At 67.0% G+C, this 55,954-nt stretch carries 56 protein-coding genes (2 of these 56 running past the window's edge); 32 read left to right on the top strand and 24 right to left on the bottom strand.

The genetic code is table 11. The annotated features are described in order from the left end of the window. Window positions 1-502 carry the 5' portion of a posphoenolpyruvate synthetase regulatory kinase/phosphorylase PpsR gene (gene ppsR / locus HUK68_RS13860; RefSeq protein ID WP_175504697.1) on the bottom strand. 320 nt of this gene lie to the left of the window's left edge, so 502 of the gene's 822 nt are visible here — the first part of the coding sequence; it begins with the start codon at window positions 500-502; the stop codon falls past the left edge of the window. Window positions 503-705: 203 nt separating this feature from the next. Between ppsR and ppsA the strand changes: the two genes are divergently transcribed. Beyond that, entirely contained in the window at window positions 706-3,099 is a 2,394-nt protein-coding gene (gene ppsA / locus HUK68_RS13855; protein WP_175504696.1) for a phosphoenolpyruvate synthase, read from the top strand. 66 nt (window positions 3,100-3,165) lie between these two features. On the opposite strand, the gene HUK68_RS13850 is transcribed toward ppsA, so the two are convergent. From HUK68_RS13850 to HUK68_RS13840, 3 genes are all read right to left on the bottom strand, one after another. Continuing rightward, window positions 3,166-3,519, bottom strand: coding sequence for an FKBP-type peptidyl-prolyl cis-trans isomerase (locus HUK68_RS13850; protein WP_175504695.1), 354 nt, complete (start codon window positions 3,517-3,519; stop codon window positions 3,166-3,168). Window positions 3,520-3,590: 71 nt separating this feature from the next. Then, entirely contained in the window at window positions 3,591-3,896 is a 306-nt protein-coding gene (locus HUK68_RS13845; protein ID WP_175504694.1) for a winged helix-turn-helix transcriptional regulator, read from the bottom strand. A 193-nt stretch (window positions 3,897-4,089) separates the two neighbouring features. Beyond that, complete coding sequence (locus tag HUK68_RS13840) at window positions 4,090-4,956, bottom strand: LysR substrate-binding domain-containing protein (protein WP_175504693.1); 867 nt, start codon at window positions 4,954-4,956, stop codon at window positions 4,090-4,092. A gap of 118 nt (window positions 4,957-5,074) precedes the next feature. On the opposite strand from HUK68_RS13840, the gene HUK68_RS13835 reads away from it, so the two are divergent. From HUK68_RS13835 to HUK68_RS13825, 3 genes are all read left to right on the top strand, one after another. Beyond that, window positions 5,075-6,037: a hydroxymethylglutaryl-CoA lyase gene (locus tag HUK68_RS13835; protein WP_175504692.1), complete on the top strand. Its 963-nt coding sequence runs from the start codon at window positions 5,075-5,077 to the stop codon at window positions 6,035-6,037. 21 nt (window positions 6,038-6,058) lie between these two features. Beyond that, a complete protein-coding gene (locus HUK68_RS13830) occupies window positions 6,059-7,285 on the top strand; it encodes a CaiB/BaiF CoA transferase family protein (RefSeq protein WP_175504691.1) in 1,227 nt (408 codons plus the stop codon). A 69-nt stretch (window positions 7,286-7,354) separates the two neighbouring features. After that, window positions 7,355-8,329, top strand: coding sequence for a tripartite tricarboxylate transporter substrate-binding protein (locus tag HUK68_RS13825; protein ID WP_175504690.1), 975 nt, complete (start codon window positions 7,355-7,357; stop codon window positions 8,327-8,329). Here HUK68_RS13825 and HUK68_RS13820 read toward each other — a convergent pair. The 11 genes from HUK68_RS13820 to HUK68_RS13770 form a co-directional block, all read right to left on the bottom strand. Further along, on the bottom strand, window positions 8,326-9,693 hold the full coding sequence (locus HUK68_RS13820; RefSeq protein WP_175504689.1) for an FAD-binding oxidoreductase: 1,368 nt from the start codon (window positions 9,691-9,693) through the stop codon (window positions 8,326-8,328). The two genes, HUK68_RS13825 and HUK68_RS13820, sit on opposite strands and share 4 nt — an antisense overlap. Before the next feature lie 131 nt (window positions 9,694-9,824). Further along, complete coding sequence (locus tag HUK68_RS13815; protein ID WP_175504688.1) at window positions 9,825-10,718, bottom strand: ABC transporter permease; 894 nt, start codon at window positions 10,716-10,718, stop codon at window positions 9,825-9,827. Continuing rightward, on the bottom strand, window positions 10,715-11,554 hold the full coding sequence (locus HUK68_RS13810; protein WP_244146177.1) for an ABC transporter ATP-binding protein: 840 nt from the start codon (window positions 11,552-11,554) through the stop codon (window positions 10,715-10,717). Before HUK68_RS13810 ends, HUK68_RS13815 begins: the two co-directional genes overlap by 4 nt. A gap of 54 nt (window positions 11,555-11,608) precedes the next feature. Then, window positions 11,609-12,601, bottom strand: coding sequence for an ABC transporter substrate-binding protein (locus tag HUK68_RS13805; RefSeq protein ID WP_175504687.1), 993 nt, complete (start codon window positions 12,599-12,601; stop codon window positions 11,609-11,611). Between the two features lie 56 nt (window positions 12,602-12,657). Further along, on the bottom strand, window positions 12,658-13,521 hold the full coding sequence (locus HUK68_RS13800) for a creatininase family protein (RefSeq protein WP_175504686.1): 864 nt from the start codon (window positions 13,519-13,521) through the stop codon (window positions 12,658-12,660). A gap of 31 nt (window positions 13,522-13,552) precedes the next feature. Continuing rightward, window positions 13,553-14,014 (bottom strand): RidA family protein, encoded by a 462-nt coding sequence (locus HUK68_RS13795; protein ID WP_175504685.1) that lies wholly within the window; start codon window positions 14,012-14,014, stop codon window positions 13,553-13,555. Beyond that, on the bottom strand, window positions 14,011-15,324 hold the full coding sequence (locus tag HUK68_RS13790) for an amidohydrolase family protein (RefSeq protein WP_175504684.1): 1,314 nt from the start codon (window positions 15,322-15,324) through the stop codon (window positions 14,011-14,013). The genes HUK68_RS13795 and HUK68_RS13790 overlap by 4 nt, the downstream gene beginning before the upstream one ends. An 11-nt stretch (window positions 15,325-15,335) precedes the next feature. Further along, complete coding sequence (locus HUK68_RS13785) at window positions 15,336-15,923, bottom strand: NAD(P)H-dependent oxidoreductase (protein ID WP_175504683.1); 588 nt, start codon at window positions 15,921-15,923, stop codon at window positions 15,336-15,338. Window positions 15,924-15,933: 10 nt separating this feature from the next. Further along, window positions 15,934-16,236: a 2Fe-2S iron-sulfur cluster-binding protein gene (locus HUK68_RS13780; RefSeq protein ID WP_175504682.1), complete on the bottom strand. Its 303-nt coding sequence runs from the start codon at window positions 16,234-16,236 to the stop codon at window positions 15,934-15,936. Window positions 16,237-16,352: 116 nt separating this feature from the next. Further along, the gene (locus tag HUK68_RS13775) at window positions 16,353-17,009 is read right to left on the bottom strand and encodes a TetR/AcrR family transcriptional regulator (protein WP_175504681.1); all 657 of its coding nucleotides are present in this window, start codon (window positions 17,007-17,009) and stop codon (window positions 16,353-16,355) included. A gap of 46 nt (window positions 17,010-17,055) precedes the next feature. Beyond that, window positions 17,056-17,583: a nucleoside deaminase gene (locus HUK68_RS13770; RefSeq protein WP_175504680.1), complete on the bottom strand. Its 528-nt coding sequence runs from the start codon at window positions 17,581-17,583 to the stop codon at window positions 17,056-17,058. A 250-nt stretch (window positions 17,584-17,833) separates the two neighbouring features. Here HUK68_RS13770 and HUK68_RS13765 point away from each other — a divergent pair, with 250 nt between their 5' ends. Beyond that, on the top strand, window positions 17,834-18,826 hold the full coding sequence (locus tag HUK68_RS13765; protein WP_175504679.1) for an isopenicillin N synthase family dioxygenase: 993 nt from the start codon (window positions 17,834-17,836) through the stop codon (window positions 18,824-18,826). A gap of 18 nt (window positions 18,827-18,844) precedes the next feature. Here HUK68_RS13765 and HUK68_RS13760 read toward each other — a convergent pair whose 3' ends face one another. Then, window positions 18,845-19,294, bottom strand: a complete 450-nt coding sequence (locus tag HUK68_RS13760) for a MarR family winged helix-turn-helix transcriptional regulator (protein WP_175504678.1) — start codon at window positions 19,292-19,294, stop codon at window positions 18,845-18,847. 57 nt (window positions 19,295-19,351) lie between these two features. On the opposite strand from HUK68_RS13760, the gene HUK68_RS13755 reads away from it, so the two are divergent. Together HUK68_RS13755 and HUK68_RS13750 are read left to right on the top strand one after the other, a co-directional pair. Next, window positions 19,352-19,909, top strand: coding sequence for a PaaI family thioesterase (locus tag HUK68_RS13755; RefSeq protein ID WP_175504677.1), 558 nt, complete (start codon window positions 19,352-19,354; stop codon window positions 19,907-19,909). After that, window positions 19,896-20,375: a MaoC family dehydratase gene (locus HUK68_RS13750; protein ID WP_175504676.1), complete on the top strand. Its 480-nt coding sequence runs from the start codon at window positions 19,896-19,898 to the stop codon at window positions 20,373-20,375. Before HUK68_RS13755 ends, HUK68_RS13750 begins: the two co-directional genes overlap by 14 nt. Before the next feature lie 328 nt (window positions 20,376-20,703). Here the strand turns inward: HUK68_RS13750 and rpoD are convergent, their stop codons facing one another. The 8 genes from rpoD to HUK68_RS13710 all read right to left on the bottom strand — a co-directional run bounded on the left by rpoD (window position 20,704) and on the right by HUK68_RS13710 (window position 31,371). Next, window positions 20,704-23,103 (bottom strand): RNA polymerase sigma factor RpoD, encoded by a 2,400-nt coding sequence (gene rpoD / locus HUK68_RS13745; protein ID WP_175504675.1) that lies wholly within the window; start codon window positions 23,101-23,103, stop codon window positions 20,704-20,706. Between the two features lie 264 nt (window positions 23,104-23,367). Beyond that, complete coding sequence (gene dnaG / locus HUK68_RS13740; RefSeq protein WP_244146176.1) at window positions 23,368-25,371, bottom strand: DNA primase; 2,004 nt, start codon at window positions 25,369-25,371, stop codon at window positions 23,368-23,370. Window positions 25,372-25,934: 563 nt separating this feature from the next. Beyond that, on the bottom strand, window positions 25,935-26,270 hold the full coding sequence (locus HUK68_RS13735; protein ID WP_175504673.1) for an SMR family transporter: 336 nt from the start codon (window positions 26,268-26,270) through the stop codon (window positions 25,935-25,937). Window positions 26,271-26,281: 11 nt separating this feature from the next. Continuing rightward, a complete protein-coding gene (gene map, locus HUK68_RS13730; RefSeq protein WP_175504672.1) occupies window positions 26,282-27,079 on the bottom strand; it encodes a type I methionyl aminopeptidase in 798 nt (265 codons plus the stop codon). Continuing rightward, complete coding sequence (locus HUK68_RS13725) at window positions 27,076-27,336, bottom strand: ParD-like family protein (RefSeq protein ID WP_175504671.1); 261 nt, start codon at window positions 27,334-27,336, stop codon at window positions 27,076-27,078. The genes map and HUK68_RS13725 overlap by 4 nt, the downstream gene beginning before the upstream one ends. Before the next feature lie 48 nt (window positions 27,337-27,384). Further along, window positions 27,385-28,929, bottom strand: a complete 1,545-nt coding sequence (locus HUK68_RS13720; protein ID WP_175505845.1) for a phospholipase D family protein — start codon at window positions 28,927-28,929, stop codon at window positions 27,385-27,387. An 85-nt stretch (window positions 28,930-29,014) separates the two neighbouring features. Continuing rightward, entirely contained in the window at window positions 29,015-30,229 is a 1,215-nt protein-coding gene (gltS, locus tag HUK68_RS13715) for a sodium/glutamate symporter (protein ID WP_175504670.1), read from the bottom strand. 167 nt (window positions 30,230-30,396) lie between these two features. Beyond that, a complete protein-coding gene (locus HUK68_RS13710; protein ID WP_175504669.1) occupies window positions 30,397-31,371 on the bottom strand; it encodes an NADPH:quinone oxidoreductase family protein in 975 nt (324 codons plus the stop codon). 103 nt (window positions 31,372-31,474) lie between these two features. On the opposite strand from HUK68_RS13710, the gene surE reads away from it, so the two are divergent. The 25 genes from surE to HUK68_RS13585 all read left to right on the top strand — a co-directional run. Beyond that, complete coding sequence (gene surE, locus HUK68_RS13705; RefSeq protein WP_175504668.1) at window positions 31,475-32,257, top strand: 5'/3'-nucleotidase SurE; 783 nt, start codon at window positions 31,475-31,477, stop codon at window positions 32,255-32,257. Between the two features lie 59 nt (window positions 32,258-32,316). Beyond that, window positions 32,317-33,039, top strand: a complete 723-nt coding sequence (locus HUK68_RS13700) for a protein-L-isoaspartate(D-aspartate) O-methyltransferase (protein ID WP_390887788.1) — start codon at window positions 32,317-32,319, stop codon at window positions 33,037-33,039. A 12-nt stretch (window positions 33,040-33,051) separates the two neighbouring features. Next, window positions 33,052-33,912 carry a peptidoglycan DD-metalloendopeptidase family protein gene (locus HUK68_RS13695; protein WP_175504667.1) on the top strand — a complete coding sequence of 287 codons (861 nt, stop codon included), beginning with the start codon at window positions 33,052-33,054 and terminating at the stop codon, window positions 33,910-33,912. Between the two features lie 77 nt (window positions 33,913-33,989). Then, window positions 33,990-34,988 carry an RluA family pseudouridine synthase gene (locus tag HUK68_RS13690; RefSeq protein ID WP_175504666.1) on the top strand — a complete coding sequence of 333 codons (999 nt, stop codon included), beginning with the start codon at window positions 33,990-33,992 and terminating at the stop codon, window positions 34,986-34,988. A 162-nt stretch (window positions 34,989-35,150) separates the two neighbouring features. After that, window positions 35,151-35,828: an SMC-Scp complex subunit ScpB gene (scpB, locus tag HUK68_RS13685; protein ID WP_175504665.1), complete on the top strand. Its 678-nt coding sequence runs from the start codon at window positions 35,151-35,153 to the stop codon at window positions 35,826-35,828. 39 nt (window positions 35,829-35,867) lie between these two features. Next, window positions 35,868-37,142 (top strand): pseudouridine synthase, encoded by a 1,275-nt coding sequence (locus tag HUK68_RS13680; RefSeq protein WP_244146173.1) that lies wholly within the window; start codon window positions 35,868-35,870, stop codon window positions 37,140-37,142. Window positions 37,143-37,336: 194 nt separating this feature from the next. After that, window positions 37,337-37,762, top strand: coding sequence for a nucleoside-diphosphate kinase (gene ndk, locus HUK68_RS13675; protein ID WP_175504663.1), 426 nt, complete (start codon window positions 37,337-37,339; stop codon window positions 37,760-37,762). Between the two features lie 80 nt (window positions 37,763-37,842). Further along, window positions 37,843-38,964 (top strand): dual-specificity RNA methyltransferase RlmN, encoded by a 1,122-nt coding sequence (gene rlmN, locus HUK68_RS13670; protein ID WP_175504662.1) that lies wholly within the window; start codon window positions 37,843-37,845, stop codon window positions 38,962-38,964. 21 nt (window positions 38,965-38,985) lie between these two features. Further along, on the top strand, window positions 38,986-39,819 hold the full coding sequence (gene pilW, locus HUK68_RS13665) for a type IV pilus biogenesis/stability protein PilW (RefSeq protein WP_175504661.1): 834 nt from the start codon (window positions 38,986-38,988) through the stop codon (window positions 39,817-39,819). 13 nt (window positions 39,820-39,832) lie between these two features. Next, window positions 39,833-40,747, top strand: a complete 915-nt coding sequence (locus HUK68_RS13660; RefSeq protein ID WP_175504660.1) for a helix-turn-helix domain-containing protein — start codon at window positions 39,833-39,835, stop codon at window positions 40,745-40,747. A 30-nt stretch (window positions 40,748-40,777) separates the two neighbouring features. Next, window positions 40,778-42,016 carry a flavodoxin-dependent (E)-4-hydroxy-3-methylbut-2-enyl-diphosphate synthase gene (ispG, locus tag HUK68_RS13655; RefSeq protein WP_175504659.1) on the top strand — a complete coding sequence of 413 codons (1,239 nt, stop codon included), beginning with the start codon at window positions 40,778-40,780 and terminating at the stop codon, window positions 42,014-42,016. 128 nt (window positions 42,017-42,144) lie between these two features. Then, window positions 42,145-43,413 carry a histidine--tRNA ligase gene (gene hisS / locus HUK68_RS13650; RefSeq protein WP_175504658.1) on the top strand — a complete coding sequence of 423 codons (1,269 nt, stop codon included), beginning with the start codon at window positions 42,145-42,147 and terminating at the stop codon, window positions 43,411-43,413. A gap of 17 nt (window positions 43,414-43,430) precedes the next feature. After that, complete coding sequence (locus tag HUK68_RS13645; protein WP_175504657.1) at window positions 43,431-44,105, top strand: YfgM family protein; 675 nt, start codon at window positions 43,431-43,433, stop codon at window positions 44,103-44,105. Then, window positions 44,102-45,241: an outer membrane protein assembly factor BamB gene (bamB, locus tag HUK68_RS13640; RefSeq protein ID WP_175504656.1), complete on the top strand. Its 1,140-nt coding sequence runs from the start codon at window positions 44,102-44,104 to the stop codon at window positions 45,239-45,241. Before HUK68_RS13645 ends, bamB begins: the two co-directional genes overlap by 4 nt. 13 nt (window positions 45,242-45,254) lie before the next feature. Then, window positions 45,255-46,598 carry a ribosome biogenesis GTPase Der gene (gene der / locus HUK68_RS13635; RefSeq protein ID WP_175504655.1) on the top strand — a complete coding sequence of 448 codons (1,344 nt, stop codon included), beginning with the start codon at window positions 45,255-45,257 and terminating at the stop codon, window positions 46,596-46,598. A gap of 99 nt (window positions 46,599-46,697) precedes the next feature. Further along, on the top strand, window positions 46,698-46,955 hold the full coding sequence (gene hfq, locus HUK68_RS13630; protein WP_175504654.1) for an RNA chaperone Hfq: 258 nt from the start codon (window positions 46,698-46,700) through the stop codon (window positions 46,953-46,955). A 60-nt stretch (window positions 46,956-47,015) separates the two neighbouring features. Continuing rightward, on the top strand, window positions 47,016-48,179 hold the full coding sequence (gene hflX / locus HUK68_RS13625; protein ID WP_175504653.1) for a GTPase HflX: 1,164 nt from the start codon (window positions 47,016-47,018) through the stop codon (window positions 48,177-48,179). A 70-nt stretch (window positions 48,180-48,249) separates the two neighbouring features. Beyond that, window positions 48,250-49,614: an FtsH protease activity modulator HflK gene (hflK, locus tag HUK68_RS13620; protein ID WP_175504652.1), complete on the top strand. Its 1,365-nt coding sequence runs from the start codon at window positions 48,250-48,252 to the stop codon at window positions 49,612-49,614. A 9-nt stretch (window positions 49,615-49,623) separates the two neighbouring features. After that, window positions 49,624-50,517, top strand: a complete 894-nt coding sequence (gene hflC / locus HUK68_RS13615) for a protease modulator HflC (RefSeq protein ID WP_175504651.1) — start codon at window positions 49,624-49,626, stop codon at window positions 50,515-50,517. Between the two features lie 190 nt (window positions 50,518-50,707). Then, entirely contained in the window at window positions 50,708-51,865 is a 1,158-nt protein-coding gene (locus HUK68_RS13610; protein WP_175504650.1) for an ATP phosphoribosyltransferase regulatory subunit, read from the top strand. 18 nt (window positions 51,866-51,883) lie between these two features. After that, entirely contained in the window at window positions 51,884-53,260 is a 1,377-nt protein-coding gene (locus HUK68_RS13605) for an adenylosuccinate synthase (protein ID WP_175504649.1), read from the top strand. Window positions 53,261-53,298: 38 nt separating this feature from the next. After that, window positions 53,299-53,823, top strand: a complete 525-nt coding sequence (locus HUK68_RS13600) for a phosphoribosyltransferase (RefSeq protein WP_175504648.1) — start codon at window positions 53,299-53,301, stop codon at window positions 53,821-53,823. 318 nt (window positions 53,824-54,141) lie between these two features. Continuing rightward, window positions 54,142-55,056, top strand: coding sequence for a YncE family protein (locus HUK68_RS13595; protein ID WP_434082468.1), 915 nt, complete (start codon window positions 54,142-54,144; stop codon window positions 55,054-55,056). Between the two features lie 4 nt (window positions 55,057-55,060). Further along, window positions 55,061-55,852: a polysaccharide deacetylase family protein gene (locus HUK68_RS13590; protein WP_175504647.1), complete on the top strand. Its 792-nt coding sequence runs from the start codon at window positions 55,061-55,063 to the stop codon at window positions 55,850-55,852. A 12-nt stretch (window positions 55,853-55,864) separates the two neighbouring features. Then, window positions 55,865-55,954, top strand: the 5' end (the start) of a protein-coding gene (locus tag HUK68_RS13585; protein WP_175504646.1) for a sterol desaturase family protein. The gene runs 888 nt beyond the window's last position; only the first 90 of its 978 coding nucleotides appear in the window; the start codon lies at window positions 55,865-55,867; the stop codon falls past the right edge of the window.

The following is a 55,954-nucleotide window of genomic DNA, read 5'->3' as shown; positions in this document are numbered from 1 at the left end:
TGGCGAGATAGAGGCTGGTGGGCGTCTTGCCGCTGCGGCTCACGCCGACCAGGATCACATCGGCGCCAGCGAGATCGTGGTTGGTCTGGCCATCGTCGTGCGCGAGGCTGAAGTTGATCGCCTCCATGCGGTCAAGGTATTCCTTGCTCTGGCTGATGTCCGAGAAGCGCCCCACGCGGTGGTGCGATTTCAGGCCCAGCTCTTCCTCCAGCGGATTGACGAAGGTGCCGAACATGTCCATCAGCATGCCCTTGCAGTTCTCACGGATGACATCGACGATCTCCATGTCAACCAGCGTCGTGAACACGATCGGCTTCTTGCCTTCCACTTCGCCCGTGTGGTTGATCTGGCGCACCGTCTGGTGCGCCTTGTCCACGGTCGTGACGAAGGGAATGCGCACGAAGCGCGCCGCCACATCGAACTGGGTCATCAGGGCTTTGCCGAAAGTTTCGGCGGTGATGCCGGTGCCGTCGGAGATCAGGAATACGGTGCGCGTGTGCATGGTGCTCCGGGAAAAGTGAATTACGAGCCAGGCACGCGGACAAGGGTCGCGGGCCTACAATGGCGCCCATTATTCCCAATTTCGCGTCCATGCTCGGCGGCGGCCCACAAGCACAAGAGCAAAGCCTGCGCAGCGCAGCATGGACCAGACCCCGCGTCACCGGATGGCGCGGTCGCACCGGTTTTTAACTTTGGAGCTTTCCCATGTCTGCACTGTTTGAAGCGACCGCCCTGGTCGTTCCTTTCGAGAAATTGCGAATGAGCGACGTCGAGTCGGTCGGCGGCAAGAACGCCTCGCTCGGCGAGATGATCTCCCAGCTGCCCGAGGGCGTGAAGGTGCCCACGGGCTTTGCCACCACGGCCCATGCCTTCCGCGAATTCCTGGCCTTCGAAGGCCTGGCCGACCGCATCAACGCCAAGCTCGCGGCCCTCGACATCGAGGACGTGCGCGCGCTGGCCGCGGCCGGCGCCGAGATCCGCGCCATGGTCGAGAACCAGCCGTTCCCGGCCGACCTGCAAAAAGCCATCGGCGAAGCGTTCGCCACGCTGAGCGCGGGCAACGACCAGGCGTCGTTTGCGGTGCGCTCCTCGGCCACGGCCGAAGACCTGCCCGACGCCTCGTTCGCGGGCCAGCAGGAAACCTTCCTCAACGTGGTCGGCATCGACGACGTGCTGCACAAGATGAAGGAAGTGTTCGCCTCGCTGTACAACGACCGCGCGATCTCCTACCGCGTGCACAAGGGCTTCGCGCACGACGTCGTGGCGCTGTCGGCCGGCGTGCAGCGCATGGTGCGCTCGGACACCGGCGCGGCCGGCGTCATGTTCACCATCGACACTGAATCGGGCTTTGAAGACGTGGTGTTCATCACCTCGAGCTATGGCCTGGGCGAGACCGTGGTGCAGGGCGCGGTGAACCCCGACGAGTTCTACGTGCACAAGCCCATGCTCAAGGCCGGCAAGAAGGCGCTGATCCGCCGCAACCTGGGCTCGAAGCTGGTGCAGATGGTGTTTGCCTCGGCCGAGGAAAAGGCCGCCAGCGGCAAGCTGGTCAAGACCACCGATGTCGCGCCCGAGCTGCGCAACCGCTATTCGCTGACCGACGCCGACGTCGAGCAGCTCGCGCGCTACGCGCTGGTCATCGAGGAGCACTATGGCCGCCCGATGGACATCGAGTGGGGCAAGGACGGCACCGACGGCCAGATCTACATCCTGCAGGCGCGTCCCGAAACCGTGAAGAGCCAGGCCAAGGGCCAGGCCGAACTGCGCTACAAGCTGATGGGCACGGGCGCCGTGCTGGCCGAAGGCCGCGCCATCGGCCAGAAGATCGGCACCGGTCCGGTGCGCCTGGTCTCCGACATCTCGCAGATGGACCAGGTCCAGCCCGGCGACGTGCTGGTGACCGACATGACCGACCCGAACTGGGAGCCGGTGATGAAGCGCGCTTCGGCCATCGTCACCAACCGCGGCGGCCGCACCTGCCACGCGGCCATCATCGCGCGTGAACTGGGCATCCCGGCCGTGGTCGGCTGCGGCAACGCCACCGAACTGCTCAAGGCCGGCACGCTCGTGACCGTGTCCTGCGCCGAAGGCGACACCGGCAAGATCTACGACGGCCTGATTGAAACCGAAGTCACCGAAGTGCAGCGCGGCGCGATGCCCGCGATCAAGACCAAGGTCATGATGAACGTCGGCAACCCCCAGCTGGCCTTCGACTTCGCGCAGCTGCCCAACGAGGGCGTGGGCCTGGCGCGCCTCGAGTTCATCATCAACAACAACATCGGCGTGCACCCCAAGGCCATCCTGGACTACCCCGCCGTCGATGCCGATCTGAAGAAGGCCGTCGAGTCCGTGGCGCGCGGCCATGCGTCGCCGCGTGCGTTCTATGTCGATAAGGTGGCCGAAGGCGTGGCGACGATTGCCGCCGCGTTCTATCCCAAGCCGGTCATCGTGCGCATGTCGGACTTCAAGTCCAACGAGTACCGCAAGCTGATCGGCGGCAGCCGCTACGAGCCCGAGGAAGAGAACCCGATGCTGGGCTTCCGCGGCGCGGCGCGCTACATCAGCGCCGACTTCGGCGAAGCCTTCAAGATGGAATGCGAAGCCCTGCGCCGCGTGCGCGAGGACATGGGCCTGACCAACGTGCAGATCATGATCCCGTTCGTGCGCACCCTGAAGCAAGCCGAGCGCGTCAACGGACTGCTGGCCGAGAATGGCCTCAAGCGCGGCGAGAACGGCCTGAAGCTGATCATGATGTGCGAAGTGCCCTCGAACGCGATCCTGGCCGACGAGTTCCTCGAGTACTTCGACGGCTTCTCGATCGGCTCGAACGACCTGACCCAACTGACGCTGGGTCTGGACCGCGACTCGGGCCTGGAGCTGCTGGCTGCCGACTTCGACGAGCGCGATCCGGCCGTGAAGAAGATGCTCAAGCGCTCCATCGAGGCCTGCCTGGCCCAGGGCAAGTACGTGGGCATCTGCGGCCAGGGCCCGTCGGACCACCCCGACTTCGCGCTATGGCTCGCGGACGAGGGCATTTCCTCGATCTCGCTGAACCCGGACAGCGTGGTGGCCACGTGGCAGCAACTGGCTGATCGCTGAAAAAGCGTCTGCCCCATGAAAAAAGCGGCCTCGGCCGCTTTTTTCATGTCCTGAAACAGGTGTTTCTCAGACTGCGAGGAGTTCGACGTCGAACTTGAGCGTGGCGTTCGGGGGGATCACGCCGCCGGCGCCGCGGGCGCCATAGCCGAGCGCGGCGGGGATGATCAGCGTGCGCGCGCCGCCGACCTTCATGCCCTTGACGCCTTCGTCCCAGCCCTTGATGACCATGCCGGCGCCAAGGGGGAACACGAACGGGTCCTTGCGGTCCTTGCTGGAGTCGAACTTCGCGCCTTGCACGCCTTCGTTGTAGAGCCAGCCGGTGTAGTGCACGGTGACGTTGCCGCCGTGCTGCGCTTCGGCGCCGTCGCCGACAACGGTGTCTTCGTATTGCAGGCCGGATGCGGTGGTGGTGAAAGCCATGGGAGATCCTTGCTAGATGCGTTGGTGAAACTGTGCGCGGCGCAGCAGCTGCGCGCGATGCATGCCGTACTTTACTTCTTGGCGCGCGCCGTGACCCAGCGGTTGGCAAAAGCCTGCACGTCGCTGAGCCGCTTGAGCAGGTCCTGGCCCGTGTGCGTCACGATATAGCCGTCGCTGCCATGCTCGAGCAGGCCGCACTCGCGCAGTTCCTTGATGCGGGTGTTGAGCGTATTCGGGGTGATGCCGCCGACGCTGTCCTGCAGCAGGCGGAAGGTTTGCGGATGCCCGTCCCGCAGCGCCCACAACACCCGCAGCGCGTAGCGGCATTCAAGCCGCTCGAACAGCTGGTTGATGGCGACATTTTCCTTGGGGCTCATGGAACGCTTCTCCTTGCGCGATGGGTGTTTCAGCGGTGCGGCACGCGCGTCGCCAAGTCGTGAATGACTATAGCGTGGAAAGCATCTTGCTACAAGTTTGGTAGCTCCCGAACCATATCCGCCCTGCGCAGGCGAGCAGAAATGCCAAAAATGCAGGCAAATGTTGCTGCCGCGCCACGATGCCAACCGCGGCTCATGGGGCGGCCGCAGCGCGCTCGTGTGCCGGCCCGCAGGCATGCAGATGCGCGACCAGCAGGCGTGCGGCCGGGCTCAGCTGGTCCCGGCTGCGGTAGCAGATCGCAAAGCGCCGCCGCGCCCAGTCATCGGCCAGCGGCACCAGCCGCAGTCCATACGCCCGGGCAAACGGCTGCGCGATCTCCACCGGCACCACGCTGATGGCCAGATTCGCGCGCACGACGCGCAGCGCGGCTTCGAAATGCGAGACCTGCATGCGGTACTGCAGCACCTTGCCATGCACGGCCGCGGCGCGCGTGAGCATCTGCTGCACCGCGCTGAGCGCCGGCATGTTGACGTATTCATGCTCCAGCGCGTCGGCGAAATGCACGCGCTCGCGCTGCGCGATCGGGTGGCTCGCATGCGCGCAGATCGCCAGATGGTCGCCGCGGTAGCTCTCGGTCTGCAGGCCTTCGAGGTCGGCCGCATCCCAGCAAATGCCGACCGAGGCACTGCCCTCGCGCACGCCGCGCGCGACCTCGGGGCTTACGCGTTCCTCGAGGCTGACCTGGATCACCGACGCCGTGACCAGCAGCCGCACATGGCCGCGCGTGCCATGCGCATAGCCGGCCATGTCGCGCGCCACCAGTTCGCTGCGCGCCAGCAGTGCGCGCGCATGCTCTAGCAGGGTTTCGCCCGCGGGCGTGGGCTGCACGCCGCGGCGCTTGCGCACCAGCAGCTGCGTGCCGATCTGGTGCTCGAGCTGGGCCAGGCGCTTGCTGATGGCCGAGCCGACCATCGCCTGCTGCAGGCCCGCGGCCGCGATGCTGCGCTGCTCGCAGACGGCAACAAACAGCCGCAAGGTCGTGAGGTCGAGGTCGCGCATCGCAGGGCAGAGGATTGAGGTATTCCGTTTCGGAAGGCTAGAGCTTCCAAAATTGATTATCCGTTCCCGCAAGGAATTCCTAGAATCCTCACTTTCCCTATAACGATTTGGAGACGGCATGCCGTTCACTGCTTCCCACGCCACGGCAGGCCCGCGCCATGCCGTCATTCGCGAAGTCGGCCTGCGTGACGGCTTGCAAAGCCTGGCGCCGACCTTGCCCACGGCGCACAAGATCGCCTGGCTCGATGCGGCCTACGCCGCGGGCCAGCGCGAGATCGAGGTCGGCTCCTTCGTGCCCGCGCGGCTGCTGCCCCAACTGGCCGATACCGCCGAAGTGCTGGCCCATGCCAAGACGCTGCCCGGCCTGGTGGCATCGGTGCTGGTGCCCAACCTCAAGGGCGCGCAAAAGGCGCTCGAATGCGACGCCGACCTGCTGGTGGTGCCGCTGTCGGCAAGCCACGCGCACAGCCTGGCCAATCTGCGCAAGACACCCGACGAGGTGGTGGCCGAGGTGGCACGCATCCGCGCGCAGCGCGATGCGGGCGGCCACGCCACGCTGATCGAAGGCGGCGTGGGCACGGCCTTCGGCTGCACGCTGCAGGGCGAGGTCGCGCCCGAGGAAGTGCTGCGATTGATGGTGGCGCTGCTCGATGCGGGCGCGGACCGGGTCAGTCTCGCCGATACTGTCGGGTTTGCCGATCCCGAGAGCGTGCGCCGGCTGTTCGAGCGCGCGCGCCGCGAAGTCGGCGACAAGCTGGCCTGCGCGCATTTCCACGATACGCGCGGCATGGGGCTGGCGAATGCCTATGCCGCCTGGCAGACCGGCATCGAGCGCTTCGATGCCTGCCTGGCCGGCATTGGCGGCTGTCCGCATGCGCCTGGCGCCAGCGGCAATGTGACGACCGAGGACCTGGCGTTCATGCTCGAGCGCATGGGCGTGGCCACGGGATTGGATGTGACGGCCCTGCTGGCATTGCGCCGGCAGCTCGGGGCCTGGTTGCCAGGGGAGACCCTGCATGGTGTGCTGTGGCAGGCAGGTCTGCCGCAGGTGCTCAATGGCGCGGCGGCAGTGGCCGCCTGAGCCGGATTTGGATGGAATGCGATGTCTGAGAATTTGAATGCGCCAGCGGCTGCGGCCCCGGCGAATGCGCTACCGCTACAGGGCCTGCGCGTGGTGGAGTTTTCCCATATGGTCATGGGGCCCACCTGTGGCATGGTGCTGGCCGACCTGGGGGCCGAGGTGATCAAGGTCGAGCCCGTCGAGGGCGACCGCACGCGCCACCTGCTGGGCGCGGGCGCGGGTTTCTTCCCGATGTTCAACCGCAACAAGAAAAGCATTGCGCTGGATTTGCGCCACCCCGACGGGCTGCAGGCCGCGATCCGGCTGGCGTCTTCGGCCGATGTCGTGGTGCAGAACTTCAAGCCCGGCGTGATGAGGAAGTACGGCCTCGACTACAGCGCGCTGTCGCGCCTGAACGAGCGGCTGATCTACGTGAACCACGCGGGTTTCCTGCCCGGGCCGTACGACAAGCGCACGGCGCTCGATGAAGTGGTGCAGATGATGGGCGGACTGGCGTACATGACCGGCCGTCCCGGCGACCCGCTGCGCGCGGGTGCGAGCGTCAACGACATCATGGGCGGCATGTTCGGCGCGATCGGCGCGATGGCGGCGCTGATGCAGCGCGGCATCACCGGCCGCGGCCAGGAAGTCGACTCGGCGCTGTTCGAGAACAATGTGTTCCTGGTCGGACAGCACATGATGCAGTACGCGGTCACCGGCGAAGCCGCCGCGCCCATGCCCGAGCGCATCTCGGCCTGGGCGGTCTATGACGTGTTTAGCGTCAAGGACGATGGCCAGATATTCCTCGCCGCCGTGAGCGATGCGCAATGGCGCACGCTGTGCGACGCGCTGGACTTCGCCGATCTCAAGGCCGACCCGCTGCTGGCAACCAACAACGACCGCGTGCGTGCACGCCCGACGCTGCTGCCCGAGCTGCGCCGCCGCCTCGCGGCCTACAGCACCGAGCAGCTGTCCGACGTGTTCGAGCGCAACGGCCTGCCCTATGCACCCATCGTGCGCCCCGAGCAGCTGTTCGACGACCCGCACCTCAACGCCACGGGCGGCCTGGCCGAAGTCACGCTCACCGATGGCGAGCGTGCAGGCCAGACGGCGCGCACCACGCTGCTGCCGATCCGCATGGACGGCCAGCGCCCGGGCATCCGCCACAACCCGCCGACGCTGGGCGAACACACGCGGCAGCTGCTCGATGGATTGGGCTACAGCCCTGATGAGGTCAAGGCCATGGAAGCCAGCGGCGCCGTGGTTTGAGCTTGCCCCCGAGCCTGCGCACTGCGCAGGCTTTTTTGTATTTCGCATAAAAAACAGCAGGAGACAAAAATGCAATTCCCCAAGACCCCACGCCGTACGCTGTTGACCCTGGCCGCCGCCGCGCTGTTTGCCCCCTTGGCCGCGCTGGCGCAGGGCGACAAGCCGCTGCGCGTGATCCTGCCGCTGTCGGCGGGCTCGGGCGCCGATGGCGCGATCCGCGCGATCAGCAGCCAGCTGGCCAAGGCCGTGGGCCATCCCGTGGTGATCGAGAACCTGCCGGGCGCGGGCGGCATCACCGGCACGGCGCAGATCGTGCGCGGGCCGCGCGATGGCTCGATGATCGGCGTGGTGTCGAACAACCATGTGGTCAATCCCAGCGTCTATCCGTCGATTCCGTTTGACGCGATGCAGGACATCGCGCCCATCACCGTCATCGGCGCCACGCCCTTCGTGCTGGTGGCCAACCCGGCGCTGCCGGCGCGCAACATCCAGGAGCTGGTGGCGCTGGCCAAGGCCAAGCCCGGCACGCTCAACTACGGCTCCTCGGGTAACGGCACCATCCTGCATCTGGGCGCGGCCATGGTGGTCGACCAGGCCAAGCTCGACGTGAAGCACATTCCCTACAAGGGCATGGGCATGCTGATGAACGACCTGCTCAGCGGCCAGGTGCAGTGGGCCGTGGTGGCGCTCGCGCCCGCGGCGCCGCACATCAAGAGCGGCATGCTGCGCGCCCTGGGCGTGACCACGGCGCAGCGCGTGCCGTCGATGCCCGAGCTGCCGACCATTGCCGAGCAGGGCCTGCCCGATTACGCGCTCGAAGGCTGGATCGCGGCCATCGGTCCCAAGGACCTGCCCATGGCCGAGCGCCAGCGCCTGCACCAGGGCTTCCAGCAGGCGCTGGCCCAGCCCGAGGCGCGCAATGCGCTGATCGCGCAGGGCTACGAGATCAAGCTGACGCCGCCCGAGGCCACGGCGGCGTTCATGCGCTCGGAGATGCAGCGCATGGCGCAAGTCGTCAAGAATGCCAGCGTGAAAGTGGACTAGGCCGTCTGGCGCACGGGCTGCACGGCCTCCCAGCTGCGCAGCTTGCCCGGATTGAGCAGCCCCTGCGGATCGAAGCGCTGCTTGGTGGCCACCACCGCCGGGTCGAGGTTGTTCTGCTTGCCGTCCTCGACGATGTAGACATGCGGGTTGTTGATCTGCACGCCATGGTCGCGGTGGATCTGCATGATCTGGTTGAGCCGTTCCTCGGTGGTGTAGCGGATGAGCTGCAGGCCGCTGCAGTTGGGCGCGCCTTCCTTGGTGCGCAGGAATTCGAGGTGCATCATCACCTCGCCCTGCAGCGCGGCCTGCAGCGCCTTGACCTGTTCGATGCGGCGCTGGGGGGTGAAGCCGCTCTGGATATAGGTCAGGTTCTTGTCGATCTTGAGCGCATGCAGCGTGGTGTGGTTCCAGGTGTATTCGACCAGCGTCTTGTTGCCGGCCTTCACCTCCTCGGCTGTCTTGCGGTAGCTGATCTGCCCGCCATGCAGCGCCGCCATCTCGCGCATGCCGGCCTCGGAGTGCGGCGCGACCAGCAGCAGCACGGCGTGGCAGCCCGCGCGCAGGTGCTCGGCGAGGCTGGTGAAGTATTCGGGAATCGGCGCGGCCAGGAAGCAGACTTCCTTTTTCTCCAGGCCCGGCGCGCAGGCGAAGCGGTCGGCAAATTCCAGCGCCGCATCGAAGTCGTCGAAGCTGGCGATGCATTCTGTCCAGGCGATGGCCGGCGTGAGCGCGACTTCGAGTTCGAGCACGATGCCGTTGGTGCCGTAGGTATGGTGCAGCCGCATGGCTTCGGCGCCGCGCAGCTCGATGACCTGCGGGTCGGGCTCCACGCTCATCGCGCGCACCGCCAGCACATTGCCGGGCGCGGCCAGCGGGCCGTGGTTGATCGAGCCCGCGCCGCCAAAGCCGCCGCCGAACAGGCCGCCCAGCGTCGCGCTGCGGTAGGTCGAGGGCAGCCAGCGCAGCTCCTGGCCCAGCGGCTTGGCCTGCGCGTCGAAGTCGGCGAGGCGGATGCCGGCCTGGGCCCGGCCGACACCGCCGCGCACCCAGCCAAACGCGTTGTAGGCCGACAGGTCCAGTATCACGCCGCCGTGCAAAGGCGTGCACTGGCCGTAGTTGCCCGTGCCGCTGCCGCGCACGGTGATCGGAATGCCGGCGCTGGCGCAGGCCGCGACCACCTGGCGGATCTCGTCCTCGCTGCGCGGGCGCACGGCGATCTCGGCGCGCTTGCCCGCGAGTTCGCGCTTGAGCACCGGGCTGAACCAGGCAAAGTCCTGCGAGAGACGGCCCACGCGCAGCGGGTCGGTGATCCAGTCGAGATCGGGCAGTTGTTCGGGGAGCTGGTGGGCGGCGGTGGTGGTCATGATTTGGTTAGGCGCTCGTTCAAAAACGGGAGAGTGGGGGGCGCCGAGCAAGGGCCGCCCCGCAGCGAGGGCGCCGTCCCCCTCCACCGAAGGTTGAGAGGGGGAAGACGCGAAGCGGCTCAGGGGGTGCGTTAGTTCTCGCTGGAATGCCAGCTGCCCAATGCCAGGCGGCTAAGCCACGCCATCAGCACGAACATCCCCACGCCGGTCAGCGAGATCAGCAGCAGCGCGGCAAACATGCGCGGGATGTTGAGCTGGAAGCCGGCCTGCAGGATCTGGTAGGCCAGGCCCGCGCCCGCGCCGCCCGTGCCCGCAACGAACTCGGCGACGACGGCGCCGATCAGCGCCAGGCCGCTGGAGATGCGCAGCCCGCCAAAGAAGTAGGGCAGCGCGCTCGGGATGCGCAGCCGCACCAGCGTCTGCAGCCGGGTCGCGCGGTTGAGCTGGAAGTAGCTTTGCAGGTCGGGCTCGATGCTGCGCAGGCCCAGCGTGGTGTTGCTGATGATGGGAAACAGCGCCACCAGCGCCGCGCAGATCACCATCGATGCCGTCGGGTCCTTGACCCAGATGATGATCAGCGGCGCGACGGCCACGATGGGCGTGACCTGCAGCAGCACGGCATAGGGAAACAGCGCGGTCTCTATGCCCTTGCTCTGCACGAACAGAAAGGAGATCAGCACGCCGGCAACGGTCGCGGCAATGAAGGCCAGCAGCGTGATCTTGATCGTGACCCACAGCGACGCGCCCAGCGGCGCCCAGTCGGCGATCAGCGTCTCGAGCATCAGCAGCGGCGAGGGCACGAGATAGGGCGGCAGCTCCAGCCCCGTGACCAGGCCCTGCCACAGCGCAAGCAAGGCCACGCCGACCAGCAAGGGATAGAGCACGCGCTGCACGCGCGGCTGCCGCAGCAGCGGCGTGCGCGCGGGCTTCGTGCGCACCGCCGGCTGGCGCTGGGCAATGGCGGGCGCAGCCGGCTCGGCGCGCGGCATGTCGGCCGCAGCCACAGAGGGAAATGGGGTGCTCATGCAAATGCCTCCATGGAGTCGGCGCTGGCACGCAGCAGGCTGTCCTGCAGCAGCCTGGCGTAGCGGTTGAATTCGGGCGAGACCATGAAATCGGCGCTGCGCGGGTAGGGCGCGTCGATGCGGAATTCCTCGACCACGCGGCCCGGGCGCGCGGCCATCATCACCACGCGGCTGGAGAGAAACACCGCCTCGTGGATGGAGTGCGTGACGAAGATCACGGTGAGCTTCTTCTTGCGCCACAGGTCCAGCAGGTCGGCATCGAGCTTGTGGCGCGTGATCTCGTCAAGCGCGCCAAACGGCTCGTCCATGAGCAGCAGGTCGGGCTGGGTCACCAGCCCGCGCGCAATCGACACCCGCATCTGCATGCCGCCCGACAGCGCGCGCGGCAGCGCCTTGGAAAATTTCGCCAGGCCGACCAGGGCCAGCGCTTCGCCCACGCGCGCATCGGCCTCGGCGCGCGGCACGCCCGCCAGGTCCAGCGGCAGGCGCACATTGGTCTGCACGCTGGCCCAGGGCATGAGCGTCGGCGACTGGAACACGAAGGCCATCTTCTTGCCGCTCTCCTCGAGCTGCGCCACGGGCTTGCGCCACAGCTGCAGCCGGCCGTCGGTGGGCTCGAGCAGCCCGGCCACCATCTTCAGCAGCGTGCTCTTGCCGCAGCCCGAGGGACCGAGCAGCGTGACGAATTCGCCTTCCTCTATGCACAGGTCCACGGGCAGCAGCGCCTGGGTGCCGTTGGGATAGGTCTTCTCGGCCGACAGCACCTCCACGGCGTGTGCAGCGGCGTGTGCAGCGGCGGGCGCGGCGGTGGCGGGCGGGGATGCATCGGGGTTCATGGTCGCCTTTCGATGTATGGGGCCGAAGCCTCTGTTTCAGGGCTGCACTGAGGCTCAGGGCAGGACCTTGAGGTCCTTGACGAACTGGGTGCTGTAGGTATCGGCCAGCTTGACCTTGGCCGGGTCGATGAGCTTGGTCTCGACGAGGAAGTCGTAGCTCGCCTTGGCGCGCGCATCGGTCAGCACGCCTATGCCCATGCTGGCCGCGTCGCCACCCGTGACCATGCCCAGTTCCTTGAGCTTGGCGACGCTGTAGGCCAGCTGTTCGTCGGTCATGTTCGGGTTGTCCTTCTTGATCAGCGCGTTGCCGGGCGCCGGGTCGGCGAGGTAGCTCTTCCAGCCTTCCATCGAGGCCTTGACGAAGGCCGCCACCGCGGCGCTGCGCGCCTTGAGCGTCTTGTCCATGCACGACACCGTGGTCGCGTACGCGGGGAAGCCCTGGTCGCTGAACATCAGCGTGGTGGTCTTGACGCCGGCCTTGGCAATGGCAAATGGCTCGGACGTCAGATAGCCCTGCTGGGCGGTGTTCCTGTCGGCCACGAAGGGCTGGATGTTGAAGGTGTAGGGGCGCGTCTGGGCATCGGTGAAGCCGTACTTCGCCTTGAGCCAGGGCCAGTAGCCGCGCTGCGCCGACGAGCCGATGAGAATGGTCTTGCCCTTGAGGTCCTCGAACTTCTTCACGTCGTCGTGCGCGATCAGCACCTGCAGGTCCTTCTGGAACACCGCGGCGACATTGGTCACGGGCACGCCGCCTTCGCGCATCTGGATCATCTGCAGGTCGCTCGATCCCATCACGCAGTCGGCCTGGCCTGCGGCCATCATCTGCACGATGTTGACCTGGGGGCCGCCCATCTTGATGGTCGCGTCGAGGCCGTACTTCTTGTACAGGCCCGTGGCCACGGCCTGGTAGAAGCCGCCGTGCTCGGCCTGCGCATACCAGTTGGTCATATAGGTGAACTTTTCCTGCGCCTGCGCGGTGCCGAGGGCACCAAGAGCGAGCAGCGCGGCGGCACCAAGTTGGGGGAGGCGGGAAGCGGTCTTCAGCATGGCAATACTCCGGAAGGGGCAGGACAGGGGGTGGGACGGGGAGGGCTTCGCAGTTTTCAGGCCAGCGCGCTGGAGTGCTCCACATGGCCGGTGTGGTTGGCGCGGCCCCAGGTGGGCTCGGGGCGCGCCGCCCATTGCAGCTGGTGCAGCTCGGTGATGGCCGCGGCCCAGCTTCTGGCCAGCGAGTCGAGAATCGCCAGGCCCTGCTCGGCGGTCGCGGGCAGCGGGTCGCCGATGATTCCGCTCGGCCCGAAGTCGCGCGCGCTCCAGGCGCAGGCCGGCCGGCCGTCGGGCGACAGCAGTGGCGAGTCAAAGACGGGCGGGTAGTTGGTGACGGCGCGCTCCATGTGCACGGTGTCGGGCGCGAGCGCGAGCATCAGCGCGGTCTCGGCATGGCCCGCGTGCATGGCCAGCTTCTTTTCGGTGTCCGACAGGTATTTGCCGGCCACATGCGGCACGCGCCAGGTGAAACTCGGCACGACGATGAAATCGCCATGGCGCAGGCGCAGCTCGCGCGCGCACATCTCCATCACCTGCGGCTGGCCGCCATGGCCGTTGACGAACAGCAGCTTGCGAAAGCCCGCGCGGTAGACCGACTCGCCGATCTCGTTCATCGTCGCCAGCAGCGTCTCGCCGCTGAGCGTCACGGTGCCCGGGAAGTGCAGGTGCTCCTCCGACTTGCCGTAGGTGATCGGCGCCATTGCAAACGCCGGCACCTCGGGGGGCAGATGCGCCAGCGCATGGCCCACGACCCCGGCGCTGATCACCGTATCGACGGCACAGGGCAGGTGCGGGCCGTGCTGCTCGGTCGCTCCCGTGGGCAGCACGATCACGGTGTTTTCCTTGTCGGGCAGGTCGGCGATCTCGGTCCAGCTCAGATAGGGCAGGAAGCGGTGGGGCGGGTTGTAGCCATGCAGCATGGAGCGGTCTTTCGGCGGAGGGGGGAGGGTGTCAGCGCTGGGGCAGCCAGGCCGTGGCTTCGACTTCGATCAGGATCTCGGGCGTGGGCAGCATGGCGCTGACCTCGACCACGGTCGATGCGGGCGGCTCGCCCGGAAAGAACAGCTTGCGCACGCGGCTGTACTGCGGGAAGTGGTCGAGGTTCCTGAAGTACTGCACCAGCTTGACCACATCCGACATCTGCCCGCCCGCGGCTTCGATGGTCTGGCGGATGGCGTCCAGCACATGCCAGCTCTGCGCGAGGATCGGGCCTTCCTTGATGTCGCTGCTGAACTCGCCGGTGCGGCCGATCAGCGTGGCCGCGTCATCGGGAATGTCGGCATAGCCGCGCACGATGCGGCCGGCCGCCGGGTCGACGGCGATGATTCCGGAGAGGAACACCAGGTCGCCCGCGCGGCGCCAGGCGGCGTAGCGTGCCAGGGGTTGGGCAATGCCCGAGGGAGAGGCGCTCATGCGAGGCTCCTTGCGAGAACGGGACGGTGAGAGGAGGCAAAAGACCAGGCGCTGGACGCCTCGCCGCTGACGACCCGGCCCTGGCGCAGCACCACGCGCGGCTGGGTGCGCGAAGGAAAGCCCCAGGCGTCTGCCTGCTGGAAGACGATCAGATCGGCGCTGCTGCCGGGCGCCAGCGGCACTGCGGGCGCGCCGCGGCGCAGCCAGTCGGCGCGGCACAGCGACTCGGACCAGCGGTCGAAGGGCTGCTCGAGCTGCGCGGCGAGCACGCCCGCGGCCAGGGCTTCGAGCGGATCGAAGCTGCCGACCGCGCAGAACGGGTCTTGCACGTTGTCGCTGGCGACCAGCACCGGAATGCCGCGGGCCCGCGCTTCCTTGACCAGCGTGAGCCCGCGCTGGCGCGGCGTGCGGCCCGTGGTCGCGTCCTGCAGCAGCAGGTTGGTGATCGGCAGCGTGACCAGCGTGACCGGGCATTGCGCCACGGCATCGAGCGTGGCCAGTGCCGCGGCTTCGTCCTGCGCGGCCAGCGCGCAGGCATGGCCGCAGACCACCCGGCCCTCGAAGCGCAGCTCCTGCAGCAGCGCCGCCGCCGTGGCCAGGCCCTGCGCGCCGGGGTGCAGTTCCTCGTCGACATGCAGATCGACATCCAGACCATGGATTTGCGCGGCCTCGAACAGATGGCGCAGCGCCTGCGGGTTCCAGTTGGTGGAGTGCACGAAGCCGCCCAGCAGTGCGCCCGGGCCGCTCGCGGCCACCGTGCTTGCCAGGCGCAGCGCGGTATCGCGCTCGGCGAACAGGTGCAGCGGAATCAGCGCCACGCGCTCCAGCAGCAGGCGGCCGGCCCATTCCTGCGCCAACTCGCGCAATACGTTCCACGCCAGCGGCATGGCCTCGGGCTCCCACCAGTCGCAGTGCGTGCGCAGGTGCACCGTGCCGGCTTCGCAAGCCCATTGCAGCGCGCGGCTGGCGCGGGCGTGGATATCGGCCTCGGTCCAGTCCTGGCGGTCGGCCATCATGGCTTCGATGGCCCCCAGCAGGCCGGGCTCGACCTCGCCCATGCGCGGCAGCGTGAAGGTCTTGTCGAGATGCGTGTGCGCGTCGACCAGGCCGGGCAGCACCAGCGCGCCGTGCAGGGCCCAGGCATTGCCTGAGGGGGCAACGAATGCCGGGTCGTGCGGCGCCAGGCCCAGTACGCGGCCCTGGGCCAGATGCAGATCAGCCAGCGCGGGCTGGCCCCCGATGTCGGGCCATTGCGCGGGCAGCAGCCAGCGTGGCAGCCGGGCAGCAAGAAGATGTTCGGGAGCGTGCATGCCGGTCTCCTTCAGGCAAAGCGCGCCATCGCATCGCCCACGCGTGCCTTGAAGGCTTCGAGGCGCCGCGGTGTGGCCACGTTCATGTGGTAGCAAGCGTGGTAGTCGACGCGCGCCTTGCCGCCCGTGAGCAGGCGCAGGTAGCGCGTCACCGACTTGCGCGGCGGATCGCCCATCAGCAGCGCGGTCCAGCGCGGCCGGCCATAGGTCACGACGGCCGAGATGCGCTTGAGATGGGTCAGTGCGGACTTGACATGCTGCGGGTCGCTGATGTCGAAGGCCACGCCGGGCATCAGCACGCGGTCGAAAAAGCCCTTGAGCATGGCCGGCATGCCGAAGCACCAGGTGGGAAAGCAAAACACCACGGCCTCGGCCCACAGCAGGCGGTCGACATAGCCCTGCACCGGCACGCGGTTGCCGGGCACCTCGTGGTAACCCAGGCGCTCCTCGCGGCTCAGCACCGGGTTGAAGTCTTCGGCATACAGATCGCAATCGTCGACCTCATGCCCCGCGCTGCGCAGGTTGAGCACGACCTCGGTGTGCAGCGCCGCCTGGTAGCTGGTCTCGACCGGGTGGCAATAGATGACAAGAACGCGCATGGCCCGGCCCTCAGAGATCGAGGGTGAGGGCAGCGCCATGGCTGCGTGCGCAGCACACGGCGACATGGGTGCGCCGCTCCTCGGCGCTCAGGCAGCTGTCGCGGTGTTCGGGACTTCCGTCCAGCCAGCGCGTGGCGCAGGTGCCGCAGACGCCTTGCTCGCACAGCGTGTCGACGGCAATGCCGGCAAGCTGCAGCACGTCGGCCATGCTTTCGCCGGGCTCGACCGTCAGGCGCATCTGGCTGCGTGCCAGCACCAGTTCAAAGGCCTGTTCGATGGCAGGCGACGCAGCAATGGAAGCAGTGGTTTGCATGTTTGACCATTTGATTTGATCGAATGGTCAAACTCTTGCAAATGCTGTGCCAGCGTGCTCCCTGCACGAAGCGCGTGGGCCGGCTGCGCGGATGCCCGCCAGCGTGCGGCGCCTGCCTATTCTGGTGCGAGGCCGCAGCCCAGCAGCACAAAAGTGGTGAGCTCGCGCACGATGGGTTCGCGGTCGATGGGTTCGTCGGGCGCGAGGCCCAGCATGATGTGCACCTGCACGCCGTAGTCGGCGTAGTGCTGGGTCATGCCCCAGATCTGCATCAGCAGCAGCGTGGGGTCGAGCGCGCGCATGCGGCCTTCGGCGATCCAGCGCTTGATCAGCTCGACCTTCTGCTGCGTGGATTTCACGGCCACCGGCCAGTACTTGCCCAGGTTGCGGCCGCCGCCCAGCACCTCGGTCGTGAAGATGCGCGACAGGCCCGGGTTGTCGAGCGCGTAGTCGAGCTTCTTGCGCACATAGCCGGCAAGCACCGTGCGCGGGTCGTCGCTGTCGATATCGAACACGAAGGCGCTCGACCAGCCACCCAGCACCGAATACAGCAGTTCCTCGTAAAGCTCTTCCTTGCTGCTGATGTAATAGTGCAGCTGGGGCTTGGTGAGGCCCGCGCGCTCGGCAATGGCCTTGGTCGACGCGCCCTTGAAGCCATGCCGGCTGAACTCGGCAATGGCCGCTTCGCGGATGGCGTCCAGGATGCGTTCGCGGCCTTGCCGCGCGCGGCTGGGCAGGGCGCCGGCAGGAATCTCGGCTTCGGGTTCGGTCATGGGCAAGGGCAGGGGAGATGCAGCAAACTTGCCGATTCTGCCTGCTTCATGCCTTCCAGAAGCCCACATGCGGCAGGCTGGCCTCGTCGATCAGCGCCGGGCCGATGCATTCGATCTCGTGCGGCGACGCGGCAAACACATCGCGGCAGGACAGCTCGGCATCGCGCTGCTCGGCGCGCTCGCCGCGGAACACGCGCAGCCGCACCGCATCGATGCCGAACACCACGCGGCCGATGCCCGACCAGAAAATTGCGCCCGCGCACATCACGCAGGGCTCGGCCGACGAGTACAGCGTGGCCTGGGCCAGCACCTCGCGCGGGACCCGGGGGCTGAGCTGGCGCACGGCGTTGGTCTCGGCATGCGCGGTGCAGTCGCCGGTTTCGGTGGTGCTGCAATAGGCTTCGGCCAGCAGGGCGCCTTGCGCATCGACCACCACCGCGCCAAACGGCCGGTTGCCGCGCGCGCGCGCCGTGCCCGACAGCGCAATGGCCTGGCGCAGATAGGTGCCGTCGGTGTCGCCCAGCGGCGCGGGTTCTTCGAGCGGCAGGGGCGTGGCGAATACGAGGGCGGACATGGCGGTCTCCAGGAAGTGGCAATGCGCTGCGCCATGCACTTTGCATGCCAGGCATTCTTCTTGCTTGACCGGTTGCAGGAGTAGAAGCGTTCACTGTGCGGTCCGACGATGGGACTTGGCCAGCCGGAAATTGCTCTGAAGCCCGCAAGCGCCCAGGCGCCCGTGGTTTCAGCGGCATGCCGGGTGTCCGGCGGCCTGAAGCCGCACGCGGGAAGACCCTTGTTTTCACCGCTAGATTCTGGAGAACCGCATGAACACCGCCACCTACGACCTGACCGAGTTGCAAAAGGAAACGCGCATGGGCGCGATGGGCTCCGAGAGCCGCAGCCGCGAGATCCGCAAGATCGACCTGTCGAATTTCGAGCAGCGCAAGACCGAGATTGCCAACCAGCTCTGGGACGCCGCCGTCGATGTCGGCTTCTTCCAGGTCGTGAACCATGGCATCGCGCTCGATGATGTGCACGAAGCGTTTGCGATGGCCGAGCGCTTCTTCGCGCTGCCGGACGATGTGAAGGCGCAATACCCGTTGAAGAAGGCGCTCAACGTCGGCTGGGAAAGCCGCGCCCAGGTGCGCCCCTCGACCGGCACGCCGGACCAGAAGGAGTCCTACCAGATCACGCGCCCGCACATGCAGGGCCTGTGGCCCAGCGAACAGGAGCTGGCTGGCTTCCAGGCCACCATGCTGGCCTTCGAGGGCCAGTGCTGGCAGGTGGCGATGCAGGTGCTGTCGTGCTTTGCGTTCAAGCTCGGCTTCGACGACGGCTTCTTCCTGCGCGCGCACGACCCGGCGCAGCAGAGCTACCAGAGCACGCTGCGCCTGCTGCACTATTTTGCGACGCCGCCCGAGCAGCAGGCCAGCCTGGGCCTGTGGCGCGCGGGTGCGCACACCGACTTCGACTGCCTGAGCCTGCTGTTCCAGCGCCAGGGCCAGGGCGGGCTGCAGGTCTGCCCGGGCAAGGAGATGGAGAGCCAGGAGTGGACATCGGTCGAGCCCGATGAAAAAGCCATCACCTGCAATATCGGCGACATGCTGATGCGCTGGAGCGACGACCAACTGCCCTCGAACTTCCACCGCGTGAAGAACCCGTTGCCCGGCGAGTACATGGGCCCGCGCTACAGCCTGGCGTTCTTTGCGCAGGCCAACCGCGACGCGATCATCGAAGGCCCGGGCGGCAAGTACCCGCCGATCTCGGCCGGGGATTATCTGAACCAGCGCGTGGCGGCGAACTTCAAGGCCTACTGACGCAGCACCGGGCCGGCGTCATTCGTCGCCGGCATCCGCGTTCGCATCCGCATCGAAGCAGGCAATGCCCGCGTCGAGCAGCGCGTGCAGCGCGGCGACCTGTTCGGTGCCCAGGCGCGCATTGAGCGCGAGCTGGGCCTGCTTCCAGGCGCGCTGGCCTTCGGCGCGCTTGGCGCGGCCCGAGTCGGTGACTTCCACAAGGCGGCTGCGCGCATCTTCGCCCGCGCCGACCACGAGCCAGCCCTGGGCGACCAGCGGCTGCAGGTTGCGCGTGAGCGTGGAGGCATCCATCTGCATGCACCTGGCCAGATCGCCGGGCCGTATCGGGCCGAGCTTCTCCACATGCGACAGCAGCGAATACTGGGTGGTCTTGAGCCCGGCCGCGGCGGTGTAATGGTCGTAGTGGCGCGTGACAAGCCGGGTCAGCTGGCGCAGCTTCAGATTGGTACAGCCTTGGGGAGTGTTCATCTGCTATATTGTACTGGCAATGGTTGTATATACAATAATCTGACAGGAAGGCCCTCAATGGACATCGATGCTGTGCTCGCGCAATGGAGCGCGCAGGAAACCGCGGTGCGCGCGCGCCTCAATCCTGGCGCGCGGCCGCCGGCCTCGCTCGCGGGCCTCACCGGCATGGAGTTGTTCGCGGCGATTTTCGCGGGCGACTTCCCACGCGCGCCCATGGGGCTCACGCTCGATTTCATTCCCATCCACATGGAGCCCGGCACTGCGGTGTTCCAGGGCCGGCCGCAGCGCCAGCATTACAACCCGCTGGGCAGCGTGCACGGCGGGTGGTTCGCGACCCTGCTCGACTCGGCCGTGGGCTGCGCCGTGCACACGACCCTGCCCGCGGGCAAGGGCTTCACCACGCTGGAGCTCAAGCTCAACATGGTGCGCGCCCTCAGCGACCGCGTGCCTTTGGTGCGTGCCGAAGGCAAGGTGATCCACCAGGGCCGCCAGGTCGCGACCGCCGAAGGGCGGCTCGTGGGCCCCGATGGCAAGCTCTACGCGCATGCCACCACGACCTGCCTGATCTTCGATCTTCCATCCAGCGCCCAGGAGTCCGCCCATGTCCACCACTGATGCCTCCACCAGCGTTTCCTATCTCGACGACCTCGCCCCGGGGCAGCGCTTTGTCGGCAGCATGCGCCTGCAGGTGGACGCGCAACGCATCAAGTCCTTTGCCGCCGAGTTCGACCCCCAGCCTTTCCATCTCGACGACGACGCCGCGCGCGGCACGCTGTTTCGCGGCCTGGCCGCGAGCGGCTGGCACACCGCGGCGCTGACCATGCGCCTGCTCGTGGGCAAGGATTTCCCCCTGGCCGGCGGCATCGTCGGTGCGGGCTTTGACGAGCTGCGCTGGCCGCTGCCCGTGCGGCCCGGCGACACGCTGCGCGTGGAGTGCGAGGTGCTCGAAGTGCGGCCGTCGAAGTCGCGGCCCGAACAGGGCCTGCTCAAGCTGCGCACGACGACCTTCAACCAGCACGATCAGGCGGTGCAGATTTCGGTGGGTACGCTGGTGGTGCCCCGGCGCGGGAAGGGATCCTGAGCACAGGCCATGGAGGGTTGGACGCAGCCATCCCACATCCGTTCGTCCTGAGCCCGTCGAAGGATGAATGGCCCGCCCGCCACCGCATCCGTTCGTCCTGAGCTTGTCGAAGAATGAACGGCCCACCCGCCGCCGTATCCGTTCGTCCTGAGCCCGTCGAAGAATGAATGGCCCGCCCGCCGCCACCGCATCCGTTCGTCCTGAGCCTGTCGAAGGATGAATGGCCAGCCCGCAGAGCTGGTTCCTGGCGCAGGCGCAGCGCAACCTCGCCGCCCATGAAAAAAGCCATCCCGAGGGATGGCTTTCTGTGCTGCCTTGGAGGCAGTGTTTACAGCGAATCGATGAAGCTGCGCAGCTTGTCCGAACGCGAAGGGTGCTTGAGCTTGCGCAGCGCCTTGGCTTCGATCTGGCGGATGCGTTCGCGCGTCACGTCGAACTGCTTGCCGACTTCTTCCAGCGTGTGGTCGGTGGACATCTCGATGCCGAAGCGCATGCGCAGCACCTTGGCTTCGCGCGGCGTCAGGCCGTCGAGGATGTCCTTGACCACGTCGCGCAGGCCGGCCTGCATCGCGGCGTCGATCGGGGCGGTGTTCGCACCGTCCTCGATGAAGTCGCCCAGGTGGCTGTCGTCGTCGTCGCCGATCGGCGTTTCCATGGAGATCGGCTCCTTGGCGATCTTCATGATCTTGCGGATCTTGTCCTCGGGAATCTCCATCTTCGCGGCCAGGATGGACGCATCGGGTTCAAAGCCGAATTCCTGCAGATGCTGGCGGCTGATGCGGTTCATCTTGTTGATGGTCTCGATCATGTGCACCGGAATCCGGATGGTGCGCGCCTGGTCGGCGATCGAGCGCGTGATGGCCTGGCGGATCCACCACGTGGCATAGGTCGAGAACTTGTAGCCGCGGCGGTATTCGAACTTGTCGACGGCCTTCATCAGGCCGATGTTGCCTTCCTGGATCAGATCCAGGAACTGCAGGCCGCGGTTGGTGTACTTCTTGGCGATCGAGATCACCAGGCGCAGGTTGGCCTCGATCATCTCCTTCTTCGCATCGCGCGACGCACGCTCGCCGTCGTTCATGCGCTTGTTGATGTCCTTGAGGCCCGGCAGCGGCACGACCACGCGCGTCTGCAGGTCGATCAGGTTCTGCTGCAGCTCCTGCACCGGCGGGATGTTGCGCTCGAGCACATTGCTCCAGGCCTTGTTGGCATGGGCTTGCTTGACCACCCATTCGAGGTTCAGCAGGTTGGCCGGGAATTCCTTGATGAAGGTTTCCTGGGGCATGCCGCACTTGTCGACGATGATGCGGCGCAGTTCGCGTTCCTTCTTGCGCACGTCATCCACCTGCGCGCGCACCAGGTCGCAGAGCTTTTCAATCGTCTTGGCCGTGAAGCGGATGGTCATCAGCTCTTCGGTCAGCGCCGCCTGCACCTTCATGTACGCCGGAGTGCCGTAGCCTTCCTTGTCGTAGATCTTGTGCATCTTCTCGAACAGGTCGCGCATCTTGTCGAAACGCGACAGCGCATCGTTCTTCAGCTCTTCGAGCTTCTTGGTCAGCGCCTTGGAGCCGCCCTTGCCGTCGTCGTCGTCCTCTTCGTCGAATTCGTCGAAGTCTTCCTCGGCCACGTAGTCATCGGCTTCGTTGGGGTTGGAGAAACCGTCGACGATGGTCGAGATGACGACCTTGCCGCTGCGGATTTCCTCGGCCATGTTGAGGATCTCGGCAATCGTTGCCGGCGAGGCGCTGATGGCTTCCATCATGTCCTGCAGGCCGCCTTCGATGCGCTTGGCGATCTCGATTTCGCCTTCGCGCGTCAGCAGCTCGACCGTGCCCATTTCACGCATGTACATGCGCACCGGATCGGTCGTGCGGCCGAATTCCGAATCCACCGTCGACAGCGCGGCTTCGGCTTCTTCCTCGGCTTCTTCCTCGGTCGTGGCCGACTGGCCGGTGTTGTTCAGCAGCAGCGTCTCGGCGTCGGGCGTCTGTTCGTAGACCGCCACACCCATGTCGTTGAGCATGGAGATGACGACTTCGAGCGTTTCGGCGTCGACCAGCTTGTCGGGCAGATGGTCGTTGATTTCGCCGTGCGTGAGGTAGCCGCGGGTCTTGCCGAGCTTGATCAACGCCTTCAGGCGCTGGCGGCGGGTCAGCATTTCCTCTTCGGTCAGGACGGTTTCGTCCAGGCCGAATTCCTTCATCAGCGCGCGCTCCTTGGCCTTGCTGATCTTCATGCGCAGCGGCTTGACCTTTTCGGTCGTGGCCGAACTCGTGGTTTCCACCACATCGACTTCGCCTTCGAGGTCCGATTCGATGTCCGACAGGTCGGTGTCGTCCATGTCCTCGCCATCTTCCTTGGCCTTGGGCTTGCGGCCGCGCTTGGCCGGGGCCTTGTCGGCAGCGGCAGCCGCCGCCTTCTTGGCCGCGGGGGCCTTCTTCACGGCAGGTTCGGCGCCGTCTTCGGCCGCAGCCTTGGGCTTGCGGCCGCGTTTGGGGGGAGCGGCCGCCGCGAGCAGGGCGTCGGCGGCGGCAATGAGTTCAGCAGAGGTCTTGGTAGCCACGGTATTGACTTTCTTGGCAGCGGCGCGGGGCTCCGCTGTTGGGGTCGCAGTTGTCAGGGCCTTGGAGGGGGCCCTGGCAGCTGCGGTTGCAGGCAAAGATTTTTCAGCGGGTGCGGCAGGGCCAGCGGCGGACTTGGGCAACTTCGGGGACTTTGAAGCGGGCATGGACACCTCTATGCAAAATCGGACAAAGAAAACGCAAGCGCCCAGGAATGCGGCGCATGGGAGGCGAACCCACGCAGCGTGGATTGCACATCCGGAGAAAGATCTCCCGGGCAAGATGTCTGGGCGAACATTTGGGGTGCAGTCCTTGCGGTATTTGGGTCCGTGCAATTGCTGCTACTTGACGTGTTTTTCACGTTGACCCGGCCCGGAGGTGCTGCTGTCGCTCTTGCCGCTAACCCCTAATTATATCTTTGTCCAGCAATTTCAAGAGGAACTGCGGGTTTCATTTTGCAGAAAATGTAACCGATTGTATAAGTCACGCAGCTGTTGGGCCGCATGCGGATTGGTCGACACCGCCATCGCGGCAGCATGCGTCTGCTGCTTGATGTCGTCGATCAGGATGCGGTTGAGCACGCCGCGCAATTCGCGCCGCAGCTCGGCCAGCTCGCCTTCGGGCTGGGCGTGGGGGCCGGTCATCAAGCGTTCGGCCAGCGGCGCGACATGCGCCTCCATGCATTCCTGCAGCCGCTCACGCAGCACGGCCCAGGGTTGCGGCCCATATTCCTGAAATTGGGCCTCGAGCCACGCAAACAAGCCCCCGTGCGGCGCGGTGCAGCGCGACAGCGCATCGAAATCCTCGTGCGTGAGCTCTTCCATGAACTCCATGTGCGCCATCAGCAGCCGTGCGGCCTGGTCGGTGCGCGTCGCGGGCGTGCCGCGCGGACCGCGCGACGCGGCCTCGAAACGGTTAGCCGGCGGGCGCTCGCGCCCCCAGCTGCCTTTTTCCCATTTGCGTGCCTTGCCCTGGCCCGGGGTCCAGGCACCGCCGTTGCCGCCGTTCGGGCTGTAGCCCTGGCCGTAGCTCTCCAGCGGGGCGCCGTCGGGCGCCCAGCCCAGGTCGGGCGGCGGCCCCGCACTGTAGCCGGCGTCCATGCCGGTGGCCGGGGCGCTGCGCATGCCGGGGCGCGCCGGCTCCTTGCTCCACAGCTCGGTCAGGTCCTGCAGCTGCAACTGGGCCAGCTCGGCAATCTCGGCCAGCAGCTGGCGCTTGAGCACGCCGTCGGGCAGCAGCGTCCACAGCGGCCGGGCGTTGCTGGCCATGTGGGCCCGGCCCTCGGGCAGCCCCAGGTCGCAGCCTTCGCTGGCCGCGTCGATCAGGAAGCGGCTCAGCGGCTTGGCGTCGCCGACCTGGCGCGCAAACGCATCGGTGCCGAATTCGCGGATGAAGCTGTCGGGGTCATGTTCGCTGGGCAGGAACAGGAACTTGAGGCTGCGCGTATCGGTGGCATAGGGCAGCGCGGCCTCGAGCGCCTTGTGCGCCGCGCGCCGGCCCGCGCTGTCGCCGTCGAAGCTGAACACGACGGCATCGGTGAAGCGAAACAGCTTTTGCACATGGTCGGGCGTGCAGGCCGTGCCCAGCGTGGCCACGGCGTTGGCAAAGCCCAGCTGGGCCAGCGCCACCACGTCCATATAGCCTTCGGTCACGAGCGCATAGCCCATCTCGCGCAGCGCGTTGCGCGCCTCGAACAGGCCATACAGCTCGCGCCCCTTGTGGAAGACCGGGGTCTCGGGCGAATTCAGGTATTTGGGCTTCTCGTCGCCAAACACCCGGCCGCCAAAGCCTATGCACTCGCCCTTGACGTTGCGGATGGGAAACATCAGCCGGTCGCGGAAACGGTCGTAGCGCTTGTGGTCCTCCTCGTTGACGATCACCAGGCCGCTTTCCTGCAGCAGCGGGTCGTCGTACTGGGCAAAGACGCTGGCCAGGCTGCGCCAGCCTTCGGGCGCGTAGCCCAGGCCGAAGCGCGCCGCCGTCGGGCCCGAGACGCCGCGGCGCTTGAGATAGGCAATCGCGTGCGGCGAGTCCTTGAGGTGGCGGCGGTAGGCGTCGCCGGCTTTTTCCAGCACATCGCTGAGCGTGGCCTGCTTTTCCTTCTGCGCGGCCTGGCGCTGGCGCTCCTGCGGACTGATGTCGTCCTGGGGCACGACCAGGCCGACCTGGCCGGCGAGGTCCTGCACGGCTTCGACGAAGCCCATGCCGGCATGCTCCATCAGGAAGCCGATGGCGTTGCCGTTCTTGCCGCAGCCGAAGCAGTGGTAGAACTGTTTGGACGGGCTGACGCTGAACGACGGCGACTTCTCGCCGTGGAAGGGGCACAGCCCCATGAAGTTCGCGCCGCCTTTGCGCAGCTGCACATAGCGGCCGACGATGTCGACCACATCCACGCGGGACAGCAGCTCTTGGATAAACGATTGGGGAATGGACACCGGGCGTATTTTGAACCATCCGGCGCCGGCCCGGCCTTTCAGGGGCAAGGCGCAGCCGCTTGGGGCCCCCATGGCAGGGAATCCAGCCGGCCAGGACGTCGGCAACCGGTTAACCGGCGCGCCATAAAAATGGCCCGCACCTTGCGATGCGGGCCGGTCTCCTCCGCCCCGGTACGTGCCGGGGTGGTCCTCTGTTGTACGTTGCTTCCTGCCGTCAGGGGGCGCGGACGCGAGGTCAGCAAGTGGCCGAGGCCGGGCCCGAAGCAGGAACGGATGCCATTGTAGAAAGCCTGCGCAACGCCTGCCAGTGTTTTGTTTCTGCTAAATGATGTTTTATATAAGACATCAGACTTGAAACGCCCGAAAATTCGCCGGGCGCATTTTGTCTGCAGCGTAAGCCCTTGTTTTTGAAAATTATTTCAATATTTCAGTAAATGCAGAAAACCCAGGATCGGATGAATTCGTCCGAATTCCTGAGGATTTTCATGGGAATATATGTGTGAAAAAGGGGTATTCGGGAAATAGGCCCGGACTTTGGGTCCGGTCCCTCGACCCGCGCCGGGTCAGTGCCCCGCCGAAGTGGAAAACAGCTGGATCACCAGCACGCCCGCCACGATCAGCCCCATGCCGACCAGCGCCGCGGCATCGAGCGTCTGGCCCTGCCAGAACCAGGCAATGGCCGAGACCAGCACGATGCCCGCGCCGGACCAGATGGCATAGGCGACGCCCGTGGGCACGGTGCGCAGCGTCAGCGACAGGAAGAAAAAGGCCAGCGCATAGCCCGTGGCCGTGATGACCGAGGGCCACAGCCGCGTGAAGCCCTCGGCGCTCTTGAGGAACGAGGTGGCGATGACTTCGCAGACGATGGCCAGCGCGAGGTACAGATAGCTGATCGACATGGCAACCCGGGTCAGATGGCGGGGTAGTCGCCCGTGCCCTCGGGCCAGGCAGTGAGCACTTCATAGCCGGTCTCGGTCACGCAGACCATGTGCTCCCACTGCGCCGACAGCGACTTGTCATTGGTGATGACGGTCCAGCCATCGCTGAGCTCGCGCGTCGCAGCCTTGCCGGCATTGAGCATCGGCTCGATGGTGAAGATCATGCCGGGCTCGAGCTTCAGCCCCTGGCCGGGCACGCCGTAGTTCAGCACGTCGGGCGTGTCGTGGTAGATCTGGCCAATGCCATGGCCGCAGTATTCCTGCACCACGGTGAAGCGCTCGCGCCTGGCCACGCTTTCAATCGCATGGCCGACATCGCCCAGCGTCGCGCCGGGACGCACCGCCTGGATACCGGCGCGCATGGCCTCGTAGGCGGTGCGCACCAGGCGCCGCGCCTGGGCGCGCGGCTCGCCCACGACATACATGCGGCTGGTGTCGCCGAACCAGCCGTCCTTGATCAGCGCCACATCGACATTGACGATGTCGCCGTCCTTGAGCACCTCGCGGTCGGAGGGTATGCCATGGCACACCACATGGTTGACCGAGGCGCAGATGGTCTTGGTGTAGCCGTGGTAGCCGATGTTGGCAGGAATGCAGCCGAGTTCGTCGACGATGTAATCGTGGCACAGCCGGTCGAGTTCGTTGGTGCTGACACCGGCGCGCACATGCGGCACCAGCATCCGCAGCACCCGCGCGGCCAGCTGGCCCGCAAGCCGCGACTGGGCGATATCGGAGACGGTGTGGATGGGCGTGGTGCTGGAGCGCTTCATCGGGCCGCTCCGCTGGCTGGCTGCAGTGCGCGCGCCGGCGTGGGCAAGGCAAATGCCGCAGACGCGGCACCGCCCGGTGCGGCGGCCTGCTGGATCAGCAGCTGGCAGATATCCGAATAGTTCAGCAGCGGATGCAGCTCGGCCATCATGCCGACCCGCAGCCAGTGCTCTGCCTGGGCGTTGATGGAGCGGCTCAGGGCCGTGCTGGCGGTGCGCACGCTGTCATGCAGTGCGTCTGAAATTTTTACGATTCCCATGCGCTGGATTATACGTTCCATTACGTTTCGTATATTCCTTGGGGTGCCTCACAGCAGCCATTCGATCGGCAGCAGCATCAGCAAGCGCATCCACAGGCGTTCGAGCCAGTGGCTGCCGGGCTCGCTGCGGTACACGCTCGCCTGGTCTCCCGCGCCCGCATGCCATTCCAGCTGGCCGTGGGTATCGAGCAGCACGCGGTAGCTGCGCTGCGGAATCTGCAGGCTGAAGGCGTCGGCCACCTGGGCCGCCAGCTGTGGGTTGTCGATGACGAAACCGAGTTCGGTGTTGAGGTGGGCCGAACGCGGGTCGAAGTTGAACGAACCGACAAAGACCTGCTGTGCGTCGATGGCGAAGGTCTTGGCATGCAGGCTTGCGCCCGAGCTGCCGAACGGCCCCGGTGCGTGCTCCGCGGGCGCGGCGGGATCGGGGCGCATTTCAAACAGCTCCACCCCTGCGGCCAGCAGCGCGCGGCGCCAGCGCGCGTAGCCGGCATGCACGACGGCCACGTCGGTGGCCTGCAGCGAGTTGGTCAGCACGCGCACGCGGATGCCGCGCTGGCGCAGCTGCACGAAGGCGTCGACGCCGGCGCGCGTGGGCACGAAGTAGGGCGACACCAGGTCCAGCGTGCGCTGCGGCGTGCCGATGATGGGCGCCAGCTGCGTCACCAGCAGGCCTTCGGGCGCGGCGCGGTTCAGGCCCTTGGCCGGATCGTCGCTGACCATGCGCACCGGCGACCACGCCAGCGGCAGCTGCCCTTGCAGCAGCTGCTGCAGGAAGGGCGTTGCGGCCACGGCGCGCTGGTAGCGCTGCGTGCCGGGAGGCGGCGGTTCGGTGTCCGCCGGGGGTGGGCCCTTGGACCGCAGCAGGGCGCTCACCGGATAGGACGATTCACTGGCCCAGTAGCGGTCGAAATCCTCTGACACCTCAGGCACGATGGCGCCCACGGCCAGCACGTCGAGGTCGGTGAACAGCACGCCGTCGGTGGCGCCGAAATACTCGTCGCCGATGTTGCGCCCGCCAATCACCGTGGCCTGGTTGTCGGCGGTCAGCGACTTGTTGTGCATGCGCCGGTTGGCGCGCGCGAAGTCGGTCACGTAGCCCAGCGCCTTGGGGCGGCGCACGGCCATGGGGTTGAACAGGCGCACCTCGATGTGCGCATGGTGGTCGAGCGCGCGCCACTGCGCGTCGAGGCCCGAGGTGCCGACATCGTCGAGCAACAGGCGCACGCGCACGCCGCGCCCAGCCGCGGCGAGCAGTTCCTGGACCAGCAGCGCGCCGGTCGTGTCGCCGTGCCAGATGTAGTACTGCACATCGAGCGTGCGCTGCGCGGCGCGCATCAGCAGGGCGCGCGCGGCAAAGGCCTCGAGCGGATCGGACAGGGGATAGATACCGCTGTGCCCGGGATGCGCCACAGCCGCCGGGGCCAGCGCCTGGCCCAGACGCGTCGCGCGCGCGGCATCCAGGGGCAGGGCGTGGCTGGTGCTGCGGCCTTCCAGCGAGGGCAGGCCGCAGGCGCCGAGCCAGCCGCAGGCAAGCAGCAGCAGCACGCGCCAGCTGGTTCGCGCTTGCGGCCGCGCCGCGCCGCGCCCCATGCCTCCATCTCCCCTGACCGCGCGTTCGCGGCGCGGCGTGGCGGCGCCGGAGCGTCCGGGCGTGCGCAGCGGCATGGTGCTCACCTCATGGCAGGAACCGGATGAACAGCTGGATCATCGCGGCGTTGATGATGTCGATGAAAAACGCTCCGACCATGGGCACGATCAGGAACGCCTTGTGCGAGGGACCGTACTGGTTGGTGATGGCCTGCATGTTGGCAATCGCCGTCGGCGTCGCACCCATGCCGAAGCCGCAGTGGCCAGCGGCCAGCACCGCGGCATCGTAGTTCTTCCCCATCACGCGGAAGGTGACGAACACCGCATACAGCGCCATGGTGACGGTCTGCGCCAGCAGGATCACCATCAGCGGCGCGGCCAGGCCGCTGAGCTCCCAGAGCTTGAGCGACAGCAGCGCGATCGCCAGGTAGACCGACAGCGAGACATTGCCGAACAGGTCGATGGCCCGGTCGAAGACCTGGAAGTTGAAGAGGTAGTCAAGCGCGTTGCGCAGGACCACGCCCGCGCCCAACGCCCAGACAAAGGTCGGCAACTGGAGCGCCGTGCCGCGGGTGAAGCCGGTCATGAATTCGGCAAAGCCCAGGCAGGCGGCAAACAGCGCCAGCGTCTCGATCGCGGCGCTGGTGGTGATGAGGCGCACCTGCTGCGGATTCTCGAAATTGAGATCGCCGGGCGCGGCTACCGCCGCCGCTGGCGTGCCCGCAATGGCCTTGAGCTGGAATCGCGTCACCAGTCCCTTGGCGATCGGGCCCCCGATCAGCCCGCCGATCACCAGGCCGAAGGTCGCGCAGGCAATGCCCAGCGTGACCGCTCCCTGCACGCCATGCTCGTTCTCAAGCACCACGCCCCAGGCGCCGGCCGTGCCATGGCCGCCGACCAGCGTGACCGAGCCGGCGATCAGGCCGATCAGCGGGTCCAGGCCCATGGCCGCGGCCAGGCCGATGCCAACGCCGTTCTGCACCAGGATGAACAGGCTGATGATCACCAGGAACAGGACCAGGCCCGCACCGCCTTCGCGCAGCTTGGCGAAATTGGCGCTCAGTCCGATCGAGGCGAAGAACATCAGCATGAAGCCGGTTTGCAGATCGGTATTGAATGCCAGCGAGTAACCGGTGAACTCGTGCAGCGCATAGATCAGCGCGGCGGCCAACAGGCCGCCGGCCACGGGTTCGGGAATGTTGAAGTCGCGCAGGAAGCGTATGCGCTGGACCAGGAATTTGCCGACCAGCAGCACCAGGGCTGCGCAGAGGAGGGTGTAGTAGGTGCTGAAGCTCAGTTGCATGCGGGGGAAAAGCAAGGAGGCAGCGCGCGGTGCGCAACCAGCGGCCAGGGGCCCGGTCGGTACCACGCGCAGGGCGCCGGCCGGGAAAAAGGCGCGCAGTGTAGCACCCGCCCACTGGCTAACATAGGTGAGAACCCGCATCGGCGGCATGCCGCCGCCGGTCGCTTCTAGCGCGTCAGCACCAGCTTGCCCATCACCGCGCGCGAGCCCATGCGCTCGTAGGCCGCGGGCAGTTGCGACAGGTCCATCGTGGAATCAATCACCGGCTTGATCCTGCCCTCCTGGTACCAGTCGAGCAGCGTGGCCATCATCGCGGCGTTGGCCTTGGGCTCGCGCCGCTGGAATTCACCCCAGAACACGCCGACCAGCGACGCGCCCTTGAGCAGCGCCAGGTTCCAGGGCAGGGCGGGGATGGGGCCGGCCGCGAAACCGACCACCAGATAGCGGCCGCGCCAGGCAATCGAGCGGAACGCGGGCTCGGCCAGGTCGCCGCCGACCGGGTCGTAGACCACGTCGGGGCCCTTGCCGCCGGTCGCGGCCTTGAGCGCTTCGCGCAGGTCGGTACTGCTGTAGTTGATGGTCGCATCGGCGCCTAGCGACTGGCATAGCGCGCACTTCTCGTCGCTCGAGGCCGCCGCGATCACGCGCGCACCTGCGGCCTTGGCGATCTGGATCGCCGCGGTGCCGACGCCGCCGGCCGCGCCCAGCACCAGCACGGTCTCGCCCGCCTGCAGTTGGGCGCGGTCCATCAGCGCGTGGAAAGACGTGGCATAGGTCATGATGAACGCGGCCGCGTCGACCAGCGGAAAGTCCTCTGGCAGCGGCAGGCAGGCCGCGGCGGGCGCGATCACATGGCTGCCGAAGCCGCCCGTGCCGGTGAGGCTGGCGACGTTCTGGCCGACCTGCAGATGCGTGACGCCTTCGCCCACGGCGCGCACCACGCCCGCGTATTCCGAGCCGGGCACGAAAGGCAGCGGCGGCTTCATCTGGTATTTGTTCTGCACGATCAGCAGGTCGGGGAAGTTCAGGCTCGCGGCCTTGATTTCCACCAGCACCTCGCCGGCCTTGGGTTCGGGAGTCGGCAGTTCGGTCCATTCCAGCGCATCGACGCCGGTGGGCGTGGTACATAGCCAGGCATGCATCAAGGTCTCCTGTCGTTTTGTTGCAGGAATGATAGAAGCTGGGGCCGGCGGCGCTTGTCCCTGCGGTGACGGGTCGGACCGCGCCTACAATCCGCAGCATCCCATGAAAATCCTCATTTCCAACGATGACGGTTATCAAGCGCCCGGACTGGTCGCGCTTTATGAATCGTTGAAGACCATCGCCGATGTCGAGGTGGTCGCGCCCGAGCACAACAACAGTGCCAAATCCAATGCGCTGACGCTGCACTCGCCTTTGTACGTGCACCAGGCGCCCAACGGCTTTCGCTACGTCAACGGCACGCCGGCCGACTGCGTGCACATTGCTTTGACCGGTTTGCTGGGCTATCGCCCGGACCTGGTGGTGTCGGGCATCAACAACGGCGCCAACATGGGCGACGACACCATTTATTCAGGCACCGTCGGCGCGGCCATGGAAGGCTACCTGTTCGGTATTCCGGCCATTGCGTTCTCGCAGGTCGACAAGGGCTGGACCGAGATCGAGGCCGCGGCCGCCAAGGCGCGCGAGATCGTGCAGCAGATGCAGGCGCAGCAGCTGGTGGGCGAGGCGCCCTGGCTGCTCAACGTCAACATCCCCAATATGCCGCTCCATGCCATCCAGCCGCTGAAGCTGTGCCGGCTCGGGCGCCGGCATGCGGCCGAGCGCGTGATCATCCAGGAAAGCCCGCGCGGCGAGGCCATGTACTGGATAGGCAGCGCGGGCGCGGCCAAGGACGATGCCGAGGGCACGGATTTCCACGCCACGGCGCACGGCCATGTGGCGGTCACTCCGCTCAAGGTCGACCTGACCGACCACGACAACCTGCGCTACTGGGCGCAGACCGCGGCGCGCATGGTCGATCCCGAGGCCAAAGAGGCGGCGCCGTGACCCAGCGCAAACCCGGTTTTCCCACGTGGATCGCGGCCTCGGCCAGCGCGGCGCGGCCCGTGGCCAAGCCCGGCGCCAAGCCGCCGTCCGGGCAGGCGCCGCGCGCGGCCATGCCCGTGCCCATGGGCGTGGGCCTCGACTCGATGGCCGTGCGCAGCCGCATGGTGCAGCGGCTGGCGCAGGGCGGCGTGAGCTCGCAGCCGGTGCTGCAGGCCATGGCCAGCGTCGAGCGCCATCTTTTCGTCGACAGCGCGCTGGTCAACCAGGCGTATGAAGACACGAGCCTGCCGATCGGCCTGGGGCAGACGATTTCCAAGCCCAGCGTGGTCGCGCGCATGACCGCACTGCTGCTGGGCGCCGAGTGCGCACGCTCCGGCCTGGGCCGGGTGCTGGAGATCGGCACCGGCTGCGGCTACCAGGCGGCGGTGCTGGGCCGGGTCGCGCAGGAGGTCTATTCCATCGAGCGCCTGCGGGGCCTGCACGAGAAGGCACGCACCAATCTGCGGCCATTGCGGCTCGCACATGTGCATCTGCTGTTCGGCGACGGTATGCTAGGGTATGCCCAGGGTGCGCCCTATGCGGGAATCATCGCCGCCGCGGGTGGCGATGCCATTCCCGACGCGTGGTGCGAGCAGCTGGCCGTCGGTGGACGGCTGGTGGCGCCCATGGGCAACGGCGCAGGCGGACAGAGTTTGCTGGTCATCGACAAGACCTCCTATGGACTCAAGAGGACCGTTCTCGAGGCAGTGAACTTTGTCCCTTTAAAATCAGGTATTGCCTAAAAGGGATTGCTTATGTTGGTATCGCGAAGTCTTGGGGCTTGGGGATCTGTGCTGCTGGCGGGTTTTGTGCTTGCCGGCTGTGGTTCACAAGTGAACAGGGCTCCAGTGGAAGATCGGGGCACGGCCTCGTCGGGAGGTTCGATGTCGTCGGCGGCGCCGGCCAAGCCGCTGCCGGGCGCCGAGAACGCCGGCAAGCCCGGCTATTACACGGTGCGTCCGGGTGACACGTTGATCCGCATCGGCCTGGAAAACGGCCAGAGCTGGAAGGACATTGCGCGCTGGAGCAATCTGGAGAATCCCAATCTGATCGAGGTGGGTCAGGTGGTGCGCGTGGTGCCGCCCGCTTCGTCGACGGCCTCGTCGGCGGCGCCGGTGGACTCGGGCAGCGGCCGCGGCGTCGCGCCGGTGGTGGTCGCGGGTGGCGATCCTGCAGCCCCGGCCACGGTGCTGCCTGGCGCCAGCACTCCGGCCAAGCCTGCGGCTTCGGCGCAGACCGGCTCCGACGACAATCTGGGCTTCATCTGGCCCGCGTCGGGCAGCCTGATCGCGGGCTTTGATGAGGCACGCAACAAGGGCTTCGACATCGCGGGCAAGGCCGGTGATCCGGTGATCGCCGCAGCGGACGGCCGCGTGGTCTACGCCGGCGCCGGCCTGCGCGGCTACGGCAACCTGATCATCCTCAAGCACAACAACACCTACCTGACGGCCTACGCGCACAACCAGACGCTGCTGGTCAAGGAAGACCAGAGCGTGCGCAAGGGCCAGAAGATCGCCGAGATGGGCAGCACCGATGCCGACCGCGTGAAGCTGCACTTCGAAGTGCGCCGCCAGGGCAAGCCGGTCGATCCGGCGCGGTATCTGCCGGCGCGCTGAGGGCTTTTGCCGAGTTCCGTCCCGGGACGGAATCCAACCACAGCGCATGGGGCAACCCATGCGCTGTTGCTATTTATATGAACCCCCATTCCCTTGACTCGGACCCGGCCCTCAACGAGGACGCCGGCGCGCTCGAAGAAGAAGTTCTCGAGACGCGCCAGGCGCCCGTGGGCATCGAGCTGCACGGCACGCGCCTGGACAAGGCGCTGTGCGCGCTGGTGCCCGAGTTCTCGCGCAGCTATCTGCAGCAACTGCTGGCGCTGGGCGCGGTGCAGGTCAACCAGCGCGTGGTGGAGAAAGCCGCGCTCAAGGTCAAGGCCGGGGACCAGTTGCGCATCGAGATGCGCCCCACGCTGCAAAGCCAGGCCTTCCAGCCCGAGGCGCTGCCGCTGGACGTGGTCTACGAGGATGAACACCTGCTCGTGGTCAACAAGGCGCCCGGCATGGTGGTGCATCCCGCGCCCGGCAACTGGAGCGGCACGCTGCTCAACGCGCTGCTGGCGCGCGATCCGGGCGCGGCCGTGGTGCCGCGCGCGGGCATCGTGCACCGCCTGGACAAGGACACCAGCGGCCTGATGGTGGTCGCGCGCGACCGCCTCACGATGGATGCGCTGGTGACGCTGATCGCCGCGCGCGATGTGAGCCGCCAGTACCTGGCGCTGGCGCACAAGCCCTGGCTGGGCGCGCGCACCTGCACCGTGGACCGCGCCATCGGCCGCGATCCGCGCAACCGCCTGAAGATGGCGGTGGTCGATCTGGCCCAGCATCCGGGCAAGACCGCGAAAACCGATTTCGCGCTGGTCTCGGGCGGCGACGAGGGGGCGCTGGTGCACTGCACGCTGCACACCGGCCGCACGCACCAGATCCGCGTGCACATGGCCTCGATCGGACATCCGCTGGTCGCCGACAGCACCTATGGCGGCCACCCGGCCGCGGGCATGCAGCGCCAGGCCCTGCATGCGTTCCGGCTGGCGTTCGTGCACCCGATGACCGGCAAGCCGCTGGAGTTCCACGCGCCGCTGCCGGCCGACATGCAGGCAGCCTGCGATTCCTGGGGGTTAGCGCAGTCCGCCTGAGCGATTTGCGCGGCTGGGCTACAATCCGCCCCAGGTTCCGGCCTGTGCTGCGCCCGTGTGCACGGCGCCAGCCACGCCCGAACGCCCGCCGGCGCAGCCGCTTTGCTGCCCGTCTCCCCTGAAGCCCCGCCACCGGGGCGCGTTACCCCGAGTCGCTGCACCATGAATACGGTCGATGCCAAACGGGTTCTGGAAACTGCTCTGATATGCGCGCCTTTGCCGGTCTCCGTGCGAGACCTGCGGGCGTTGTTTGACGATGCACTTGGAACCGACACTGTCAAAGGCCTGCTGCTCGAGTTGCAGCAGGACTGGGCGCTGCGCGGCGTGGAACTGGTGCAGGTGGCGTCGGGCTGGCGTTTCCAGAGCCGCCCGGAGATGCGCATCTACCTCGACCGGCTGCATCCCGAGAAGCCGCCGCGCTACACGCGCGCGGCGCTCGAGACGCTGGCCATCATTGCCTACAAACAGCCGGTCACGCGCGGCGACATCGAGGATATCCGCGGTGTCACCGTGAACAGCCTGCTGATCAAGCAGTTCGAGGACCGCGGCTGGGTCGAGGTCATCGGCCACCGCGAAACCGTGGGCCGGCCCGCGCTGCTGGCAACGACGCGGCAGTTCCTGGACGACCTCGGACTGCAATCGCTGGACCAGCTGCCGGCAATGCAGCCCGGCGTGCCGCAACAGGACCTGTTCAAGGCCCTGGAAGCGCAAGGCGACGCGGAAGCTTCCGCGCCGCAGGCCGAAACGGCAGGGGCCGCGGCAGAGGAGCAGGAGGGCGGCGACACGCCGCAGGACAGCACCGGCCCGGACGGCCAGGCGTCTCTCCTGCCCCAGGTTTGAATGAAAGAAGTCTCGCGTGATGCGACACAGGAAAACGATATGAACGATTCGACGGCGGATAAAGACGGCAAGCTCAACCCGGTGCCTGATGCAGACGCAAGCCAGGACGCACGTCCCGCAGCGCGCCAGCGCCCCCAACCGCGCCCGCGCCCGCAGCAGGTCAAGGGAGCCTTCGGCAAGGGCCCGCGCCGCAACACGGCGGTGCCGGCGGCCGCTGCCGCGCCCGGCTTTGATTTTGCCGATGTGGTGGCCGGTGAGCTGGATGCCCAGGAACTGCAGCCCGAGGACGCGGCGCTGGCCAAGCGCGTGCTGACGCCGCAGGCGGAATCGCCCAAGCTGCACAAGGTGCTGGCCCAGGCCGGCATGGGCTCGCGCCTGGAGATGGAAAAGCTGATTGTCGAAGGCAAGATCTTCGTCAACAACGAGCCGGCCCACGTCGGCCAGCGCGTGCAGCTGGGCGACCAGATCAAGGTCAACGGCCGGCTGATCCGCTTTCGCGTCGAGGGCCCCGAAGCCCGCGTGCTGGCCTACCACAAGCCCGCGGGCGAGGTGGTGAGCCATGACGATCCGCAGAACCGCCCGACGGTGTTCCGCCGCCTGCCGCGCCTGCACCAGGGCAAGTGGCAGTCCATAGGCCGTCTCGACCTGAACACCGAAGGCCTGCTGCTGTTCACCAATTCCGGCGACCTGGCCAACAACCTGATGCACCCGCGCTTCGGCCTGGAGCGCGAGTACGCGGTGCGCGTGCTGGGCGCGCTCAACAAGGAAGAAAAGCAAAAGCTGCTTGACGGCGTCAAGCTCGAGGACGGCGAAGCCGCTTTCGGCTCCATCGAGGATGGCGGCGGCGAAGGCGCGAACTGCTGGTACCGCGTGACCATTTCCGAAGGCCGCAACCGCGAAGTGCGGCGCATGTTCGAGGCCGTGGGCCACGCCGTGAGCCGGCTGATCCGCATCCGCTACGGCGCCATGCTGCTGCCGCGCGGCCTCAAGCGCGGCGCGTTCATGGAGCTCGACGAGAAGGACATCCAGGCGCTGCGCCAGGCGGCGCGCAACCCCGAGGAGCAGGCGGCCGAGCGTGCCGAGCGCGCGCCGCGGGGCCGGGCTTCGGCACCGGCGCCGGCGCGCAAGGGCGGCGGCATCTTTGCCGCGCGCACCGCGGCGCCGAGATCCGGCCCGGGCCGCAAGCCCACGCAGGCCGGCGAAGCCCAGGCCGATCCGCTGAAGACCACGCCTGGCTACATCGGCGAAGACAGCCTGGCGCGGGCGCGCAAGGAAACCAAGCGCGCCACGGCCCAGCGCCGCGGCCGCCGCTGAGCGGAGGCGCCTAGCTGGGGGCGCCTAGCTGGGGGCGCCTAGCTGGGGGCGCCTAGCTGGGCGCCGGGCAGGGGAGGCGGGCGGCTTGCTGCCGGCAGTCCCCGGTGGAGAGTCAGGTGTATGCCTGAGATCGCTAGAATGGGAGGTTTTGTTCTTACGGACAAAAATCTTTAAAACCCCTCAAGGAAAACCAAATGGCTATCGAACGCACCCTCTCCATCATCAAGCCCGACGCAGTTGCCAAGAACGTGATCGGCCAGATCTACGCCCGTTTCGAAGGCGCTGGCCTGAAGGTCGTGGCAGCCCGCATGATCCACCTGTCGCGCCAGGAAGCTGAACAGTTCTACGCTGTGCACGCTGCCCGTCCTTTCTTCAAGGACTTGGTCGACTTCATGATCTCCGGCCCCGTGATGGTCACGGCTCTGGAAGGCGAGAACGCCATCCTGACGAACCGTGAACTGATGGGCGCCACCGACCCGAAGAAGGCAGAAGCCGGCACCATCCGCGCCGACTTCGCCGACAGCATCGACGCCAATGCAGTGCATGGCTCGGATGCTGCTGAAACCGCGGCAGTGGAAGTTGCTTTCTTCTTCCCCGGCCTGAACATCTACTCGCGTTGATCGCGTGGACGCCGCAGGGCACGAGGCCTCCGGGCCTTTTGCCGGCGGCGCCTGGCGGCGGCGTGGACCTGCATGCCGATATGACTACCAATCTTCTTGAATTTGATCTCGACGGACTGTGCGCCTATTGCGAACAGCTCGGGGAGAAGCGTTTCAGGGCGACGCAGCTGTTTCGCTGGATACACCAGCGCGGTGCGAGCGACTTTGAACAAATGAGCGATCTCGCCAAGTCCCTGCGCGAGAAGCTCAAGGCGCGTGCCCACATCACGGCGCTGCCGGTCATCACGGAGCATGTGTCCCAGGACGGCACCGTCAAATGGCTGTTCGACGTGGGCGACGGCAATGCGGTCGAGGCGGTGTTCATCCCCGAGGACGACCGCGGCACGCTGTGCATCTCGTCCCAGGCCGGTTGCGCCGTGGGCTGCCGTTTCTGCTCCACGGGCCACCAGGGCTTCAGCCGCAACCTGACCACGGGCGAGATCCTCGCCCAGCTGTGGTTTGCCGAACATGCGCTGCGCAAGCGCCTGGGCGTGAGCGAGCGCGTCATCTCCAACGTGGTGATGATGGGCATGGGCGAGCCGCTGCAGAACTACACCGCGCTGGTGCCCGCGCTGAAGGTGATGCTCGACGACCACGGCTACGGCATGTCGCGCCGGCGCGTCACGGTCTCGACCTCGGGTGTCGTGCCGATGATGGACCGCCTGGGCCTCGACTGCCCGGTGGCGCTGGCGGTGTCGCTGCATGCGCCCAACGATCCACTGCGCGACGACCTCGTGCCGCTGAACCGCAAGTACCCGATCGAGGAACTGATGCAGGCCTGCGAGCGCTATCTCGAGCACGCGCCGCGCGACTTCATCACCTTTGAATACTGCATGCTCGATGGCGTCAACGACCAGCCCGAGCATGCGCAGCAGCTGGTGAACCTGGTGCGCCGCCATGGCGGCGGCCGCCCCTGGTGCAAGCTCAACCTGATTCCGTTCAACCCGTTCCCGGCCTCGGGCCTGCTGCGCTCGCCCGCGCCCCAGGTGGCGGAGTTTGCGCGCATCCTGACCCAGGCCGGCATCGTGACCACCGTGCGCAAGACGCGCGGCGACGACATCGACGCCGCCTGCGGCCAGCTCGCCGGCGACGTCAAGGACCGCACGCGCGCCGCCGAGCGCATGGCCAAGCGCCGCACCATCACCATCGCTCCCGCTCCCTGAGGAAACCACAAGGCTCATGGCATGAATCCTGGAAACATCGCACGGCTGGCAAGTTCATACCGGGGCTGGGGGTTCGCAGCCTGCCTGGGCCTGGCGCTGCTCGCCGGCTGTGCGAGCGGCCCGCGCGCCAGCGGCGCCGACAGTGCGCAGGGCGACATCGTCACGCCGTCCGATGAGTCCGAGGTCCGGCGCCGCGCGCGCATCCGCATGGAGCTCGCGGGCAGCTATTTCCAGCTCGGCAAGACCGAGATCGCGCTTGACGAGATCAAGCAGTCGCTGGCCACCGATCCCGGCTATGCCGAGGCGCACCAGCTGCGCGGCCTGATCTACATGCAACTGAACGATCCGGTGCTGGCCGAAGACGGTTTCCGCCGCGCGCTCGCGCTGGCGCCGCGCGACGGCAACGTCATGCACAACTATGGCTGGCTGCTGTGCCAGCAGAAGCGCTATGCGCAGGCCGACCAGCTGTTCAACGATGCGCTGGCCCAGCCGCGCTACCAGGCGGCCGCCAAGACCTGGATGGCCAAAGGCCTTTGCCTGGAGAGCGCCGGCCAGCACAAGGCCGCCGAACAGGCCTTGTTCAAGGCCTATGAAATGGACGCCGGCAATCCGGTTGTCGCCTACAACCTGGCCAACGTGCTGTATGTTCAGGGGGATGCCACGCGTGCGCGCTTCTACATCCGCCGCCTGAACAACAGCGAACAGGCCAACGCCGAGTCGCTGTGGCTTGGCATCAGGATCGAACGCGCCCAGGGCGACCAGCTGGCCATGCAGCAGCTGGCCGGCCCGCTGGGGCGGCGTTTTCCGGAATCGCGCGAGTGGTTGGCCTATCAACGGGGTGCATTCAATGAGTGAGAGAGAGTTGCCGATGTCCGGTGAACAGGGTGATACGCAGGCGAGCGCTGGTCAGCAGCTGCGCCAGGCACGCGAGGCGGCGGGGCTGCATGTGGCGGCGCTGGCCGGCGCGCTGAAGGTACCGGTGCACAAGCTCGAGGCGCTCGAAGCCGACGATTACGCGGCGTTCAACGACCATGTGTTCATGCGGGCGCTGGCCTCGAGCATCTGCCGCACGCTGGGCCTCGAAGTCCAGCCGGTGCTCGACAAGCTGCCGCGCAGCGCGATCAAGGGGTTTGACGCGCAGCGCATGCACCTGAACGCGCCGATCAAGGCCCGCGCCGGAAAGAGCGGCGGCATGGCCGCCAGCAGTGGCGGCGTGTCGCGCAAGGCGGTGGGCGCGGTGGTCCTGCTGTTGCTGGGCGCGGCGGCGGTCTATTTCATGCCCGACGGCATGCTGGACCGCGGCGACGCCGAGCAGGGCAGGGAGGTGACCAGCCAGCCGGTGGACGCCGTGCCTGCGCCCGCTGCCGCATTGCCCGCGGCCCCCGCCGCGGATGTGCCGGCCGCCGCCGCACTTCCTGCCGCGGCGCCGACAGGCGCAGTGCCTGCGGCCATCGACACGCCGCCAGCCGCAGCCCCGGCTGCCGCAGCTCCGGCTGCCGCAGCTGCGGCTGCCACTGACGCGGTGCCACCCGCGCTGCCCGGCCAGGCGCCGCTGGCGTTCAGCGCCACGGCCCCGTCGTGGGTGCAGGTCAAGGACGCGCGCGGCGCGGTCGTGCTGAGCAAGAACCTGGGCGCTGGGGAGACGGCGCAGGTCTCGGCCACGCTGCCGGTGCAGGTGGTGGTGGGACGCGTTGCCGCCACCACGCTGCAGGTGCGCGGCCAGCCCTTCGATCTCGCCGCCGTGGCGCAAGGTAAAGACGTAGCCCGTTTTGAGGTGAAATAAGTGAACAGCCACGAACCGCAGCCCATTCCCATGTCCGCTCCCGCGGCGCGGCGCTCGCGCCAGGCCCGCGTGGTCTGGGGCGACCGCGTCGTCACGGTGGGCGGCGATGCGCCAGTGCGCATCCAGTCGATGACCAATACCGACACCGTCGATGCCATCGAGACCGCGATCCAGATCCGCGAACTGGCCCAGGCCGGCTCGGAGATGGTGCGCATCACCGTCAACACGCCCGAGGCCGCCGCGGCCGTGCCCTATATCCGCGAGCAGCTCGACCGCATGGGCGAGAACGTGCCCCTGGTCGGCGACTTCCATTACAACGGCCACCGGCTGTTGACCGAGTTCCCGGACTGCGCCCAGGCGCTGTCCAAGTACCGCATCAACCCTGGCAACGTCGGCAAGGGCGACAAGCGCGACAAGCAGTTCGGTCAGATGATCGAAGCCGCGGCGCGCTACGACAAGGCGGTGCGGATCGGCGTCAACTGGGGCAGCCTGGACCAGGAGCTGCTGGCCAGCCTCATGGACGAGAACAACCGCCGCGCCCAGCCCTGGGATCCGCGCCAGGTAATGTACGAGGCGCTGATCACCTCGGCCATCGACTCGGCGCGGCTGGCCGAATCGATGGGCCTGAGCGGCAACCAGATCATCCTGTCGTGCAAGGTCAGCGGCGTGCAGGACCTGATTTCGGTCTACCGCGAGCTGTCGCGCCGCTGCGATTACGCGCTGCACCTGGGCCTGACCGAAGCCGGCATGGCGACCAAGGGCACGGTGGCCTCGACGGCCGCGCTGGCCGTGCTGCTGCAAGAGGGCATCGGCGACACCATCCGCGTCTCGCTCACGCCCCAGCCCGGCGAAGCGCGCACGCAGGAAGTGGTGGTCGCCGGCGAGATCCTGCAGTCGCTGGGCATGCGCATGTTCGTGCCCAGCGTCACCGCCTGTCCGGGCTGCGGGCGCACCACCAGCACCACCTTCCAGGAGCTGGCCAAGCGCATCGACGACCACCTGCGCGCGCAGATGCCGGTGTGGCGCCTGCGCTATCCGGGTGTCGAAGCCATGCGCGTGGCCGTCATGGGCTGCATCGTCAACGGGCCGGGCGAAAGCAAGCATGCCGACATCGGCATCAGCCTGCCGGGCAACGGCGAGGCGCCTGCGGCGCCGGTGTTCATCGATGGCGAAAAGGCCATGACGCTGCGCGGTGACAATATCGCCGAGGAATTCCACGCCATCGTCGACCAGTATGTGCAGCGCCGCTATGGCGCCGCGGCGGCCTAGGCCTGCGCTGCGCGCGGCCTGCGGGGCCGCGGCGCTCGCGCGTCCTTTCTTTCATTTTTCCGATTTCTGCTGTGACCACTGAAACCAAAGCCTCTCCCAAGCCGGGAAAGATTGTTGCCGTCAAAGGCATGAACGACATCCTGCCTCCCGATTCCGCGCGCTGGGAATGGCTCGAGGACAAGGTGCGCGGCCTGATGCAGCGCTATGCCTACCGCAACATCCGCACTCCCATCGTCGAGCCGACGCCGCTGTTCGTGCGCGGCCTGGGCGAGGTCACCGACATCGTTGAAAAGGAGATGTACTCCTTTGAAGACCGGCTCAACGGCGAGCAGCTGACGCTGCGCCCCGAGGCCACGGCCGGCGTGGTGCGCGCCGTCGTCGAGAGCAACCTGCTGTATGACGGCGGCAAGCGCCTGTACTACATGGGCCCGATGTTCCGCCACGAGCGCCCGCAGCGCGGCCGCTACCGCCAGTTCCACCAGATCGGCGCCGAGGCGCTGGGCTTCCATGGCGCCGAGGTCGATGCCGAACTGATCCTGCTGGCCGATGCGCTGTGGAAGGAGCTGGGCCTGCAGAACGTGCGCCTGGAGCTCAACAGCCTGGGCCAGCCCGAGGAGCGCCGCGCGCACCGCGCGGCGCTGATTGCCTATTTCGAGCAGAACCTGGAACTGCTGGACGAGGAGGCCAAGCGCCGCCTACACAGCAATCCGCTGCGCATCCTCGACACCAAGAACCCGGCCATGCAGGCCCTGGTGCAGCTCGCGCCGCGGCTGCTCGACTTCCTGGGCGAGGCTTCGCGCACCCACCTCGACACCGTGACGTCCATCCTGGATGCCAACGGCGTCGCCTGGAGCATCAACCCGCGCCTGGTGCGCGGCATGGACTATTACAACCTCACGGTGTTTGAATTCATCACCGACCAGCTCGGCTCGCAGGGCACAATTTGCGGCGGCGGCCGCTACGACTACCTGATCGAGCAGATCGGCGGCAAGGCGGCGCCGGCCGTGGGCTGGGCGCTGGGCGTCGAGCGCGTGCTCGAACTCGTCAAGGAAGCCGGCCTGGCAACGGTCACCCCCGTGCCCGACGCCTATGCGGTGGTGCCCGATGCGGCCACGCTGCCCCTGGTCAGCAGCGTGGTGCAGGCGCTGCGCGGCGCGGGCGTCAGCGTGCAGATGCACAGCCCCTCGGGCGCGGCGGGCGAGGGCATGGGCAGCATGAAGTCGCAGTTCAAGAAAGCCGATGCCAGCGGCGCGCGCTTCGCGCTGATCTTTGGCGCGGACGAGCTGGCACAGGGCCAGGTCACGGTCAAGTCGCTGCGCGACGGCAGCGGCGCCCAGACCACGCAATCCCTCAGCGCCGCGGCGCAGTGGGCGACCCTTCTACAATCAACCGACTGAAAACACCCAGCATATCCATGGCCCAACATTTCGACCTTGAAGAACAAGAGCAACTCGACCAGCTCAAGCATTTCTGGAACAAATGGGGCACCCCGATCACGGGTGCCCTGATTGTCGTGCTCGGCGGCTTTGCGGCCTGGAATGGCTATCAGTACTGGCAGGCGCGCCAATCGACGCAGGCGGCGGCGCTGGCCGATGCGGTGACGCAGGCCGTCGAAGGCCGGCAGCTCGACCGCGTGGGGCAGGCCCTTGTCGACCTCAAGGGCAGCTACGCCGGCACGCAGCAGGCGGCGCAAGCCGGCCTGCTGGCCGCGAAGGCCTATGCCGACGCGGGCCAGTGGGACCAGGCCAAGGAAACGCTGACCTGGGTCGCCGACAAGGGCAGCGACAACGGCTTGCAGTCGCTGGCGCGCGTGCGCCTGGCATCGGTGCTGATCGAGCAAAAGCAGCCCGATGCCGCGCTGCAGCAGCTCTCGGCCTCGTTCCCGGCGGAGTTCACCGCCGTGGCCGCCGACCGCCGCGGCGATGCGCTGGCGCAGCAGGACAAGAAGACCCAGGCCGTGGCCGAATATCAGAAGGCCTACAAGGCCTTCGACAGCCAGACCGACTACCGCCGCCTGGTGGAATTCAAGCTCAACGCGCTGGGCGTGCAAGTCCAGCCCCAGACCAGCCCGACGGAAGCCAAACTATGACCCGCAGCCTGCCTACGCGCCTGGTGCGCAGCCTCTGTACCCTGGGCCTGGCGGCCGGCCTTGCCGGCTGCGCGCTGTGGTCCGACAAGGTCAAACTCCCGGACCTGGGGCCGAACGTGGCCTTGCTGCCCGTGCAGAAGTCCTGGACGGCTAAAATCGCGCCGCTGGGGCAGATGCCGCTGGTGGTCGATGTGCATGGCGCCACGGTGGTGCTCGCCAGCCTCGACGGCAGCCTGCAGGCGCTGGATGCCAACTCCGGTGCCTCGCTGTGGCAGGCCAAGGTCGGCCAGCCGCTGACGGCCGGCGTCGGCGGCAATGGCCGCCAGCAGGCCGTGGTCACGCGCAGCAACGAAGTGGTGCTGCTCGAGCAGGGCCGCGAACTCTGGCGCAAGCGCCTGTCGGCGGCCTCGTATACGCCGCCGCTGGTGGCCGGCGGGCGCGTGTTCGTGCTGACCGCCGACCGCGCGCTCACGGCCTTCGATGCCGAGGACGGCCGCCAGCTCTGGCACCAGCAGCGCACCGGCGAGTCGCTGGTGCTGCGCCAGGCGGGCGTGCTCACGGCCCTAGGCGACACGCTGCTGGCCGGCCTTTCGGGCCGGCTCGTGGGCCTGAACCCCGACAACGGCGCCGTGCTGTGGGAAGCGCCGCTGGCCAGCCCGCGCGGCACCAACGATGTCGAGCGCCTGGTCGACCTGGTCGGCCCGGTGTACCGCGACGACAGCCAGTTCTGCGCGCGCACCTTCCAGGCCTCGGTGGCCTGTGTCGATGCGTCCAGCGCGCGCCTGCTGTGGGCCCAGCCGGCGCGCGGCGCCCAGGGCGTGGGCGGCGATGCCGAACGCGTCGTCGGCGCGGAAGGCAATGGAACAGTGATCGCCTGGCGGCGTGCCGATGGCAGCCGCCTGTGGTCTACGGATCGCCTGCAACTGCGCAAGCTGACGGCCCCCCTGGTGGTGGGCCGCTCGGTGGTGGTGGGCGATGACAATGGTCTGGTGCATCTGTTGTCCAAGGAGGATGGTTCCCCGTTGAACCGCCTGACGACCGATGACTCCGGGATTGCTGCAGCACCGGTGGTGGCTGCGGATACGCTGGTGGTCGTGACGCGCAATGGTGGCGTGTACGGCTTCCGGCCGGATTGATAGGTATTTGGGGATGAAGCCAGTTATTGCCCTAGTAGGGCGCCCGAACGTGGGCAAATCGACGCTGTTCAATCGGCTTACCAAGTCGAGGGATGCGATCGTCGCCGACTTTGCCGGGTTGACGCGGGACCGTCATTACGGCCAGGGCAAGCAGGGCAAGCACGAGTACATCGTGATCGACACCGGCGGCTTCGAACCCGATGCATCCAGCGGCATCTTCAAGGAGATGGCCAAGCAGACGCAGCAGGCCGTGGCCGAGGCCGACGTGGTGATCTTCGTGGTCGACGCGCGTGCCGGCGTGTCCGCGCAGGACCATGAGATCGCCAAGTACCTGCGCCGCCTGAGCAAGCCCTGCCTGCTGGTGGCCAACAAGGCCGAGGGCATGCTGGAAAGCCCCCAGCTCAGCGAGTTCTATGAACTCGGCCTGGGCCAGGTGTACCCGGTGTCCGCGGCCCATGGCCAGGGCATGCGCAGCCTGGTCGATCTCGCGCTCGAGCCGCTGAACCTGCCCGAACCCGAGGACGATGCGTTCGAAGAGGGCGAGCTCGGTCCGATCAAGCTGGCCGTGGCCGGCCGGCCCAATGCCGGCAAGTCGACGCTGATCAACACCTGGCTCGGCGAGGAGCGCCTGGTGGCCTTCGACATGCCCGGCACCACGCGCGACGCGATCTCGGTGCCGTTCGAGCGCAACGGCCAGAAGTTCGAGCTGATCGACACTGCCGGCCTGCGCCGCAAGGGCAAGGTGTTCGAAGCCATCGAGAAGTTCTCGGTGGTCAAGACGCTGCAGGCCATCGAGTCGGCCAACGTCGTGCTGCTGCTGATCGACGCCACCCAGGGCGTGACCGAGCAGGACTCGCACATTGCGGGCTTCATCCTGGAAAGCGGCCGCGCCGTGGTGCTGGCCGTCAACAAGTGGGATGCGGTCGACGAGTACCAGCGCGAGCTGCTGCAGCGCTCGATCGAGTCGCGCCTGTCGTTCCTGAAGTTCGCCTCGCTGCATTTCATCTCGGCGCGCAAGCGCCAGGGCCTGGGTCCGCTGTGGACCTCGATTGCCCAGGCGCACAAGGCGGCCACCTGCAAGATGTCGACGCCGGTGCTCACCCGCCTGCTGCTCGAGGCGGTGCAGTTCCAGGCGCCCAAGCGCGCCGGCATGTTCCGCCCGAAGATGCGTTACGCCCACCAGGGCGGCATGAACCCGCCGGTGATCGTGGTGCACGGCAATTCGCTCGAGCATGTGACCGATGCGTACAAGCGCTTCCTCGAGGGGCGCTTCCGCAAGGAATTCAATCTCGTGGGCACGCCGCTGCGCATCGAGATGAAAACCTCGCACAATCCTTTTACCGACAAAGACAAGTGATTGCACATGGGCCTTGCAAAACCCGGTTTTCGGGGGATTGGCAAGGCTCTGTGGTAAGGTGTAAGTTTACAACAACACTCCTCGAACACGGAGAATATCGTGAGCAATAAAGGCCAACTCCTTCAAGATCCCTTCCTCAATGCACTGCGTCGCGAGCATGTGCCGGTGTCCATCTATCTGGTCAACGGTATCAAGCTGCAAGGCCAGATTGAGTCTTTTGACCAGTACGTTGTGCTGTTGCGCAATACCGTCACGCAAATGGTGTACAAGCACGCCATTTCGACCATCGTTCCCGGCCGCGCCGTGAACTTCTCCACGGCCGAAGCCTCCGGCGATAACGAAGCCGCCGGCGCCTGAGATTGCACCCTCCAGTCTTCTTCCCTGCGTCCGGGAGGCGCATGCCGACAGGAGGCCTGCATGGGCTCTCCTGACACTCCCAACGGCCCGGCCGCACCCGTCCTTCTGGTGGGTGTGGATTTCGGGCTTCCCCATTTTGATGCCGAGCTCGAAGAGCTCGGCCTGCTGGCCGAGACCGCAGGGCTGACGCCCGTGGCACGCCTGTCCTGCAAGCGCAAGGTGCCCGACGCGGCGCTGTTCGTGGGCAGCGGCAAGGCCGACGAGATCCGCATGCTGGCGCAGATGCATGGCGCGCAGGAAGTGCTTTTCGACCAGGCGCTGAGTCCTGCGCAGCAGCGCAACCTCGAACGCCATCTCGAACTGCCGGTCAACGACCGCACCATGCTGATCCTCGAGATCTTTGCCCAGCGCGCGCGCAGCCACGAAGGCAAGCTCCAGGTCGAGCTGGCGCGCCTGCAATACCTGGCCACGCGCCTGGTGCGCCGCTGGTCCCACCTGGAACGCCAGCGCGGCGGTATCGGCGCGCGCGGCGGCCCGGGTGAAACCCAGATCGAGCTGGACCGGCGCATGATCGACAAGTCGATCAAGAGCACGCGCGAGCGGCTGGCCAAGGTCAAGAAGCAGCGCGCGACGCAGCGCCGCCAGCGCGAGCGCCAGGATGTGTTCAACGTCTCTCTGGTCGGTTACACCAATGCCGGCAAGTCGACGCTGTTCAATGCGCTGGTGAAGGCGCGCGCCTATGCCGCCGACCAGCTGTTCGCCACGCTCGACACGACCACGCGCCAGTTGTATTTGAGCGATGCGCGCCAATCTGTGTCCCTGTCGGACACCGTGGGCTTCATCCGCGACCTGCCGCACGGCCTGGTCGATGCATTCCAGGCCACGCTGCAGGAAGCGGTCGATGCCGACTTGCTGCTGCATGTGGTCGATGCCTCGAATCCCGCGTTCCCCGAGCAGATTGCCGAAGTGCAGAAGGTGCTGGCGGAAATCGGCGCCGACGGCATTCCCCAGGTGCTGGTATTCAACAAGCTCGATGCCATGCCGGCCGAACTGCGCCCGCCCCAGCTGCAGGACAGCTACGAGTGGGACGGCCAGGCCGTGCCGCGGCTGTTCGTCAGCGCGCGCTCGGGCGAGGGCCTGCCGGCATTGCGCCAGCTGCTCACCGAGAGCGTCCTGGCAGAAAAGGGGACGGATAAGATCCCCGACCCACCCGCTGATTTATGAGGCGCCAAGCCCTGTTTGGGCAAAATGCCGAAGGGATCCCTGTCTTTTTGCAAAAACCGAGACTTTTCGCATGAATTTTTCAAACCGCGCGCCCCGTTGGGCGCTGCTGCCCAAGGGCCTCCGGGGGATGTTCAACCTGAACGACCCCCGCTGGGGCCGGGGCGATGACAAGGACTCGGATGGCAGCAGGCCGGACAGCGACCGGCCGATTCCGCCGCCGGCCAACGGCCGTGACCGCGACCGCCAGCCGCAGGGCACGCCGCCCGATCTGGACGAACTCTGGGGCGACCTCAACCGCAAGCTGTCGGGCCTGTTCCGCGGCAGGAACGGTGGCAACGGCCAGCCCCCGGGCGGGCGCAATGGCGGCGGCTTCCAGCCCGACATGAAGAACGCGGGTGCGGGCATCGGCCTGATTGCCGGCATTGCCGTGGCGATCTGGCTGGCCACGGGCTTCTTCATCGTGCAGGAAGGCCAGCAGGCCGTGGTCACGCAGTTCGGCAAGTACCACAGCACCGTCGGTGCGGGTATCAACTGGCGCCTGCCGTATCCCATCCAGCGCCATGAACTGGTGTTTGTCACGCAGATCCGCTCGGCGGATGTGGGCCGCGACAACGTGATCAAGAGCACGGGCCTGCGCGAGTCGGCCATGCTGACCCAGGACGAGAACATCGTCGAGATCAAGTTTGCCGTGCAGTACCGCCTGAGCGATGCGCGCGCCTGGCTGTTCGAGAGCAAGAACCCGGCCGAGGCCGTGGTCCAGGCCGCGGAGACCGCGGTGCGCGAAGTGGTCGGCAAGATGCGCATGGATGCCGCGCTGTCCGAGGAGCGCGACCAGATCGCGCCGCGCGTGCGCCAGCTGATGCAGACCATTCTCGACCGCTACAAGGTCGGTGTCGAAATCGTCGGCATCAACATGCAGCAAGGCGGCGTGCGTCCGCCCGAGCAGGTGCAGGCCTCGTTCGACGACGTGCTCAAGGCCGGGCAGGAGCGCGAGCGCGCGAAGAACGAAGCCCAGGCCTATGCCAACGATGTCGTGCCGCGTGCCACCGGCGTCGCCTCGCGCATGCTGGAAGAAGCCGCGGGCTACAAGGAGCGCATCGTGGCCCAGGCCCAGGGTGACGGCCAGCGCTTCGCCGCGCTGCAGGCCGAGTACCAGAAGGCGCCGCAGGTCACGCGCGACCGCCTGTACCTTGAAAGCATGCAGCAGATCTACGGCAACGTGACCAAGGTGCTGGTCGATTCCAGCAAGGGCTCGAACCTGCTGTACCTGCCGCTGGACAAGATCATGCAGACCACGGGCCAGGGCGCTGCCGCGGCAGACGCTGCCGGCACCGCCGCCGCTGCGGTTCCGGGCGCGACGACCGTGCCTTCCCCCATGTCGAATGAAGTCCGTGCGCGCGACAACAGCCGTTCGCGCGACCGTGATGCCCGCTAGGAGATTCTTGTGAACAGAGTCGGATTTATTGTCTCCAGCCTGTTGGTGGCGCTGGCCCTGCTGAGCTCGATGCTGTTTGTCGTCGACCAGCGCCAGTTCGGCGTGGTCTACGCGCTCGGCCAGATCAAGGAAGTGATCACCGAGCCGGGCCTGCACATCAAGGCACCGCCGCCGTTCCAGAACGTGCGCTATCTCGACAAGCGCCTGCTGACGCTCGACAGCACCGATACCGAACCGATGCTGACGGCCGAGAAGCAGCGCGTGGTGATCGACTGGTACGTGCGCTGGCGCATCTCGGAGCCGTCGGAGTACATCCGCAACGTCGGCCTCGACGAAGCCGCGGGCACGATGCAGCTCAACCGCGTGGTGCGCAATGCGTTCCAGGAGGAAATCAACCGCCGCACCGTGCGCGACCTGTTGGCCGACAAGCGCGAAGCGCTGATGGCCGATGTCAAGCGCGAAGTGCTGGAATCGGTGCGCGGCGCCAAGCCCTGGGGCATGGACGTGGTCGACGTGCGCATCACGCGCGTCGACTATGCCGAGTCGATCACCGAATCGGTTTACCGCCGCATGGAAGCCGAGCGCAAGCGCGTGGCCAACGAGCTGCGCTCGACCGGTGCCGCCGAAGGCGAGAAGATCCGCGCCGATGCCGACCGCCAGCGCGAAGTCACCGTGGCCAACGCCTACCGCGACGCGCAGAAGATCAAGGGCGAGGGCGATGCCGAAGCCGCGCGTGTCTACGCCGAGGCCTTTGGCCGCGACCCGCAGTTCGCGCAGTTCTACCGCAGCCTCGAAGCCTACAAGGCCAGCTTCAGCAAGAAGAGCGACGTGATGGTGCTCGACCCGTCCTCGTCGGAATTCTTCAAGGCCATGCGCAACGGCAACGCCGCACCTGCCAGGTAAGCCTGCGGCGCACGCCGGCAAGGCAGCAACAGAGGGGCTTCGGCCCCTCTTTGCATTGGCGCGCAAGCCCTTTTCCTACCACGCCCATGCCGGCAATACCGGTTGCCGTGGCTAGGCCATGGGGTCTCGATGGGTAGGACAACACCGCTATCCCGTAGAATCGCGTTTTTAACAGCCTCCCCTTTTTTCCATGTCTGCTTGGGTCCTGCCGGATCACATCGCCGATGTATTGCCCTCCGAGGCACGGCACATCGAAGAATTGCGCCGAGGGTTGCTCGATACGGCGCGTAGCTATGGGTATGAGCTGGTCATGCCTCCCCTTCTGGAGCATCTGGAGTCCCTGCTGACGGGTACCGGCGAAGCCCTGGACCTGCAGACGTTCAAGCTGGTCGACCAGCTCTCCGGGCGTTCGCTGGGCCTGCGCGCCGACACCACGCAGCAGGTGGCCCGCATCGATGCCCACCTGCTCAATCGCCGCGGCATTACCCGCCTGTGCTATTGCGGCCCGGTGCTCCATACCCGTCCCGACCGTCCGCGCGCCACGCGCGAGCCGCTGCAGTTCGGCGCCGAGATCTACGGCCATGCCGGTCTCGAGGCCGACCTCGAGTCGCTGCTGCTCGCGCTGGCCTGCCTGCGCAGCGCCCAGGTCGAGAACGTCAGTGTCGACATGGCCGATGTGCGCGTGGTGCGCAGCCTGCTGGCCGGCGTGGTGCTCGAAGCCCCGGTGCTGCATGCCGTGCATGCGGCCCTGGCCAGCAAGGACGCCAGCGAACTGGCGCGCCTCACACGCGAATTCCCCGCAGCGTCGCGCGACGGCCTGATGGCCCTGCTGCAGCTGTATGGCGACGCGTCGGTGCTCGACGAAGCCGGCAAGGCGCTGGCGGGCGTGCCCGGCGTGGCCGAAGTGCTGGCCCACCTCAAGTGGCTGGCGGCGCGCCTCGAAGGCGTGAACGTGACCTTCGACCTGGCCGACCTGCGCGGCTATGGCTACTACAGCGGCACGCGCTTCGCGATGTATGTGCCCGGCGCCAGCGATGCGCTGGTGCGCGGCGGCCGCTATGACGAAGTCGGCGCGGTGTTCGGTCGCAACCGTCCTGCCGCCGGCTTCAGCCTGGATATCAAGCAACTGGTGAGCGTGGTGCCCACGCGTGCGCTCAAGGCCGCCATCCGTGCGCCCTGGGGCGACGCGCAGGACGTGGGCGCCGCGATTGCCGCCTTGCGCCAGCAGGGCGAAACCGTGGTCTGCGTACTGCCGGGCCATGAAAGCGAAGTGGACGAATTCCACTGTGACCGAGAACTCGTGCAAGTCGCCGGGCAATGGGTCGTACAAGCCATTTCTGGCAATTGACATTCATCGGATATGAACATGAAAGCAAGCAAAGGTCGCAATGTGGTCGTGGTCGGCACCCAATGGGGTGACGAAGGCAAGGGCAAGCTGGTGGACTGGCTCACCGAAAGCGCCGCTGGCGTGGTGCGCTTCCAGGGCGGCCACAATGCCGGCCACACGCTGGTCATCAACGGCGTCAAGACCGCGCTGCACCTGATCCCCAGCGGCATCATGCGCGCCGGCGTCAAGTGCTACATCGGCAACGGCGTGGTGCTGTCGGCAGCCAAGCTGTTCGAGGAAATCGAAGGCCTGGAAAAAGCCGGCGTGCAGGTGCGCAACCGCCTGCGCGTGAGCGAGGCCTGCCCGCTGATCCTGCCGTTCCACGCGGCGCTGGACGTGGCGCGCGAAGCCGCGCGCGAGCAGGGCGGCACCGAGAAGATCGGCACCACCGGCCGCGGCATCGGGCCCGCCTACGAAGACAAGATCGCGCGCCGCGCGCTGCGCGTGCAGGACCTGAAGTACCCCGAGCGCTTCGCCAGCAAGCTGCGCGAACTGCTGGCGCTGCACAACCACATCCTGGTGCATGTGCTGGGCTCGAAGAACTTCACCTTCGGCGACGCGCTCAAGCCCTACATCGTCGACGGCGAAGTGCAGTTCGACGCGGTCTACAACGAAGCCATGCGCCACGCCGAGCTGCTCAAGCCGATGATGGCCGACGTCTCGCGCGAGCTCAACGAAGCCCACCAGGACGGCGGCAACCTGCTGTTCGAAGGCGCGCAGGGCACGCTGCTCGACGTCGACCACGGCACCTATCCCTATGTGACCTCGAGCAACTGCGTGGCCGGCAATGCCGCCGCCGGTTCGGGCGTGGGCCCGGGCATGCTGCACTATGTGCTGGGGATCACCAAGGCCTACTGCACGCGCGTCGGCGGCGGCCCGTTCCCCACCGAACTCGACTGGGAAAAGGAAGGCACGCCGGGCTACCACATGAGCACCGTCGGCGCCGAGAAGGGCGTGACCACGGGACGCAGCCGCCGCTGCGGCTGGTTCGATGCCGCGCTGCTCAAGCGTTCGGCCCAGGTCAACGGCCTGTCCGGCCTGTGCATCACCAAGCTCGACGTGCTGGACGGCCTCGAGGAACTGAAGCTGTGCGTGGGCTACGAGCTCGACGGCGAGACCATCGACCTGCTGCCCATGGGCGCGGACGATATCGCGCGCTGCAAGCCGATCTATGAAACCATTCCCGGCTGGACCGACTCCACCGTGGGTGTGACCGACTACGACGCGCTGCCGGCCTCGGCCCGCCGCTACCTGGAGCGCATCGCCGAAGTCACCGGCGTGCCGATCGCCATGGTCTCGACCAGCCCCGATCGCGATCACACCATCCTCATGCACAACCCCTACAGCGCGGCCTGAGCGGCGGCTGTCTCCACGATTCAAAACAGGAACGCACCATGTTGACCGAAGACGGTAACCACCTGTACGTAAGCTACGACGAATACCACGGCCTGATCGAGAAGCTCGCGCTGAAGATCCACCAGTCCGGCTGGGAATTCGACACCATCCTGTGCCTGGCACGCGGTGGCCTGCGTCCGGGCGACATCCTGAGCCGCATTTTCGACAAGCCGCTGGCCATCATGTCCACCAGCTCCTACCGCGCCGAAGCCGGCACGGTGCAGGGCCATCTGGACATCGCGCGCTTCATCACCACGCCCAAGGGCGAGATTGCCGGCCGCGTGCTGCTGGTCGACGACCTTGCGGATTCGGGTCTCACGCTCAACGCCGTGGTCGGCATGCTCAAGACCAACTACCCGCCGATCACCGAACTGCGCAGCGCCGTGATCTGGACCAAGGGCCTTTCGACCTTCAAGGCCGACTATTCGGTGGAATTCCTGCCGACCAATCCCTGGATCCATCAGCCGTTCGAAAGCTACGACAATCTGGGCCCGCAGAAGCTGCTCGAAAAATGGAAGCTGTGAGCTTGCATTGACCATGCACAAGAGACCGCTTCGGCGGTCTTTTTTCATGGGCGCCAGTGTTGGTTTTAGATGACAGCGGCCGTATGGCATTGCGGCGCGTCAGCGCGGCCATCGCCGCTCAAGATACACTGCTCCCACTCTAGAAAGTGGTGGTTTGTGAAGCGCAATTCTTTCGAGCAGCGACGCGCTGCGCTGGCATTCATCGGACTGGCTGGCCTCGGCGCCAAGGGCGTTCTGGCCGCGACGCCGCCGGCGGCACCGGCCGCCAAGGCGGCACCTGCGGCGGCACCTGCCGCGGCGCCGGCGAAAGCGGCCCCGATCCAGCCGCTTCCCCCCATCTTCGTGCTCAACTCGCTTGACGCCTCGGTCAGCGTGATCGATCCGGTGCGCTGGGTCGAGACGGCGCGCATCCCGACCGGCAAGGAGCCGCACCATCTCTACCTCACGCCCGACGAGAAGTCGCTGGTGGTGGCCAACGCGCTCGGCGATTCGCTGACCTTCCTCGACCCGCGCACGGCGCAGGTGCAGCGCGTGGTGCGCGACATCTCCGATCCGTACCACCTGCGCTTCAGCCCCGACATGAAATGGCTGGTCACGGCCGCAAACCGGCTCGACCACGTGGACTTCTACCGCTGGGACGGCCAGCAGCCGACGCTGGCGAAACGCGTCACGACGGCCAAGACGCCCAGCCACCTGTGGATCGACGCGCGCAGTACCACCGTCTACTCGACCATGCAGGACAGCGACGAACTGGTGGCCATCGACCTGGCCACGCAGGTCATCACGGCGCGCGTGCGCACCGGCGCGATGCCGGCCGACGTCTACGGCAGCCCCGACGGAAAGCGCCTGTACATCGGCCTCACGGGCAGCGACAGCGTCGAGGTGTTCGACATCTCTGCAGGCCCGCCGCGCAACATGGCGCTGATCAAGACCGGCAAGGGCGCGCATGCGTTCCGCGGCGCGGGCGACAAGCGCCACCTTTACGTCAGCAACCGCGTGGCCAACACCATCGGCAAGATCGACATGCAGACCCAGCAGCTGGTCGAGACCTATCCCGCGCCCGGCGGCCCGGACTGCATGGATGTCTCGGCCGACGGCCGCTACATCTATGTCAGCTCGCGCTGGGCGCGCAAGCTGTCGGTGATCGACACGGTCGAGAAGAAAGTGGTGCGCCAGGTCAACGTCGGCAAGTCGCCGCACGGCGTCTGGACGCTGGCGCACGCGCCGCGCTGAGCCCATGCGCCAGGACCTGCGAGCGTGCTGGCTGCTGGCCGCGGCGCTGCTGCCCATGGCAGCGGGCGCCGCGGACGCCTGCAAGCCGCTGTATCTGACCTTCGACACGGGCCACATGGGGGTCGCGCCACTGGTGGCCGAGGTCCTCAAGCGCCAGCAGGTGCGCGTGACCTTCTTTGCGGCCAACGAGGCCACGCAGGAGGGCGATGGCAGCCTGGGCGAACACTGGGCGCCGTGGTGGCGCGCGCGCGCCGCCGAAGGCCATGCTTTTGCCTCGCACACCTGGTCGCATGCCTACTGGCGCGCCGATGCGGGCACGCCGGCCGCGCCCGCCTTCCGCGTGAGGCCGTCGGCCGGGCCGCGCGAAGGTCAGACCTATACGCTCAGCGCCGCGGGCTATTGCGCCGAGATCGCGCAATCGGCCGACCGGCTGCAGCAGATCACCGGCAAGAAGCCGCTGCCGCTGTTTCGCGCGCCCGGCGGCAAGACCTCGCCAGCGCTGATTGCCGCGGCCAAGGCCTGTGGCTGGGCGCATGTCGGCTGGTCGCCGGCAGGCTTTCTCGGCGATGAGCTGCCTAGTGAACGTCATAGCAACAAGGCCTTGCTGGCCCAGGCGCTGCAGCGGATCCGCAGCGGTGATATCTTGCTGGCCCATCTCGGAATCTGGTCGCGCAAGGACCCCTGGGCCCCGGCCGTGCTCGAGCCGCTGCTGGTCGGCCTCAAGGCGCAGGGCTTTTGCTTTCGCACGCTCGACACGCATCCCGATTACCGTCACTGGATAGAGCAGCCTCGTTGAGTGGAGCAGGTCATGCAGGCATTGGTGGATTGGTTCAACGCGGCGCAGCAGCAGCTTTTCGAAGGGCTGGTGCAGCCGCTGCTGTTTGCGCTGGGCATGGCG

Origin of the sequence: Comamonas antarctica (assembly GCF_013363755.1) — a bacterium.
Taxonomy (GTDB): domain Bacteria; phylum Pseudomonadota; class Gammaproteobacteria; order Burkholderiales; family Burkholderiaceae_C; genus Comamonas; species Comamonas antarctica.
This window is presented reverse-complemented; position numbering and strand designations above follow the sequence as displayed.

Coding starts and splice junctions, on each gene's coding strand:
- ppsA (WP_175504696.1), top strand. CDS start 706: ATGTCTGCACTGTTTGAAGCGACCGCCCTGGTCGTTCCTTTCGAGAAA.
- HUK68_RS13850 (WP_175504695.1), bottom strand. CDS start 3,519: ATGGCTTTCACCACCACCGCATCCGGCCTGCAATACGAAGACACCGTT.
- HUK68_RS13845 (WP_175504694.1), bottom strand. CDS start 3,896: ATGAGCCCCAAGGAAAATGTCGCCATCAACCAGCTGTTCGAGCGGCTT.
- HUK68_RS13840 (WP_175504693.1), bottom strand. CDS start 4,956: ATGCGCGACCTCGACCTCACGACCTTGCGGCTGTTTGTTGCCGTCTGC.
- HUK68_RS13835 (WP_175504692.1), top strand. CDS start 5,075: ATGCCGTTCACTGCTTCCCACGCCACGGCAGGCCCGCGCCATGCCGTC.
- HUK68_RS13830 (WP_175504691.1), top strand. CDS start 6,059: ATGTCTGAGAATTTGAATGCGCCAGCGGCTGCGGCCCCGGCGAATGCG.
- HUK68_RS13825 (WP_175504690.1), top strand. CDS start 7,355: ATGCAATTCCCCAAGACCCCACGCCGTACGCTGTTGACCCTGGCCGCC.
- HUK68_RS13820 (WP_175504689.1), bottom strand. CDS start 9,693: ATGACCACCACCGCCGCCCACCAGCTCCCCGAACAACTGCCCGATCTC.
- HUK68_RS13815 (WP_175504688.1), bottom strand. CDS start 10,718: ATGAGCACCCCATTTCCCTCTGTGGCTGCGGCCGACATGCCGCGCGCC.
- HUK68_RS13810 (WP_244146177.1), bottom strand. CDS start 11,554: ATGAACCCCGATGCATCCCCGCCCGCCACCGCCGCGCCCGCCGCTGCA.
- HUK68_RS13805 (WP_175504687.1), bottom strand. CDS start 12,601: ATGCTGAAGACCGCTTCCCGCCTCCCCCAACTTGGTGCCGCCGCGCTG.
- HUK68_RS13800 (WP_175504686.1), bottom strand. CDS start 13,521: ATGCTGCATGGCTACAACCCGCCCCACCGCTTCCTGCCCTATCTGAGC.
- HUK68_RS13795 (WP_175504685.1), bottom strand. CDS start 14,014: ATGAGCGCCTCTCCCTCGGGCATTGCCCAACCCCTGGCACGCTACGCC.
- HUK68_RS13790 (WP_175504684.1), bottom strand. CDS start 15,324: ATGCACGCTCCCGAACATCTTCTTGCTGCCCGGCTGCCACGCTGGCTG.
- HUK68_RS13785 (WP_175504683.1), bottom strand. CDS start 15,923: ATGCGCGTTCTTGTCATCTATTGCCACCCGGTCGAGACCAGCTACCAG.
- HUK68_RS13780 (WP_175504682.1), bottom strand. CDS start 16,236: ATGCAAACCACTGCTTCCATTGCTGCGTCGCCTGCCATCGAACAGGCC.
- HUK68_RS13775 (WP_175504681.1), bottom strand. CDS start 17,009: ATGACCGAACCCGAAGCCGAGATTCCTGCCGGCGCCCTGCCCAGCCGC.
- HUK68_RS13770 (WP_175504680.1), bottom strand. CDS start 17,583: ATGTCCGCCCTCGTATTCGCCACGCCCCTGCCGCTCGAAGAACCCGCG.
- HUK68_RS13765 (WP_175504679.1), top strand. CDS start 17,834: ATGAACACCGCCACCTACGACCTGACCGAGTTGCAAAAGGAAACGCGC.
- HUK68_RS13760 (WP_175504678.1), bottom strand. CDS start 19,294: ATGAACACTCCCCAAGGCTGTACCAATCTGAAGCTGCGCCAGCTGACC.
- HUK68_RS13755 (WP_175504677.1), top strand. CDS start 19,352: ATGGACATCGATGCTGTGCTCGCGCAATGGAGCGCGCAGGAAACCGCG.
- HUK68_RS13750 (WP_175504676.1), top strand. CDS start 19,896: ATGTCCACCACTGATGCCTCCACCAGCGTTTCCTATCTCGACGACCTC.
- rpoD (WP_175504675.1), bottom strand. CDS start 23,103: ATGCCCGCTTCAAAGTCCCCGAAGTTGCCCAAGTCCGCCGCTGGCCCT.
- HUK68_RS13735 (WP_175504673.1), bottom strand. CDS start 26,270: ATGTCGATCAGCTATCTGTACCTCGCGCTGGCCATCGTCTGCGAAGTC.
- map (WP_175504672.1), bottom strand. CDS start 27,079: ATGAAGCGCTCCAGCACCACGCCCATCCACACCGTCTCCGATATCGCC.
- HUK68_RS13725 (WP_175504671.1), bottom strand. CDS start 27,336: ATGGGAATCGTAAAAATTTCAGACGCACTGCATGACAGCGTGCGCACC.
- HUK68_RS13720 (WP_175505845.1), bottom strand. CDS start 28,929: ATGGGGCGCGGCGCGGCGCGGCCGCAAGCGCGAACCAGCTGGCGCGTG.
- gltS (WP_175504670.1), bottom strand. CDS start 30,229: ATGCAACTGAGCTTCAGCACCTACTACACCCTCCTCTGCGCAGCCCTG.
- HUK68_RS13710 (WP_175504669.1), bottom strand. CDS start 31,371: ATGCATGCCTGGCTATGTACCACGCCCACCGGCGTCGATGCGCTGGAA.
- surE (WP_175504668.1), top strand. CDS start 31,475: ATGAAAATCCTCATTTCCAACGATGACGGTTATCAAGCGCCCGGACTG.
- HUK68_RS13695 (WP_175504667.1), top strand. CDS start 33,052: ATGTTGGTATCGCGAAGTCTTGGGGCTTGGGGATCTGTGCTGCTGGCG.
- HUK68_RS13690 (WP_175504666.1), top strand. CDS start 33,990: ATGAACCCCCATTCCCTTGACTCGGACCCGGCCCTCAACGAGGACGCC.
- scpB (WP_175504665.1), top strand. CDS start 35,151: ATGAATACGGTCGATGCCAAACGGGTTCTGGAAACTGCTCTGATATGC.
- HUK68_RS13680 (WP_244146173.1), top strand. CDS start 35,868: ATGAACGATTCGACGGCGGATAAAGACGGCAAGCTCAACCCGGTGCCT.
- ndk (WP_175504663.1), top strand. CDS start 37,337: ATGGCTATCGAACGCACCCTCTCCATCATCAAGCCCGACGCAGTTGCC.
- rlmN (WP_175504662.1), top strand. CDS start 37,843: ATGACTACCAATCTTCTTGAATTTGATCTCGACGGACTGTGCGCCTAT.
- pilW (WP_175504661.1), top strand. CDS start 38,986: ATGAATCCTGGAAACATCGCACGGCTGGCAAGTTCATACCGGGGCTGG.
- HUK68_RS13660 (WP_175504660.1), top strand. CDS start 39,833: ATGTCCGGTGAACAGGGTGATACGCAGGCGAGCGCTGGTCAGCAGCTG.
- ispG (WP_175504659.1), top strand. CDS start 40,778: ATGTCCGCTCCCGCGGCGCGGCGCTCGCGCCAGGCCCGCGTGGTCTGG.
- hisS (WP_175504658.1), top strand. CDS start 42,145: ATGAACGACATCCTGCCTCCCGATTCCGCGCGCTGGGAATGGCTCGAG.
- HUK68_RS13645 (WP_175504657.1), top strand. CDS start 43,431: ATGGCCCAACATTTCGACCTTGAAGAACAAGAGCAACTCGACCAGCTC.
- bamB (WP_175504656.1), top strand. CDS start 44,102: ATGACCCGCAGCCTGCCTACGCGCCTGGTGCGCAGCCTCTGTACCCTG.
- der (WP_175504655.1), top strand. CDS start 45,255: ATGAAGCCAGTTATTGCCCTAGTAGGGCGCCCGAACGTGGGCAAATCG.
- hflX (WP_175504653.1), top strand. CDS start 47,016: ATGGGCTCTCCTGACACTCCCAACGGCCCGGCCGCACCCGTCCTTCTG.
- hflK (WP_175504652.1), top strand. CDS start 48,250: ATGAATTTTTCAAACCGCGCGCCCCGTTGGGCGCTGCTGCCCAAGGGC.
- HUK68_RS13610 (WP_175504650.1), top strand. CDS start 50,708: ATGTCTGCTTGGGTCCTGCCGGATCACATCGCCGATGTATTGCCCTCC.
- HUK68_RS13605 (WP_175504649.1), top strand. CDS start 51,884: ATGAAAGCAAGCAAAGGTCGCAATGTGGTCGTGGTCGGCACCCAATGG.
- HUK68_RS13600 (WP_175504648.1), top strand. CDS start 53,299: ATGTTGACCGAAGACGGTAACCACCTGTACGTAAGCTACGACGAATAC.
- HUK68_RS13590 (WP_175504647.1), top strand. CDS start 55,061: ATGCGCCAGGACCTGCGAGCGTGCTGGCTGCTGGCCGCGGCGCTGCTG.